This window comes from Nocardioides aromaticivorans (assembly GCF_013408525.1).
Lineage (GTDB): Bacteria > Actinomycetota > Actinomycetes > Propionibacteriales > Nocardioidaceae > Nocardioides > Nocardioides aromaticivorans.
Genome location: NZ_JACBZM010000001.1, coordinates 2,827,364 through 2,884,913 on the forward strand (window position 1 = coordinate 2,827,364; position 57,550 = coordinate 2,884,913).

51 protein-coding genes and 4 tRNA genes (2 of these 55 cut by a window edge) are annotated in these 57,550 nt (G+C 71.1%); 40 read left to right on the forward strand and 15 right to left on the reverse strand.

From position 1 onward, the window contains the following. A protein-coding gene (locus BJ993_RS13405) for a hypothetical protein (protein ID WP_179649199.1) crosses the window boundary here: on the reverse strand, positions 1–139 show its 5' end (the start). It extends 239 nt beyond the left edge of the window; only the first 139 of its 378 coding nucleotides appear in the window; its start codon is at positions 137–139; its stop codon lies off the left edge, out of view. A 216-nt stretch (positions 140–355) separates the two neighbouring features. Here BJ993_RS13405 and BJ993_RS13410 point away from each other — a divergent pair, with 216 nt between their 5' ends. Together BJ993_RS13410 and BJ993_RS13415 are read left to right on the forward strand one after the other, a co-directional pair. Beyond that, positions 356–859 (forward strand): hypothetical protein, encoded by a 504-nt coding sequence (locus BJ993_RS13410; protein ID WP_179649201.1) that lies wholly within the window; start codon positions 356–358, stop codon positions 857–859. Positions 860–924: 65 nt separating this feature from the next. Next, positions 925–2,433 (forward strand): hypothetical protein, encoded by a 1,509-nt coding sequence (locus tag BJ993_RS13415; RefSeq protein WP_179649203.1) that lies wholly within the window; start codon positions 925–927, stop codon positions 2,431–2,433. 28 nt (positions 2,434–2,461) lie between these two features. Here the strand turns inward: BJ993_RS13415 and BJ993_RS13420 are convergent, their stop codons facing one another. After that, the gene (locus tag BJ993_RS13420) at positions 2,462–2,953 is read right to left on the reverse strand and encodes a YajQ family cyclic di-GMP-binding protein (protein WP_179649205.1); all 492 of its coding nucleotides are present in this window, start codon (positions 2,951–2,953) and stop codon (positions 2,462–2,464) included. Positions 2,954–3,082: 129 nt separating this feature from the next. On the opposite strand from BJ993_RS13420, the gene BJ993_RS13425 reads away from it, so the two are divergent. Continuing rightward, positions 3,083–3,164: transfer RNA gene (locus tag BJ993_RS13425), tRNA-Tyr, on the forward strand. A gap of 60 nt (positions 3,165–3,224) precedes the next feature. On the opposite strand, the gene BJ993_RS13430 is transcribed toward BJ993_RS13425, so the two are convergent. After that, positions 3,225–4,601, reverse strand: coding sequence for an FAD-binding oxidoreductase (locus BJ993_RS13430; protein ID WP_179649207.1), 1,377 nt, complete (start codon positions 4,599–4,601; stop codon positions 3,225–3,227). A 214-nt stretch (positions 4,602–4,815) separates the two neighbouring features. On the opposite strand from BJ993_RS13430, the gene BJ993_RS13435 reads away from it, so the two are divergent. After that, positions 4,816–5,952, forward strand: a complete 1,137-nt coding sequence (locus tag BJ993_RS13435; RefSeq protein ID WP_036550253.1) for a response regulator transcription factor — start codon at positions 4,816–4,818, stop codon at positions 5,950–5,952. Positions 5,953–6,037: 85 nt separating this feature from the next. Here BJ993_RS13435 and BJ993_RS13440 read toward each other — a convergent pair whose 3' ends face one another. The 6 genes from BJ993_RS13440 to BJ993_RS13465 form a co-directional block, all read right to left on the reverse strand. Then, positions 6,038–6,622: a hypothetical protein gene (locus tag BJ993_RS13440; protein WP_257026883.1), complete on the reverse strand. Its 585-nt coding sequence runs from the start codon at positions 6,620–6,622 to the stop codon at positions 6,038–6,040. Positions 6,623–6,753: 131 nt separating this feature from the next. After that, positions 6,754–7,788: an ABC transporter ATP-binding protein gene (locus BJ993_RS13445; protein WP_179649209.1), complete on the reverse strand. Its 1,035-nt coding sequence runs from the start codon at positions 7,786–7,788 to the stop codon at positions 6,754–6,756. Beyond that, positions 7,785–9,119, reverse strand: coding sequence for an ABC transporter permease (locus BJ993_RS13450; RefSeq protein WP_308645567.1), 1,335 nt, complete (start codon positions 9,117–9,119; stop codon positions 7,785–7,787). The genes BJ993_RS13445 and BJ993_RS13450 overlap by 4 nt, the downstream gene beginning before the upstream one ends. Before the next feature lie 233 nt (positions 9,120–9,352). Then, entirely contained in the window at positions 9,353–10,369 is a 1,017-nt protein-coding gene (locus tag BJ993_RS13455; protein WP_179649211.1) for an iron ABC transporter substrate-binding protein, read from the reverse strand. Next, entirely contained in the window at positions 10,369–12,966 is a 2,598-nt protein-coding gene (locus tag BJ993_RS13460) for a non-ribosomal peptide synthetase (RefSeq protein WP_179649212.1), read from the reverse strand. Before BJ993_RS13460 ends, BJ993_RS13455 begins: the two co-directional genes overlap by 1 nt. Positions 12,967–13,028: 62 nt before the next feature. Further along, positions 13,029–13,499 (reverse strand): nitroreductase family deazaflavin-dependent oxidoreductase, encoded by a 471-nt coding sequence (locus BJ993_RS13465; protein ID WP_179649214.1) that lies wholly within the window; start codon positions 13,497–13,499, stop codon positions 13,029–13,031. Positions 13,500–13,650: 151 nt separating this feature from the next. Here BJ993_RS13465 and mptB point away from each other — a divergent pair, with 151 nt between their 5' ends. Then, the gene (gene mptB, locus BJ993_RS13470) at positions 13,651–15,159 is read left to right on the forward strand and encodes a polyprenol phosphomannose-dependent alpha 1,6 mannosyltransferase MptB (RefSeq protein WP_179649216.1); all 1,509 of its coding nucleotides are present in this window, start codon (positions 13,651–13,653) and stop codon (positions 15,157–15,159) included. 129 nt (positions 15,160–15,288) lie between these two features. Here mptB and BJ993_RS13475 read toward each other — a convergent pair whose 3' ends face one another. Next, on the reverse strand, positions 15,289–16,407 hold the full coding sequence (locus BJ993_RS13475; protein ID WP_179649217.1) for a glycosyltransferase: 1,119 nt from the start codon (positions 16,405–16,407) through the stop codon (positions 15,289–15,291). A gap of 72 nt (positions 16,408–16,479) precedes the next feature. Between BJ993_RS13475 and BJ993_RS13480 the strand changes: the two genes are divergently transcribed. From BJ993_RS13480 to BJ993_RS13525, 10 genes are all read left to right on the forward strand, one after another. Next, positions 16,480–17,481: a pirin family protein gene (locus BJ993_RS13480; RefSeq protein ID WP_308645568.1), complete on the forward strand. Its 1,002-nt coding sequence runs from the start codon at positions 16,480–16,482 to the stop codon at positions 17,479–17,481. Beyond that, complete coding sequence (locus BJ993_RS13485) at positions 17,478–17,870, forward strand: CidA/LrgA family protein (RefSeq protein ID WP_036550282.1); 393 nt, start codon at positions 17,478–17,480, stop codon at positions 17,868–17,870. Before BJ993_RS13480 ends, BJ993_RS13485 begins: the two co-directional genes overlap by 4 nt. Further along, positions 17,867–18,583, forward strand: a complete 717-nt coding sequence (locus BJ993_RS13490; protein ID WP_179649219.1) for an LrgB family protein — start codon at positions 17,867–17,869, stop codon at positions 18,581–18,583. Before BJ993_RS13485 ends, BJ993_RS13490 begins: the two co-directional genes overlap by 4 nt. Positions 18,584–18,840: 257 nt before the next feature. Then, positions 18,841–20,244 carry an amidase gene (locus tag BJ993_RS13495; protein ID WP_179649221.1) on the forward strand — a complete coding sequence of 468 codons (1,404 nt, stop codon included), beginning with the start codon at positions 18,841–18,843 and terminating at the stop codon, positions 20,242–20,244. 73 nt (positions 20,245–20,317) lie between these two features. Then, positions 20,318–20,390: transfer RNA gene (locus BJ993_RS13500), tRNA-Thr, on the forward strand. 66 nt (positions 20,391–20,456) lie between these two features. After that, positions 20,457–20,530: transfer RNA gene (locus BJ993_RS13505), tRNA-Met, on the forward strand. 58 nt (positions 20,531–20,588) lie between these two features. Beyond that, the gene (gene rpmG, locus BJ993_RS13510) at positions 20,589–20,759 is read left to right on the forward strand and encodes a 50S ribosomal protein L33 (RefSeq protein ID WP_028654832.1); all 171 of its coding nucleotides are present in this window, start codon (positions 20,589–20,591) and stop codon (positions 20,757–20,759) included. 126 nt (positions 20,760–20,885) lie between these two features. Next, the gene (locus tag BJ993_RS13515; RefSeq protein WP_036550287.1) at positions 20,886–21,281 is read left to right on the forward strand and encodes an FAS1-like dehydratase domain-containing protein; all 396 of its coding nucleotides are present in this window, start codon (positions 20,886–20,888) and stop codon (positions 21,279–21,281) included. Continuing rightward, positions 21,278–21,679 (forward strand): MaoC/PaaZ C-terminal domain-containing protein, encoded by a 402-nt coding sequence (locus tag BJ993_RS13520; RefSeq protein WP_036550289.1) that lies wholly within the window; start codon positions 21,278–21,280, stop codon positions 21,677–21,679. Before BJ993_RS13515 ends, BJ993_RS13520 begins: the two co-directional genes overlap by 4 nt. Continuing rightward, a complete protein-coding gene (locus BJ993_RS13525; RefSeq protein ID WP_179649223.1) occupies positions 21,672–22,703 on the forward strand; it encodes a UDP-N-acetylmuramate dehydrogenase in 1,032 nt (343 codons plus the stop codon). Before BJ993_RS13520 ends, BJ993_RS13525 begins: the two co-directional genes overlap by 8 nt. Positions 22,704–22,707: 4 nt before the next feature. On the opposite strand, the gene BJ993_RS13530 is transcribed toward BJ993_RS13525, so the two are convergent. Both BJ993_RS13530 and BJ993_RS13535 read right to left on the reverse strand, forming a co-directional pair. Next, positions 22,708–23,340, reverse strand: a complete 633-nt coding sequence (locus BJ993_RS13530; RefSeq protein ID WP_179649225.1) for a DUF4190 domain-containing protein — start codon at positions 23,338–23,340, stop codon at positions 22,708–22,710. A gap of 39 nt (positions 23,341–23,379) precedes the next feature. Next, a complete protein-coding gene (locus BJ993_RS13535) occupies positions 23,380–24,399 on the reverse strand; it encodes an adenosine deaminase (RefSeq protein ID WP_179649227.1) in 1,020 nt (339 codons plus the stop codon). Positions 24,400–24,561: 162 nt separating this feature from the next. Between BJ993_RS13535 and BJ993_RS13540 the strand changes: the two genes are divergently transcribed. From BJ993_RS13540 to BJ993_RS13565, 6 genes are all read left to right on the forward strand, one after another. Continuing rightward, positions 24,562–24,634, forward strand: a tRNA-Trp gene (locus BJ993_RS13540). Positions 24,635–24,674: 40 nt separating this feature from the next. After that, a complete protein-coding gene (gene secE / locus BJ993_RS25410; RefSeq protein ID WP_036550658.1) occupies positions 24,675–24,938 on the forward strand; it encodes a preprotein translocase subunit SecE in 264 nt (87 codons plus the stop codon). 46 nt (positions 24,939–24,984) lie between these two features. Further along, on the forward strand, positions 24,985–25,911 hold the full coding sequence (gene nusG / locus BJ993_RS13550) for a transcription termination/antitermination protein NusG (protein ID WP_179649229.1): 927 nt from the start codon (positions 24,985–24,987) through the stop codon (positions 25,909–25,911). A gap of 135 nt (positions 25,912–26,046) precedes the next feature. Beyond that, positions 26,047–26,478, forward strand: a complete 432-nt coding sequence (gene rplK, locus BJ993_RS13555) for a 50S ribosomal protein L11 (RefSeq protein ID WP_036550298.1) — start codon at positions 26,047–26,049, stop codon at positions 26,476–26,478. 63 nt (positions 26,479–26,541) lie between these two features. Continuing rightward, a complete protein-coding gene (rplA, locus tag BJ993_RS13560; RefSeq protein ID WP_036550299.1) occupies positions 26,542–27,261 on the forward strand; it encodes a 50S ribosomal protein L1 in 720 nt (239 codons plus the stop codon). Positions 27,262–27,347: 86 nt separating this feature from the next. Continuing rightward, positions 27,348–28,022, forward strand: coding sequence for a DUF4232 domain-containing protein (locus tag BJ993_RS13565; RefSeq protein WP_179649231.1), 675 nt, complete (start codon positions 27,348–27,350; stop codon positions 28,020–28,022). 89 nt (positions 28,023–28,111) lie between these two features. On the opposite strand, the gene BJ993_RS13570 is transcribed toward BJ993_RS13565, so the two are convergent. Then, positions 28,112–29,392, reverse strand: coding sequence for an aspartate aminotransferase type Ic (locus tag BJ993_RS13570; protein WP_036550301.1), 1,281 nt, complete (start codon positions 29,390–29,392; stop codon positions 28,112–28,114). A gap of 265 nt (positions 29,393–29,657) precedes the next feature. Here BJ993_RS13570 and rplJ point away from each other — a divergent pair, with 265 nt between their 5' ends. From rplJ to BJ993_RS13660, 18 genes are all read left to right on the forward strand, one after another. Next, positions 29,658–30,335, forward strand: a complete 678-nt coding sequence (rplJ, locus tag BJ993_RS13575; RefSeq protein WP_036550302.1) for a 50S ribosomal protein L10 — start codon at positions 29,658–29,660, stop codon at positions 30,333–30,335. An 80-nt stretch (positions 30,336–30,415) separates the two neighbouring features. Continuing rightward, positions 30,416–30,808, forward strand: a complete 393-nt coding sequence (rplL, locus tag BJ993_RS13580) for a 50S ribosomal protein L7/L12 (RefSeq protein WP_036550303.1) — start codon at positions 30,416–30,418, stop codon at positions 30,806–30,808. A gap of 253 nt (positions 30,809–31,061) precedes the next feature. Next, the gene (locus BJ993_RS13585) at positions 31,062–32,024 is read left to right on the forward strand and encodes an ABC transporter ATP-binding protein (protein WP_036550309.1); all 963 of its coding nucleotides are present in this window, start codon (positions 31,062–31,064) and stop codon (positions 32,022–32,024) included. Positions 32,025–32,042: 18 nt separating this feature from the next. Continuing rightward, positions 32,043–32,825 (forward strand): MlaE family ABC transporter permease, encoded by a 783-nt coding sequence (locus BJ993_RS13590; RefSeq protein ID WP_036550314.1) that lies wholly within the window; start codon positions 32,043–32,045, stop codon positions 32,823–32,825. Between the two features lie 4 nt (positions 32,826–32,829). Then, the gene (locus tag BJ993_RS13595) at positions 32,830–33,657 is read left to right on the forward strand and encodes an MlaE family ABC transporter permease (RefSeq protein WP_036550315.1); all 828 of its coding nucleotides are present in this window, start codon (positions 32,830–32,832) and stop codon (positions 33,655–33,657) included. Between the two features lie 7 nt (positions 33,658–33,664). Further along, a complete protein-coding gene (locus tag BJ993_RS13600) occupies positions 33,665–34,915 on the forward strand; it encodes an MCE family protein (protein ID WP_036550317.1) in 1,251 nt (416 codons plus the stop codon). Beyond that, complete coding sequence (locus tag BJ993_RS13605) at positions 34,915–35,970, forward strand: MCE family protein (protein WP_051932868.1); 1,056 nt, start codon at positions 34,915–34,917, stop codon at positions 35,968–35,970. Before BJ993_RS13600 ends, BJ993_RS13605 begins: the two co-directional genes overlap by 1 nt. Continuing rightward, complete coding sequence (locus tag BJ993_RS13610) at positions 35,967–36,938, forward strand: MCE family protein (RefSeq protein WP_179649233.1); 972 nt, start codon at positions 35,967–35,969, stop codon at positions 36,936–36,938. Before BJ993_RS13605 ends, BJ993_RS13610 begins: the two co-directional genes overlap by 4 nt. Further along, on the forward strand, positions 36,938–38,074 hold the full coding sequence (locus BJ993_RS13615; RefSeq protein WP_242530491.1) for an MCE family protein: 1,137 nt from the start codon (positions 36,938–36,940) through the stop codon (positions 38,072–38,074). Before BJ993_RS13610 ends, BJ993_RS13615 begins: the two co-directional genes overlap by 1 nt. Further along, positions 38,071–39,495 (forward strand): MCE family protein, encoded by a 1,425-nt coding sequence (locus BJ993_RS13620; RefSeq protein WP_179649235.1) that lies wholly within the window; start codon positions 38,071–38,073, stop codon positions 39,493–39,495. Before BJ993_RS13615 ends, BJ993_RS13620 begins: the two co-directional genes overlap by 4 nt. Next, positions 39,492–40,784, forward strand: coding sequence for an MlaD family protein (locus BJ993_RS13625; RefSeq protein ID WP_179649237.1), 1,293 nt, complete (start codon positions 39,492–39,494; stop codon positions 40,782–40,784). Before BJ993_RS13620 ends, BJ993_RS13625 begins: the two co-directional genes overlap by 4 nt. Next, positions 40,781–41,527, forward strand: coding sequence for a hypothetical protein (locus BJ993_RS13630; protein WP_179649239.1), 747 nt, complete (start codon positions 40,781–40,783; stop codon positions 41,525–41,527). Before BJ993_RS13625 ends, BJ993_RS13630 begins: the two co-directional genes overlap by 4 nt. 6 nt (positions 41,528–41,533) lie before the next feature. Next, a complete protein-coding gene (locus BJ993_RS13635; RefSeq protein ID WP_179649241.1) occupies positions 41,534–42,562 on the forward strand; it encodes a DnaJ domain-containing protein in 1,029 nt (342 codons plus the stop codon). A gap of 326 nt (positions 42,563–42,888) precedes the next feature. Beyond that, entirely contained in the window at positions 42,889–46,398 is a 3,510-nt protein-coding gene (gene rpoB, locus BJ993_RS13640; RefSeq protein WP_036550330.1) for a DNA-directed RNA polymerase subunit beta, read from the forward strand. 83 nt (positions 46,399–46,481) lie between these two features. After that, positions 46,482–50,363 carry a DNA-directed RNA polymerase subunit beta' gene (locus BJ993_RS13645; RefSeq protein WP_036550332.1) on the forward strand — a complete coding sequence of 1,294 codons (3,882 nt, stop codon included), beginning with the start codon at positions 46,482–46,484 and terminating at the stop codon, positions 50,361–50,363. A 106-nt stretch (positions 50,364–50,469) separates the two neighbouring features. Next, positions 50,470–50,991 carry a DUF4232 domain-containing protein gene (locus BJ993_RS13650; protein ID WP_179649245.1) on the forward strand — a complete coding sequence of 174 codons (522 nt, stop codon included), beginning with the start codon at positions 50,470–50,472 and terminating at the stop codon, positions 50,989–50,991. Positions 50,992–51,017: 26 nt separating this feature from the next. Further along, positions 51,018–52,262, forward strand: a complete 1,245-nt coding sequence (locus BJ993_RS13655; RefSeq protein WP_179649247.1) for a geranylgeranyl reductase family protein — start codon at positions 51,018–51,020, stop codon at positions 52,260–52,262. A gap of 49 nt (positions 52,263–52,311) precedes the next feature. Beyond that, positions 52,312–53,196: an NUDIX hydrolase gene (locus BJ993_RS13660; protein ID WP_036550336.1), complete on the forward strand. Its 885-nt coding sequence runs from the start codon at positions 52,312–52,314 to the stop codon at positions 53,194–53,196. Between the two features lie 25 nt (positions 53,197–53,221). Here BJ993_RS13660 and BJ993_RS13665 read toward each other — a convergent pair whose 3' ends face one another. After that, positions 53,222–54,259: a FlgD immunoglobulin-like domain containing protein gene (locus BJ993_RS13665; RefSeq protein ID WP_179649249.1), complete on the reverse strand. Its 1,038-nt coding sequence runs from the start codon at positions 54,257–54,259 to the stop codon at positions 53,222–53,224. Positions 54,260–54,350: 91 nt separating this feature from the next. Here BJ993_RS13665 and BJ993_RS13670 point away from each other — a divergent pair, with 91 nt between their 5' ends. After that, positions 54,351–55,628 (forward strand): hydroxyacid-oxoacid transhydrogenase, encoded by a 1,278-nt coding sequence (locus BJ993_RS13670; protein WP_036550664.1) that lies wholly within the window; start codon positions 54,351–54,353, stop codon positions 55,626–55,628. Between the two features lie 21 nt (positions 55,629–55,649). Here the strand turns inward: BJ993_RS13670 and BJ993_RS13675 are convergent, their stop codons facing one another. After that, a protein-coding gene (locus BJ993_RS13675; protein ID WP_179649251.1) for an SGNH/GDSL hydrolase family protein crosses the window boundary here: on the reverse strand, positions 55,650–57,550 show its 3' portion. Its footprint extends 247 nt past the window's final position; only the last 1,901 of its 2,148 coding nucleotides appear in the window; its start codon lies off the right edge, out of view; it ends in the stop codon at positions 55,650–55,652.

The following is a 57,550-nucleotide window of genomic DNA, read 5'->3' on the forward strand; positions in this document are numbered from 1 at the left end:
GCCGTGGGGGACGCCGCGCGGACCTGGCTTCGTCGGGCGACGTGGAGACCACCAGCACGACGACAACGACGGCAAGACTCACGACGAACGCGACCAGCAGGCCTGCGCCGAACCGCCGGACCCGGCCTTGTCGCTGCATGCGAAACCCCCGAGGCTCCCGTGTCGACGCGTCGGGCCGGGACACTACCAGTGCCGAGATCGCCCCGGGGCGTCGCCGGCGCGACATTTTTTAGAACCCTTGTGGGCCGTGATGGGAGGTGTTACAAAGTGGCTCCACATCGAGACAGCGGGGTTTCAGATGCGAAAAATCGCAGCGGGTTGCGTAGCAGGACTTCTGTTGATCGTCGGGACATTCATGGCGCCACCGACCGCCAACGCCGCTTGGGGAAGCTTCCTGAGCGCCAACAAGTACTACACCGTCCAAGGCATGCAGATCCTCGTGTCCGGGTCTGGCTACCAGTACAACTGGGGCTGTGGCCTCAAGGACTGCGACCAGGTCAGCCAGGTCTACGGATTCATCGGCCGGACCGGCGGGGAGGTCAAGGGCAACAAGGCCCGTATCAAGGTTCAGACCACGTTCACCGGTGCGCAGATGGGCTTCTCCGTCGGCGGTTCGATGAGTGGACCTTCTGGTTCGGCGAGCGTGTCCCCGCTGTCCAACGGATGCGGGATGTCGGAGTGGTACGAAAGCCGCCTCAACTCTCGACAGGTCAGCATCGACAACGGTGACGGCGTCTTCTGCAAGGCGAGCACCTACGCCTGGATCTGCTCCGTGAAGCTGACCGCCCAGGGCGCGATCCGTTTCGGCGACCAGTGGATCGGCAACAGCGCGTCCGACACCGAGGACGTCGGCTGCTGAACACCATCGAAGCGCGGCGCCTGCGTACTGTCGTTGCAGCGGGCGCCGCGCTCCTCCTCGCGACCTTGGTCGTCGTCACGCTGCACGAACGGGACAGCTCCGCCGAGCCGCCCGGTGCCGCGTGGGTCGCGCGCACCGGGACGATGATCGCGCAGTCCCTGAACGTCGGCCCGCCGCCGCACCTGGTGGTGCCGCCGAGCGACGTCGATTCGTATCGCATGGCCCAGGCGGTCACCGCTCTGGCTCGTTTCGGGGAGCTCGAGGACCGCGACTGGGATGAGTTCGACCAACGTGTGTCGAGCAGTCTCAAGAGCGAGCTGGCCGATGGCTACGCGGGGCCCTTCAGCCTGGGAGCGCAACTGGTGACTGCGTCGCAGGCCGCCGGCCGGTCCTACTCCCGAGACGTGGACGCGTCGCTCCGTGGGCTTGCGCAGAGGGGCGCCGACGACGACATCTACGACCTGGCTGCGGCGGCCCTCGTCCAGCAGTGGGCCGCGCAGGAGGGTGAGCCGGTCGCCGGTGCGCTCCCGGCCCGCGACGTACGACGGGCCGTGGCGACGGTCGGGTGCCGAGGCTCCGAGGCGCTCTTCCTCCAGGCCACGTTGGTCCGGGTCGAGGTGACCGACACGGGCTGCGACCAGGCTCAACGCGACTCCATGGTCGACGACGAGATCGCGACCCTGCGTTCGGTCCCGACGAAGGAGCCGCTCTCCGGTGACACGGCGCTCCTTCTTCGTGCGACCGGCGCCGTGGCCCGGACGCCCGTGCAGGCTGCGGCGGTCAGCGGTCTCAAGTCCACCTTTCTCGCCCGCCTCGCCAGAGGCGACGTGGTCGATCCGCTGACGGTGACGTTCGCCCTGTCGGAGACGCCCGGTGAGGGTCACATCTCCACCGAGCTCGCGGCGTACCTGCGCTCGGTGCTGGCCATGGGTGGTCCGCCGGTCGTCCAGCGGCTCTCCCCGAGCGCCGCAGCGGCTGTTGCTCGCACGCTCGACCTGGCCGGCCGCAAGGTGCCCGCGGGTTTGCTCGTCGATTCTGCCGACCTCCCGACGGAGCCACGAGCCCGCGTGCTCCTCGCGCTGGGGGCGACCTCTGCAGAGGCGGAGAGCATGCTGGCGGTCGCGAGCCCTCCGAAGGATCGGGGCCAACCGGTGACAGGCGTCTTCCAACTGCTGCTGCGCGACGGAGCATCCCTGTGCTCCCGGTGGGGCTCCTCCGCGGTCCGCGTTGCGCGGGACACCAGCAGCACTCTGGTCGATCGCAGCCTCGCCTACCGCTACGCCCAGAGCTGCGGTCGGGAGGACCCGCCGACGCTGCAGGCCATCAGGACCGATTGGGAAGGCCTCGAGGAGTCCGACCTGCGCGCCGTCTTCACGAAGCAGGCGGTCGCCTGCGCGCTCCAGTTCGGCAAGCTCCGCCCGCCTGCTCGCATCTGGCGTGAGTGGGGATCAGCCGCACAGCAGTCCGGTGGTGTGAACGACGAGACCGGCGACTTCGACGTCTCCCAGACGCTGATGATGACCGTGCTGCTCACCGACCCCGGCACCGTCTGCACGGAGGGCGTGTACGGCTAGCGGGGTTCGGCCAGCCCGCGGTGGTGGGTCACCGGTAGTTGGTGAACTGCACCGCGAAGTCGTAGTCCTGCGCCTTGACCAGCTGCTGGACCGCCTGCAGGTCGTCGCGCTTCTTCGAGGAGATGCGCAGCTCGTCGCCCTGGATCTGCGCCTTGACGCCCTTCGGGCCCTCGTCGCGGATCAGCTTGGAGACCTTCTTGGCGTCCTCGGAGCTGATGCCCTCCTTGAGGGTGATCCCGATCTTGGACACCTGGCCGGACTGGCGCGGCTCGGAGGCGTCGAGGATCTTCAGCGACTGGTTGCGCTTGATCAGCTTGTCCTGGAAGACGCTCAGCACCGCGCTGGCGCGGTCGTCGGCGGACGCGCTGATCTCGATCGCGTGCTCGCCCTTCCACTCGATGCTGGCGCCGGTGCCCTTGAAGTCGAAGCGGGTCGCGATCTCGCGGGCGGTCTGCCCGAGCGCGTTGTCGACCTCCTGGCGGTCGATCTTGCTGACGATGTCGAAGGAGGAGTCGGCCATGGGTTCGTCACCTGCGCGTCGTTGAGGTTTTCGGTTGGACGGTGTTGCTGCGCTATTGTTTCGCGTCGTCGCCGACCTTCCAACTCAGGAGACGCTCCGTAGGCAGGGAGCGGGTCGGAGGCACAACCCGGCAGATTGCCCGAGCGGCCAAAGGGAGCTGACTGTAAATCAGCCGGCATTGCCTACGTAGGTTCGAATCCTGCATCTGCCACGGGTACGACGAGGGGCCCGGTCCACTGGACCGGGCCCCTCGCGCATCTCTCGGGACCGCTCAGGAGAGCGGGTGGTTGGCGACGAACACGCGGCCGGGGTCGACCTCGTCGCGGAGCCGGCACAGCGCGGCCCAGTCGTAGCCGTCGTAGAACCGGCTGGCTTCGACCCGCGTCTCGGCGAAGGTCGGGACGAGGGCGACCCGCGACCATGCCGACATCGCCCGGACGACCGAGAAGGCGGCGGCGCGGCCCGCGACGGCGGCCTGCGGCGTCGGCGCGGGCGCAAGGCACATCAGGGCGTACTCGCCGCTGACCGACGACAGGACGCCGCCGCCCGCCACGGGCTTCGCGAGCTGGCCGCCCAGGTGGCGGAGCTCGGCGAACATGAGGCCGCTGCGGGTCCCGGGACCCACTTGGGCGAGGAACGCCTCGACGGCGGCGTCGTCGAGCGGACCGAGGACGCTGTGGTCGGCGACCGCCGGCGTCGGGCCGGGCGGGTCCATGTGGACCTGGAGCAGCGCCGGGGCCGGGATCCGGCCGAAGGTGTCCATCTCCGGGGAGAGCGCCCGCAGCGGGGCGAGGACCTCGGCCGCCCGCTCGTCGGTCTCGAGGATCGCGCCGTCGATGACGACCAGGTCCCGCCCGGAGAGGAAGGGCGGCAGCTCCGGCAGTGGCGGGAAGCTCATCACCCGCAGCGACGTGGTGGCGCTGTCGGGGGCGGTGCGGCTCCACTCGGTCCAGGTGCGGACCACCTCGGGGGCGCGCTCGCGGTCCCACAGCAGCATGCCGGCGAAGACGTCGGCATAGGGCAGCAGGCCGAGCTCGACCGCGACGACGATGCCGAAGTTGCCGGCGCCGCCTCCCCGCAGCCCCCAGAACAGGTCGCGGTCCTCGTCGGCCGTCGCCCGCCGCAGGTCGCCGTCGGCGGTGATCACCTCGACGGCGCGCACCGAGTTGGCCGCGACGCCGTGCCGACGGGCGTAGAAGGACAGTCCGCCACTGAGCACGTAGCCCACCACGCCGACGTCGCCGGCCGAGCCGTGCAGCACGGACCGGCCGTGAGCGGCGGCCGCGACGGCGACGTCCTGCCACAGGGTGCCGCCGAGGACCCGGACGGTGCCGGCGGCAGCGTCGACGCTGACGCCGGTCAGCTCGTGCAGCCGGACCAGGACGACGTCGGCCAGCGAGCCCTCGCCGAGCGCGGCCGCGCCGTGGCCGGTGCTCTGCGGGGCGACCCGGAGTCCGGCGGCGACGGCCGCGCGGACCACGTCGCTGACCTGCTCGATCGTGCGCGGGACCGCGACGGCGGCCGGCCGCTGCTCGACCGCCAGGTTCCAGGGGGTGCTGGCGGCGTCGTACCCGGGATCGCCGGGGAGGTGCACCTCGCAGCCGCTGTCGAGCGTGGACAGGGTGCTGGTGTCGGGGGTGGTGGTCATGGTGGAGCCTTCGTTCTCTCGGGTGCCTGACGCCGAGAACGATCAGGTCCGGGAACGGTCGCGAACCATCCCCGATCCGTGGGGAAATCATGACCCCGCGCTCTGGGGGCGGACCAGACCCAGAAATATGGGATACCGCGCCGCGGCGGGTTGCTCCACACTTCTGGCATGGCGGTGCGTGCTCGGGGCGCGAACACACGAAGGGCCTCGAGAGATGACGACCAGCGGACTGACTGCTGAGCGCGTGCGGCAGGACGTCGACGTCGTCGCGCGCGCGGGACTGGACCTCGAGTCCTTCCTGGAGGAGGCCGTCGCGTCGATCCAGCGGGCCGTGCCGTGGGTCAGTGTCTGCATCGGCACGCACGACCCGAGCACCCACATGCTCACCAGCGCCCGCAAGTACGGCGATCTCCGGGTCCGCAACAGCCACGACCACGAGTTCGGGCTGATCGAGTACGGCACCGTCGAGGAGACGTCGTTCACCGAGCTGGCGCGCGGCCAGGTCGCGGCCGCCGGGGTCCACCTCGTGACGGGCGGCGAGGTCGAGCGCTCGTTCCGCCTGTCGACGTTCATGAGGCCCAACTTCGGCTACGGCGACGAGGCGCGGATGGCCTTCCGTGACGGCCGCGAGGTCTGGGGCGCGATGGCGCTCTTCCGCGGCACCGACGACGACCCGTTCGACCAGGCGGAGGTGGACTTCCTCGGCTCCCTGTCGACCGCGCTGGCCCACGGGGTGCGGGCCGGCATGCTGACCCGGCTCGCCGACGTCGTACCGGTGGCCGAGGCGCCCAGCACCGGTCCCGCCGTGATCATCGTCGGCCCGGACGACCAGATCACCCAGATGACGCCGGCCGCCGAGCAGCGGCTCGGCGAGCTCGTCACCGGCCCCGCCCACTGCGACCCGCTGTCCCCGATCGCGGCCCTCATCGGCGCCGCCCGTCGCTACGCGCGCGGCGAGTGGGACCGGATCCCGCGGTGCCGGCTGCGCACCGTGTCGGGCATGTGGCTCGTGCTGCAGGCCGGTCCGCTCAGCTCGTTCGGTGACCGCGACGGCGACGTGGTGATCACCATCGAGGAGGCGCGCCCGCCGGAGATCGTCGCGCTGGTCGTCGCCGCGTTCGGGCTGACCCCGCGCGAGCGCGACGTCACCCAGCTGGTGCTGCAGGGCGTGGACACCAAGGAGATCGCGCGGACCCTGCACCTGTCGGCGTACACGGTCCAGGACCACCTCAAGTCGGTCTTCGACAAGGCCGACGTGCGCTCGCGGCGCGAGCTGATCGCGCGGATCTACTTCGACCAGTACGTCCCGCGGATGGGCGGCGAGCTGGCGCCGTCGGGCTGGTTCGCCTGACGAACCGCCGGACGCACTGCTCATGGCGCACGACTGAGGCCCGCCGTGGGAAGACGGGCCCCAGCGTCCGGCCGGCCGACGCTGCTCAGCGCAGGACGGGGAACCGCCGGACGAGCGACGTGCGTGCCCAGGCAGCGCCGAGGCCCCAGGTGTCGCCGGCGAGGGTGAGGGCGAGGACGACGAGCGCGACCGCGCCGATCAGGTGGTCGTCGATGACCGGGTTGTTCTCCAGCGGCATCGAGGCGAGCCACATCAGCAGGTAGAGGGCGCCGCCGGTGACGGCGGTGATCCGGACGCCGATCCCGAGCACGAGGGCCGTGCCGATGCCCGCGAGCCCGATCATGAACAGCCAGTCCGCCCAGGCGTCACCGGCCATGCCGGTGAAGAAGTCGTGGAACGGGTTGTCCGCCGGGACGCCGAAGGTCAGGAAGCCGAAGGTCGGGCTGCCGCCGTGGATCCAGGCGTCGGGGCCGAAGCGGTCGACCGCTCCGGTCTCGCCGTTGACGCCGGTGGCGTAGCCGAGCGCCAGCAGCTTGTCGAAGAAGGCCCACAGGAAGGTCAGGCCGAAGCCGAGGCGCAGGACGGCGAGGCCGCGCCGGGCCGCGCCGTCGGTGACGATGTCGCGCTCGACCATGGTGGCGAGGTGGGTGGGGCGCTGCAGGAGGGCCATCACTGCTCCTATGTCCGGGGACGATCCCCTGTCCGTGGCGGGTGCTTGCAGCACCAGCCTCGTGCAGCGCCCGGCCGGCCGGCAGGGCCACGATGCCGTCCCCGCGGGGGACCTTCGGCCCTCGGACGTCGTCAGCCCGGGAAGGCGACGACCTCGCCGACCACGGCCACCCGGACCCGGTCGCCCGCGGCGGGCACCGAGTCGGCCGGGGTGCGGGCGGCGACCTGCTCGCCCGTCTCGAGCCGCAGCCGGATGGTCGCGTCGTGGCCGAAGAAGCTGACGTCGACGACCTCGCCCGGCGTCCCGGTGCCGTCGGTGCGGATCTGGAGCTGCTCGGAGCGGACGGCCAGCTGGGCGGGGCCGGTGGCCACGTCGCCCGCCTTCACGGCGACCTCACCGAGCGCGCAGCTGCCGCGTCCGCCGCCGGTGATCCGACCGGGCAGCAGCGTGGCGTGGCCGATGAAGGAAGCCACCCGCGGGTCGGCCGGCTGCAGGTAGACCTCGGCGGGCGCCGCGACCTGGAGGAACTGGCCCGCGGCCATCACCGCCACCTGGTCGGCGAGCGAGAGCGCCTCGCCCTGGTCGTGGGTGACCAGCACGGCCGCCGCCTCCGCCGCCCGCAACGCGCGTACGACGGCCCGGCCGGTCTCCTCGCGCAGGCCCGCGTCGAGGGAGGAGAACGGCTCGTCGAGCAGGACGAGGCTGGGGCGCGGCGCCAGCGCCCGCGCGAGGGCGACCCGCTGCTGCTGGCCGCCGGAGAGCTGGTGGGGGAACCGGGTCGCGAGCTCCGGGGCGAGCTCGACCATCGCCAGGGCCTCGTCGACGACCGCGGCTGCCGAGCGCCGCTCGCTGCGGGGGAGGCCGAAGGTGATGTTGCGGGCGACCGTCAGGTGCGGGAAGAGCGCGCCCTCCTGCGGGACGTAGCCGATGCCGCGCTTGCGGGCCGGCACGCTGCGCCCCTTGCCCACGACCCGCTCCCCGGCGACGTCGATCGTGCCGGCGCTCGGCTCGACGAAGCCGGCGACCGCCCGCAGCAGGGTCGTCTTGCCGCAGCCGGACGAACCGAGGATCGCGGTCACGCCGGACGTGACGGTCAGGTCGATGCCGCGGAGCACGGGCTCCTTGCCGTAGCCGGCCTCCAGCGCGCGGATCTCGAGTGCGGTCATCGGTCGCTCCTGATGGAGAGGCGGGCGAGCAGCCAGGTGGAGGGGACGGAGAGCAGGACCAGGGCCAGCGCATAGGGCGCCGCGGCGCCGTACGCGATCGACGAGGCGTCGGACCAGAACTTCGTGGCGAGCGTCTCCGTGCCGATCGGGGCGAGGAGCAGGGTGGCGGTCAGCTCGGTCGAGACCGCGAGCGCGACGAGCGCGGCGGCCGACGCCAGACCGGGTACGACGAGCGGCAGGGTCACCCGGCGCGCCACCTCCGGTCCGCTGCAGCCGAGGCTGCGGGCCACCTCCTCGAGGCCGGGCGGCACCAGCTCGAAGGTCCCGCGCACGCTGACGACGGCGCGGGGCAGGAAGAGGATCAGGTAGCCGGTCAGCAGCAGCGCGAGGGTCTGGTAGAGGTCCGGCACGACCCGGATCGACACGGTCACCAGCGCCAGCGCGATCACGATGCCCGGCATCGCGCTCGCGGTGTAGACGCTGCGCTCGATGGCGGTGGTCAGCAGGCCGCGGTGCCGCACGGCCAGCCACACGACGGGCACCGCGGCGGCCGTGGTGACCGCGCCACCGAGGACCGCGAGCAGCAGGGTGTTGCCCAGCGCGCTGGTGAGCTCGCCGCCCTCGAGGCCGCTCGACGTGCCGCGGACCAGCCACCGGACGAGCGCGTAGACGGGCACGGCCAGCGACCACGCGACGAGCGCGGCCAGGCCGGCGCCGACGACCGGGCGCAGCCGGCCGAGCCGGACGGGGGTGGCGGCGCGGCTGGTGCCGGCGCCCACCCGACTGCGCGGCCGGTGCCCGCGCAGGAGCACCTCGATGCCCAGCAGGAGCAGGCAGAAGGTGACCAGGACGAGGGCGAGCAGGGTCGCCTCGGGGCCGTTGAAGACGGTGGCGTACTGCTGGAGGATCGCGGTCGTCAGGGTCGGGTAGTTGAGGAGCTGCAGGGCGCCGTACTCGGCGAGCAGGTGCAGCCCGACGAGGAGCGCCCCGCCGAGGACGGCGGGGCTGACCGCCGGCAGGGTCACCCGCAGGAAGACCTGCCACGGGCCCTTGCCCAGAGCGGTCGCGACCTCCTCGACGGCCGGGTCCAGCCGGCGCAGCGCCGCGACCGTCGGCAGGTAGACGAGCGGGTAGTAGGACAGCGTCACGACCATCACCGCGCCGGGGAAGGACTGCACCGCGTGGGTCGTGGACACCCAGCCGAAGCCGTTGACGAACGCGGGGACGGCCAGCGGTGCGCACAGCAGTCCGTGCCACCAGCCCCGGCCTCGTACGTCGGTCCGCTCGACCACCCAGGCGCCGGCGACCCCGACCAGGACGCTGGTCAGCACCCCGACCAGCAGGAGGCGGGTGGTGTTCCACAGCAGCTCGCCGATGCGTGGCCGCCACAGGAAGTCGGCGGCCTCACCACCGCCGAGCTCGGCGGTGGTGAAGAGGACGTAGCCGAGCGGGACGAGGGTCAGCGCCGCGATCGCCAGGCCGACCAGGAGGAGCGGCGGGGTGGGCGCGGCGACCCCTCGCGGCCGCGTGGCTGCGAGGGGTCGTCGCGTGCTGGTCCCGTCGGTCAGAGGAAGCCGACCTCGGTCATCAGGTCAACGACCTTCTTCGAGTCGAGGTCGGACACGTTGACCTCCGGGGGCTGCAGCTCGCTGAACTTCTTGGTCACGCCCGGGAGCTCGACGGCCGGGTTGAGCGGGTACTCCAGCGCGTAGCTGTCGGCGAGGACCTGCTGGCCCTTCTCGCCCACGAGGAACTCGATGAACTGCTCCGCCTCGTCCTTCATGTCGCTCGACTTCAGCACACCGGCGCCGGAGACGCTGACGAAGGCGCCCGGGTCCTGGTCGGTGAAGTAGTACTGCGCGGAGTGGTCGCTGACGTCGCCGTTCTCCTTGCGGTCGCGCTCCCAGTAGTAGTGGTAGACGATGCCGACCTCGACCTCGCCGGAGTTGACCTGCTCCAGCACGACGTTGTTGCCGTCGAGCACCTTGCCGTTGGCCTTGATGCCCGCGAGCCAGGCCTTCGTCGCGTCCTCGCCCTCGAGGTCGAGCACCGCGGCGACGATGGCCTGGAAGTCCGCCCCGGCGGGGGAGAAGGCGATGCGGCCCTTCCACTCCGGCTTCGCGAGGTCCATCAGCGACGCCGGCAGGTCGGACTCCTGCACCTGGTCGGTGTTGTAGACGAGGACGGTGGAGCGCGCGACGAAGCCGGTCCAGAGGCCGCTCGTGGGCCGGTACTGCGCCGGGATCGGCGCGACGAGGTCGGCCGGGAGCTTCTCGAACAGCCCGGCGGCCTCGACCTGCGACATCGCCGGCGAGTTCTCGGTCAGGAAGACATCGGCGGGCGACGCGTCGCCCTCCTGGACCAGCTGATTGGACAGCTCGAGGTCCTTGCCGTTGCGCAGCTCGACCTCGATGCCGGTCTCCTCGGTGAACTTCGGCGCCAGCTCCTCGAGCAGCTGCTCGTGCTGGGCGTTGTAGATCACGAGCTTGGGCTCGTCGTCGCCGCAGGCGGCGAGGAGCGGGGCGACCAGCGTGAGGGCCGCGGCGCCGAGGACGGCGCGCACGAGCTGCTGCTTGTTCATCAGGCTTCCTGTCGGGTGAGTTGGTGGCGAGCGTAGTGAGGTCGGATCCGGTCGGTCAGCCCGGCCCAGGACGCGGCCTGGGCCCGCTCGACGACGCGCCAGGCGAGCACGCCGACGGCCAGCGACGCGAGCAGGCCGCCCAGCGGCCAGTGGTCCTCCAGCCGCGGGTAGACCTGCCAGTGCGTGAGGTAGATGTAGAGCGATGCGCTGGCGAGCGTCCCGGTCGCGCCGACGAGCACCCGCGGCCACGGCACCGTCGGCAGCCAGACCAGCGCCAGCAGGCCGACCGCGATGATCAGGTCGCGGCGGGTGTCGCCGGTGAGGTCCCACGTGCCGAGCAGCAGCAGGCCGGCCGCCACGGCACGCTGCGGGACACCGCGCGCGACCGCCGCCGCCCAGCCGCCGGCGAACAGCCAGGCGACGAAGAGCGAGGAGTGGATCACGTCGCCGTCGTACGACGCCAGGTCGGCCCACCACCGCGGGACGAGCGCCAGGGCGGTCAGCGCGGCGGCGAGCCCGAACCGGTGCCGCCGCTCGAGCGCCATGACCACCGGCACCGACGCGAACAGGCCGGCGCCCAGCGCGAGCAGCAGCACGACCTCGACGAACCAGAAGTGCCAGGCCGGCTCGGACCAGTCGGCGCCGCCGAGGACGTCGTTGAGCAGGAGGACCGTGCGCCACGGGTACATGCCGGTGGCCACGTGGACCGCGCCGATCCACGCGATCGAGGGGACCGCGATGCGGGCGGCGGACCGGACGACGCGCCGGACGCGCTCGCGGGAGTCCTCGTCGGTGAGGTGGAAGCGCGCGAAGTTGGCGCCGGCGACGGCGAGCAGCACGTGTGCACCGCCGACCAGCACCCAGAGGTTGGTGTGGGAGCCGACGATCATCACGATCGCGAGTGCCCGCAGCGGGATCGTGGTGTCGACGCGGGCGAACCACCGGTGCCGCCGGGCCCGCGTCGCCCCGTCCGCCCCGCCCGCACCGTCCGCGCCGTCACCGGTGCGGTCGAGGAGCGCGAGGTCGGCGATCGTGCGCCGCTGCCAGTCCGACGGGAGCCGGCCGAGGCGCTGCTCGAGGCGGAGCGAGAGCTCGACGTAGGACAGGGAGTCGCCGCCGAGCGTGACGAACGAGTCCTGGGGGCCGACGACGTCGCGGCCGAGGACGCGGCCGTAGAGCCGGACCAGCGACTGCACCGGCGAGCCGGGCCCGGTCTCGGGAACCGGCTGCAGGCGGGCGAGGGCCTGCTGGTCGAGCTTGCCGTTGGCGAGTCGGGGCAGGTCGGCGACCGGCACGACGCGGACGGCGTGCGGCGGCAGCCCGGTGTCGCCGGACACGGTCGCCGCCACCTCGGCCAGCACGAGCGCGTCCGGCTCGCCCGGGACGGCGACGACGAGCTGCTCCGCGTCGGACGCCTCGGCACACCCGGCGTCGTGGCCGCCGAGGCCGAGCAGGGTCTGCACGCGGTCGAGGTCGATCCGCTGGCCGAAGAGCTTGGCGAAGCGCGAGCGCCGCCCGACGATCTCGACCAGCCCGTCGGCGGAGATCCGGGCGAGGTCGCCGGTGCGCAGCTCGTCGAGGTCCGCGCCACGGGCCAGGTCGAGTGGCGACTCGGCGTAGCCCATCATCACGTTGGGGCCGGCGTACACGAGCTCGCCGACGTCCGGGCCGGCACCCTCGACGGGGTCCAGCCGGAACGAGCCGCCGGGGATCGCGACACCGACGGCGTGCGGGTGGGTGCTCGCCAGGTGGGGCGGCAGCCAGGCCATCCGCGCCGTCGCCTCGGTCTGGCCGTACATCACGACCAGATCCCAGCCCTCGGTCTCGCCCTGTGCGCCGAGGGCGCGCACCCGCTCGGGTGCCATCCGGCCGCCGGCCTGCGTGACCTGGCGCAGCGTCGGCAGCTGCGGCCAGCCGGTCGAGCCGAGCAGGTCGAAGGTGTACGGCACCCCCGCGAAGGACGTCACGCCGTGCGACCGCGCGTCGGCCCACAGGCCCGGCTCGGTCACCGACCGGTCGTCGAGCAGCACGGACGCGCCCGCGGCGAGGTGGCTGTGCAGCACCGACAGGCCGTAGCAGTAGTCGAGGGGGAGCGTGGTCAGCGCGACGTCGTCCTCCCGGAGCCCCAGGTACGACGCGATGGCGGCCGCGTTGGCGTCCAGGTTGGCCGCCGACAGCCGCACCAGCTTGGGGGACCCCGTCGAGCCCGAGGTGCTCAGCAGCAGCCGGAGGTCCGGGTGGAGCACCGGCGCGAGCGTGCCGGTCGGGCGCCAGCCGCCGGCGTCGTACTCGATGGAGGTGCCGTAGGCGGCGGCGAGCGCGGGGTCGCGGGACAGGAGGGTGGCGTGGCCGCCGGTGAGGGCGGCGAGCCACGCGACGACGAACTCGACGGTGGGCTCGGGGCGGAGCCGGACGAGGTGGCGCCGGCCCTGCGCGGTCAGCGACTCGAGCGCGGTGCGGGCGTCGGCGACCCGGCGGTTGAGCTCGGCGTAGCTGACCGAGCGGCCGCCGGCGTGGAGGGCGGGCGCGTCGCCGTGGCGCGCGAGGTCGACGGCGAACCCCGCCACGACCTGTGCACCGGCTGTGCCTTTCCCCATGACAGGAAGGCTAAAGCAAGGCTGCCCTCAGTACAGAAAGCCTGTCCTAACTTGTGGGCGGCTCAGCCCTGCGGCGTGAGCAGGAACACGGGGATCACCCGGTCGGTCCACTCGACGTACTTGTCGTAGTTGGGCCACACGGTGACCATGTGCGCCCACGCCTTCTCCTTCTCCGCGCCGGTCAGCTCGCGCCAGGTGCAGGTGTGGTGACGGCGGTGGTAGTCGATCTCCACGGTCTCGGCGGCGCGGAGGTTCGCCGACCAGACGGGCGGCTTCGGAGCGCCGAACGAGGAGCCGGCGATCAGCCAGCCGCCCTGCCACGGGACGCACAGCAGGGGCGTCGAGCGCGAGATGCCGCTCTTGCGGCCCTTCACGGTCAGCAGCAGGCTCGGCAGCCCGGCGAGGCCGACGAGGCTGACCCGGCGCCTCGTGAGGCGCTGGAGGTGCTGGTCGGTCCACGTGATCTGGGGGAGCAGGCGCGGCATCCACGGCTGGGCGCCGAGCTTGATCGCGACGGGGGTGAACAGGCCCATGCGGCGAACCCTAGATGAGTGAGTGCAAGGGAGCGTGCGAGAACTTGGACTCACTCATCTGGTGTCCCTGCTTGCGGACTTCGCCGTTCCCACCCGCGCCGTTGCCCGTTCGTTCAACCGCCCGACGCCGGGCCGCCCTACGGTCCGCTTCGTGATCACGCGTGGGCTCCTCGGCGGGGTGCTGGTGTTCCTCGGCGGTCTCGTCACGGCCACGCTGCCGCAGTCGACCCCCGTCCTGCGGATCGCCGTGCTCGGCTCGATCCGCGGTCACGAGGTCGGCCGGATGGCGGGACTGGTGCTCGTCCTGGCCGGTCTCGGCCTGCTGGCGAGCGCCTGGCTGCGGCTGTGCCGCACCGTCGCGGTCGGCGACCGGGAGACCGGCGACACCCGGGAGGGCGTCGCGCTGGTGCGCTTCGCGTCGGCCGTGTGGTGCGCGCCGCTCGTGCTCGCCCCGCCGCTGTTCTCCCGCGACGGATGGTCCTACGCCGCCCAGGGCATGCTCGCCAGGGTCGGGCTCTCGCCCTACGAGTGGGGTCCCGGCGCGCTCGCGCCCGACAACTTCCTGCCGCTGCCGACCTGGCTGACCGCCCCGCCGATCGTGCAGGCCGTCGACCCGCTGTGGTGGGACACCGCGACGCCCTACGGCCCGGTGCCGGTGTTCTTCGGCGCCCTCGCCGCCGGTACGACGGGCAACCCGTGGGCCCTCGTGGTCGCCCACCGAGGCCTGGCGCTCGTGGGCCTGGCGCTCCTCGCCTGGTCGGTGCCGCGGCTGGCCGCCTGGACGGGGGCCAACCCGGCGATCGCCTCGGCGGTCGTGCTGGTCTCGCCGCTGATGATCGCCAACGGCGTCGCCGGGCTGCACAACGACCTGCTCATGGTCGGCCTGATGGCCGCCGCGCTCGTCGTGGCTGCCGAGCGCGGCTGGGCCTGGGGCGCGGTGGTCGCCGGCTTCGCCGCGGGGGTGAAGGTGCCCGGGGGACTGGTCTGCGTCGGCATCGCGCTCGTGTCCCTGCCCGTCGGCGCGGCGCTGCTGCCGCGACTGCGCCGGCTCGCGTCGGTGGGCGCCGTCGCGGTCGGCACCCTGCTCGGCCTCGGCGTCGTCACCGGCCTCGGCAACGGCTGGCTGCACGCCCTGACCGTCCCCGGCGAGGTCAACACCCCGCTGTCGGCGACCACGCTGGTCGGCGGCATCCTCGACTTCCTGGCCCTCCACCTCGGCATCCCCACCGGCCCCGCCTTCTTCCGCGACCTCGTCCGCGCCCTGGGCCTGCTCACTGCCCTGGGCATCGGGGCGTGGGTGGCGCTCGGGTGGCGGACGGGCGAGCGGCGTACCGCGCTGGCAGGGGTCGCCACGGCCGGTGCCGCCTTCGTGCTGCTCTCCCCGGTCGTGCACCTCTGGTACTTCCTGATGCTGCCGCCGTTCCTCGCCACCCAGAGGCTGCGCCCGCACGCCATGGGCGCCCTCGTCGGCATCTCGATGCTGCTCGGCCTCGTCGCGCCGCTCGACTCCTCGCTGCACGGCGCCTACTACGCGATCGTGCTCGGCTCGATGACCGTCGCGCTGCTGATGCCGGTCCTCCTCCTCACCCGCAGCGCCCGCGAGTCCGTCGCCCGCGTCGTGGCCCCGCTCGCCCCCGCCCGCCCACCCGCCGAGGTGTGAGGGTTTCTCCGCCGAAGTGTGAGGGTTTCTCCGCCGAAGTGTGAGGGTTTCTCCGCCGAAGTGTGAGAGTTTCTCCGCCGAAGTGTCAGGGCTTCTCCGCCGAAGTGTCACTTCTGCACGGTCGAGGTGTCAGGCGCTGAGCACCCCGACCCGCTCCCCGGCGTGCAGGGCGAGCATCCGGGCGACGGTGCGGTCCCAGCCGAACTGCTCCGCGCGCTGACGCGCCGCCCGTCGTACGACGTCCTCGGGGCGCGCCGCGAGCCGCTGGACGGCATCGGCGAGGGCCGCCGGGGTCGGGCTTCCCCAGGCGCCACAGGCGCGGTCGACGAGCTCGCGCGCGCCTCCGCGGTCCGCGGTGACCACCGGCGTGCCGCAGGCGAGCGCCTCCAGCACGGCCAGGCCGAAGGTCTCGCCGGGACAGACGGACAGGGCGACGTCGGCGGCGGCGATGCGGTCGCGCAGCGCGTCGCGCCCGTCGACGTACCCGTGGAAGTGGACGGGCGCGCCCTCCGCGATCTCCTCGAGCTCGTCGCGGTGCGGGCCCTCGCCGTACACGTCCATCCGCAGCGGTACGCCGCGCCGGTGCAGCTCGACGGCAGTCGCGACGGCCAGGTGCGGGGACTTCTCCCGGGAGAGCCGGCCGGCGTGGACGAGCCGCAGCTCCCGCCTGCCTGCCCGCGACTCCCGTGGGACGGGACGGAAGGTGTCCAGGTCGACGCCGAGCGGCACCCGCTCGACGGGGCACCCGGCCGCGGCGGCGACCAGCCGGAACTCCTCCTCGGCGTAGCGCGAGGTCACCACGACGGTGTCGAAGCTGCGGACCAGCAGCCGGTTGAGCAGGCCGATGGAGACCTTCGAGGTGGTGTCGAGGCCGGAGCGCATCGCGAACATGTCGCCCATCCGCTCGTGGGACAGCAGCACCGACCGCACCCCGTTGCGCCGCGCCCACCAGGCGACGGGCAGCAGGGTCAGCTTGTCGCTCCACTCGACGCTGGTCGGCTGCCAGCGCTCGAGCACCTCCGTCACCCGCCAGGGCTCGACGATCAGCCGGTAGCCGCCGCCGACGCGGGGTGCGCGGACCTGGACCACCTCGCCGAGCTCGGTCGACGTCACGGTGTCGACCGGTCCGGGGATGACGAGGAGTCGCTCGGCTCCCGCGTCGACGTACCCCCGGCCGAGGTGCTCGATCGCGGTCCGCATGCCCCCGGAGGTGGCTCCGACGAAGTTGGCCAGCTGGGCGATCCGCACGGGGCCACGATGACGACAGCGGATGAACTGATGCCCACCACACGGTTGACGGGCGCGGAAGGATACTGAGGTGTGAGCAATCCCGAGAAGGACCCGGACCCGGTCGTCTGCGAGAGCCGTCAGGCGGCGGGCGTGGAGCTGATGACGCCGCGTGAGGTGCCGCTCGGCGGCCCCCGTGCGATGCCGGTACGCCGCACGCTGCCGCAGCGGCACCGGTCGCTGATCGGTGCCTGGTGCTTCCTCGACCACTACGGCCCGGACCTGGTGAGCGAGAGCGGCGGCATGGAGGTCGCGCCCCACCCGCACACCGGGCTGCAGACGGTCAGCTGGCTGTTCACGGGCGAGATCGAGCACCGCGACAGCGCCGGCAACGTCGCCATGGTGCGCCCCCAGGAGGTCAACCTGATGACCGCCGGCCGCGGCATCAGCCACTCCGAGGTGTCGACCCCGGAGACCACGGTCCTGCACGGTGCCCAGCTCTGGGTCGCGCTGCCCGACGCCGACCGCGACACCGACCCGGGCTTCGAGCACTACGCGCCCGAGCAGGTCGCCGGTGACGGCTGGCGGGCCCACGTCTTCCTCGGCTCGCTGCTCGGCGACAGCTCGCCGGTCGCGACCTTCACGCCGCTGCTCGGGGCCGAGGTGGTGCTCGACCCCGGCACGACCCTCGTGGTCCCCGTCGACGAGACCTTCGAGCACGGGGTCCTCGTCGACCTCGGCTCGGTCACGGTCGGTGACCTCGACGCCAAGGCGTCCGACCTCGCCTACGTGCCGACGGGCGCCCAGGAGATCCGCCTGGTCGCCGGCGACGAGGGCGCTCGCGTGCTGGTGCTCGGAGGCCCGCCGTTCGGAGAGTCGATCGTGATGTGGTGGAACTTCGTGGGCCGCACCCACGACGAGATCGTCGACTACCGCGCCGCCTGGCAGGGCCAGATCACCGACCCGGACTCGGGGGAGGTGCTGCCCGACAGCCGCCTCGTCGCGCCGGGGCGGTTCGGCGTCGTACCCGACCAGCCGCTGCGGCCCATCCCCGCGCCCGGCCTGCCGAACGCCCGCCTGCGAGAGCGCCGGTGATCGCTGGCCTGACCTGGCTGGTGGGGTTCCAGCTCGTCGGGGAGCTGGTGGTGCGCGTCGCCGACCTGCCCGTGCCCGGCCCGGTCGTCGGGATGCTGGTGCTCTTCGTCTTCCTCCGCCTGCGCCGGTACGACGACAGCCGCTCGCTCGTGCGCGCGGGCTCCGGCCTGCTGCGCCACCTGCAGCTGTTCTTCATCCCGGCGGGCGTCGGGGTGGTGGCGTACTGGTCGGTGCTCGGCCGCGACGCCCTGCCGATCACGGTCGCGATCCTCGGCTCGTGGTTCCTCGGACTGGTCGCGGTGGCCTGGACGGCGGTGCTCCTCGAGCGGTTGCTCGGCAAGCCCCGCGACGACCTCGGGGCCGACCCGACGGCACCGGGGGCGGCGTGAGCAGCCCCCTCGACGCGGCCCTCGAGGTCGCCCGCTCGCCGCTCGGCCTGCTCGGCGTCACGCTGGTCGGCTACCAGCTGGGCCGGTGGGTCCAGGAGCGCACCGATGGCCACGCGGCCGCGCAGCCGGTGCTCGTGGCGGTCGCGGTCGTCGGTGCCGCGATCACGCTGCTCGACGTCGACTACCCGTCGTACCGCTCGGCCACCGAGCTCGTCGCCTTCTGGCTCGGCCCGGCGACGGTCGCGCTGGCGATCCCGCTGCACCGCCAGGCCGACCGGCTCAAGGGCTTCGCGGTCCCGATGCTGGTCGCCGTCACCGTCGGTGCCGTCGTGTCGATCGTCTCGGCGGTCCTGCTGGCGCGGGCGCTGGGCGCCGACGAGGAGCTGGAGCGGACGCTCGCGCCGAAGGCGGCGACGACCCCGGTCGCGATCGCGGTCACGGAGTCGCTCGGCGGGATCCCGCCGCTCGCCGCGGTGCTGGTGATCCTGATCGGCATCGTCGGGGCCGTCATCGGCCCGTCGACCCTCAACCTGCTCCGCGTCCGGGACCGACGGGCCCGGGGGCTCGCGATCGGCGCGGTCTCCCACGGGGTCGGTGCCTCCCGGATGCTGCGCGAGGACGAGACGGAGGGGGCCTTCGCCGGGCTGTCGATGGGCCTGACCGCGCTCGCGATCAGCCTGCTCGTCCCGGTGCTCGCCCTGGTGCTGTTCTGACGCGCGAAGTGTGAGGCTTTCTCCGTCGAGGTGTGAGGGTTTCTCCGTCGAGGTGTGAGGGTTTCTCCGTCGAGGTGTGACTCCGTGCGGCCGCCGCTGGGGACCATCGCACACCTCGGTGGAGAAACCGGCCCACTTCGGCGGAGAAACCGGCCCACTTCGGCGGAGAGGACCGCACACCTCGCGGCCACCAGAAGCCTCCGAAACTCCGACCGTGGTCGGACGCCTGGGCGTCGCCGAGCCGTTAGTTTCCCTGCATGCGCGTGCACTCCTTCACCGACGATGCCCTCGGCGACCTCGACGCGGTCGGCCTGGCCGAGCACCTGCGGGCCGGCAAGGTCTCGCCCCTGGAGGTGGTCGACGCGGCCGTCGCCCGGCTCGGGACGGTCGACGACCACCTGAACGCGATGGCCTACACGGCCGTCCAGCGGGCCCGCTCCGAGGCCCGCAGCGTCCAGCCGGGGAGCTCCTTCTTCGCGGGCGTGCCCACGCTGGTGAAGGACAACGTCGACGTCGCCGGCATGCCGACCCGCTCCGGCACGGACGCGTGGGAGCCGCGGCCGATGAGGAAGGACGGCGACTTCGCCGCGATGTACCTCGCGACCGGGATGGTCGCGCTCGGCAAGAGCCAGCTGTCGGAGTACGGCTTCAGCGGGTCCGCGGAGCACCCCCGGCTCGGCGCCGTACGGACGCCGTGGAGCACCGAGCACTCCGCCGGCGCCTCGAGCTCCGGCTCCGCGGCGCTGGTCGCCGCGGGTGTCGTCCCGATCGCCCACGCCAACGACGGCGGCGGGTCCATCCGCATCCCGGCGGCCGTCAACGGTCTCGTCGGCCTGAAGCCCACCCGTGGCCGGCTGGCGCAGGACAAGGTCTTCCGCGACATGCCGATCCGGATCGTGTCCGACGGCGTCGTGACCCGCTCCGTGCGTGACACGGCCGCGTTCTACCGCGAGGCCGAGCGGATCCACCGCACCCTCGAGCTGCCGCCGATCGGCGACCTCACCCGCCCCGGCAAGCGCCGCCTGCGGATCGCGCTGAACACCTCGGGTGTCGGCCGCGGTGCCGACGCCGCGACCAAGGCGCTGACCGAGCAGATCGCCGCGCTGCTGGAGGACCTCGGCCACACGGTGACCGAGTCCGACGTCCCCGTCGGGCCGTCGTTCGCCGACGACTTCCTGCTCTACTGGGCGCTGCTGGCGCAGGCGATGCTGGCGATGGGCCGACCCGCGCACGGGCGCACGTGGGACCGCTCCCGCCACGACAACCTCACCCTCGGCCTGGCCCGTCACGCGCGCCGCAACCTGCACCGGGTGCCGGGCGCGATCACCCGCCTCAAGCGGGCGGCCGCACAGGCCGAGCTCTACTACGAGCGGTACGACGTCGCGCTCACCCCCACCCTGGCCACCGAGACCCCGAAGATCGGCCACCTCGACCCGACCCAGTCCTTCGACGTGATCATGGACAAGCTGCTCGACTGGGTGGCCTTCACGCCGTGGCAGAACGTCACCGGTGCCCCCGCGATCTCCCTGCCCCTCGCGACCACGGCGGGCGGGCTCCCGCAGGGGATGATGTTCGGCGCCGCGCCGGGCCACGAGGCGCTCCTGATCGCGCTCGCCTACGAGCTCGAGGAGGCCCGGCCGTTCGCCCGGATCCAGGCGTAGAACCCCTGCCTCGCGCGCGAAGTGCACGCCGATTTCGCGCCGCACGGGGGCCCGTATATAGTTCTCCGGCGTTGCCCCTTTAGCTCAGTCGGCAGAGCGTCTCCATGGTAAGGAGAAGGTCTACGGTTCGATTCCGTAAAGGGGCTCTGGGAGCCAGGGTCCGCCGATCCGAGCCGGAAACGGCCCGGGGAGGCGGGAGCCCTGCCGCCCCTGGCGGGGTAGCTCAGGTGGTTAGAGCACACGGCTCATAATCGTGGTGTCGCGGGTTCGAGTCCCGCCCCCGCTACGCCAGATGACGAAGCAGCACCAGCAGTACCCCCAAGACGCATCCAGAAGGACTTCCCGTGGCCAGCAAGAGCTCTGACGTTCGCCCCAAGATCACGCTTGCCTGCGTGGACTGCAAGGAGCGCAACTACATCACGAAGAAGAACCGGCGCAACGACCCCGACCGCATCGAGCTGTCGAAGTTCTGCCCGCGCTGCCGCAAGCACACCGCGCACCGCGAGACCCGCTGATCGCAGCGCTCGCCGAGCGCTCCGAAGGCCCGTCGCCCCACCGGGGTGGCGGGCCTTCGTCGTGCTCCCGCGCGCGCCGGCCGCACTGACTCGCGAGTAGCCGGAGGCCCCGACTAGGGTCGGGCCATGCCGAGCGACTCCCTCGTCGGACGCGCCTTCCCCCCGACGCAGCCCACGACCGTGACCGAGGAGGCCGTCCGGGCCTTCGTCGACGCGGTCGGTGGCAGCACCGGCGACGCCGTCCCGCCGACCTTCCCCATCGTCGTCACCTTCGCCGCGCTCCAGGACTTCCTCGCGGCCGAGCAGATCGAGCTGTCCCGCATCGTCCACGGCGACCAGCGCTTCCGCTACGAGCGCCCCGTCGTGGTCGGTGACGTGCTGACCGCCACGCTCACCGTGACCGGCGTCCGCTCGATCGGCGGCAACGACATCATCAGCACGTCGAGCGAGATCACCGACGCCTCCGGCGCCGTCGTGTGTACGGCGACCGCCACCATCGTCCACCGCGGAGGTGCCGCATGAGCGAGCTGACCAGCGGGGCCGAGCTGCCCGCGATCACCTACGACGTGACCCGCGCCGACCTGGTCGCCTACGCCCACGCCAGCGGCGACCACAACCCGATCCACCAGGACGAGGAGATCGCCCTCGCGGTCGGCCTCCCCGGCGTGATCGCCCACGGGATGTACACCCTGGCGCTCGTCGGCCGCGCGGTCGGCGAGTGGACCGGGGGAGCCGAGGTCGTCGAGATCGGCGCGAAGTTCGTCGCGCCGGTCGTCGTACCCGCTGAGGGCGCGGCGCGGGTGACCCTGGCCGGGACCGTCGGCGAGCGCACCGACGACGGCCTGCTGCCGCTCGCGCTGACCATCACCGTCGACGGCACGAAGGTGCTCGGGGCGCCCAAGGCCGTCGTCCGTGCCTGACCCCACGCTCGCCGACCTCACCACCCTGCGGCTCGGCGGCCCCGCCGGCCGCTACGTGCCGGTGGCGGACGCCGACGCCCTCGTCGCGGCCGTGACCGAGGCGGATGCCGCCGGGGAGTCGGTGCTGCTCGTCGGCGGCGGCAGCAACCTCGTCGTGGCCGACGAGGGCTTCGCCGGGACGGTCGTCCACCTCGTCGGCGGCGGGGTGCACGTCGACGGGGACGCCTGCGGCGTCGCCAGCGTGACCGTCGCCGCGGGGGAGCCGTGGGACGGCTTCGTGGCGCGCGCGGTCGCGGAGGGCTGGGTGGGCGTCGAGGCGCTCTCCGGCATCCCCGGGACCACCGGCGCCACCCCGGTGCAGAACGTCGGCGCCTACGGCCAGGAGGTGGCCCAGACGATCGCCCGCGTGCGGGTCTGGGACCGCGTGCTCAAGGGCCAGCGCACCTTCTCCGCCGAGGAGTGCCGCTTCGCCTACCGCCACTCGCGGTTCAAGGCCGACCCCGCACGGCACCTCGTCCTCGACGTCACCTTCGAGTTCCACGCCGGCGAGCTGTCCGCGCCGGTCGCGTACGCCGAGCTCGCCCGCACCCTCGGCGTCGAGCAGGGGGAGCGCGCACCGCTGGCCGAGGTCCGGGAGGCCGTGCTCGGCCTGCGCCGCGGCAAGGGGATGGTGCTCGACGCGGCCGACCACGACACGTGGAGCGCAGGCTCGTTCTTCACCAACCCCATCGTCGACCCTGCGCTGGTGCCCGACGGTGCGCCGTCGTACCCGCAGCCGGACGGGAGCGTGAAGACCAGCGCCGCGTGGCTGATCGACCACGCCGGCTTCGGCAAGGGCCACGGCCTCGACCGGCCGGGGGCGCGGGTCTCGCTGTCGACCAAGCACACGCTGGCGCTGACCAACCGCGGCGGCGCCACGACGGCCGAGCTGCTCGACCTGGCCCGCGAGGTCCGCGACGGGGTGCGCGAACGGTTCGGGATCACCCTGGTCAACGAGCCGGTGCTGGTCGGCACCAGCCTCTGACGGCTCAGGCGCCGGTGCTGAACACCGCGGCCAGGAAGACGAAGAACGCCAGGATCAGCAGCAGGCCGATCACGCCGAGGACCACCCCGATGATGCCGGTGACGAGGCCGGCCGTCGCGACGCCCTCGCCGCCGTACTGCCGCGGGTTGGCGCGGATCTCGCGTCGCGAGCGCACCCCCAGCCAGATCGCGAACGGGGAGCAGGCCGCCGCGACGAAGGTGATCAGGAGGAACGGCGTCAGCAGGATCCCCGCGATCCCGACGATGCCCAGCACGAGCGACGTGGTCGCGAGCTGGTGGGTCGGGGCGCCGAAGGCGACGTACTGCTGGTTGACCTGGTAGGGCGCGCCCCCCGGAGGGTTGACCGGGTACGGCGCCCAGCCCGGCCCGCCGGGAGCGCCGGCACCGGGCGCGCCGTAGCCGCCGTACCCACCGCCGGCGGGCGGGGGCGGTGGAGCGCTGTCGTACGACGGGCCCTCGGGCGTCGGCTTGTCGAAGGAGGGGCTGGGTGCGGGCGGGACCATCCGGGTCGGCTCCGCGCCGGGAGCCGCCGCGCCGCCCACGTCGCCGTAGGCCGGGGAGTCGTCGGGGCTCGGCTCCGGGCCGGACGGGGACGCCAGGGGCGGCTGCTCGCTCATGGCCTCATCCTTCCATCCGCGGACCCGGTGGAAACGGGATCAGGAGTCCGGTGCGGCCAGCCAGGCGTCGATGTCGGCCAGCGCGCGCTCCCGCAGATCCTGCGGGGCGTTGCTGGCCCGCAGCGACATCCGGGCGAGCTCGGCGAGCTGGGCGTCGGAGAGGTCGTGGGCCGCGCGCATCGTGGCGTACTGCCCGGCCAGCCGCGACCCGAACAGGAGCGGGTCGTCGGCGCCGAGGGCGATCGTCGCGCCGGCCTCCAGCAGCGTCGGCAGCGGCACGGAGGTCAGGTCGGAGTAGACCCCGAGCGCGACGTTCGAGACGGGGCACACCTCGAGCGCGACACCGGTGTCGACGATCCGCTTCAGCAGGTCGGCGTCCTCGGCGGCCCGCACCCCGTGCCCCAGTCGTCCGGCGTGCAGCGAGTCGAGGCAGGTGCGGATGTGCTCCGGTCCTCGCAGCTCGCCGCCGTGCGGAGCCAGCAGGAGGCCCGCCCTCTCGGCGATCGCGAACGCGCCCGCGAAGTCCTCGGTGCGCCCGCGCCGCTCGTCGTTCGACAACCCGAAGCCGACGACGCCCCGGTCGACGTACTGGCTGGCCAGCCGGGCGAGGGTGCGGGCGTCGAGCGGGTGCCGGGTCCGGTTGGCGGCGATCACGACCGCCATGCCCAGGCCGGTGCGCTCGGACGCGTCGCGCACGGCGTCGAGGACCAGGTCGGTGAAGGCGGTGATCCCGCCGAAGCGGCCGCCGTAGCCGCTCGGGTCGACCTGGATCTCCAGCCAACGGCCGCCGTCGGCGACATCGTCCTCGGCGGCCTCGCGCACGAGCCGGCGCACGTCGTCCTCGGTCCGCAGCACGGAGCGTGCGACGTCGTACAGGCGCTGGAACCGGAACCAGCCCTTCTCGTCCGCCGCCGTCAGCTGCGGCGGCCACTCCGCCACGAGTGCGTCGGGCAGGTGGATGCCGTCGCGCTCGGCGAGCTCGAGCAGCGTCGCGTGCCGCATGGAACCGGTGAAGTGCAGGTGGAGGTGGGCCTTGGGTAGAGCATGGAGGTCCCGCACGGCGCCATCGTAGGGGCGCCCCTCCAGCGCCGTGCCCGCGGAGTCGGGGCGGGCCGGCTTTGGACCGGTGTGGGTCGGGTGGGTAGAGTCACCCACTGGTGGTTCCTCCACATGATGAGTCGCGCCCGGACGTTGGTCGGGAACGACTCGGGAGAAGCCCGAAGGGCACTAGCTCAATTGGCAGAGCATCGGCCTCCAAAGCCGAGGGTTGGGGGTTCAAGTCCCTCGTGCCCTGCAAGAGATGACGTAGTCGAAGTGGCGAAAGGGTGAGCAGCGTGTCGGACGCTCCGGCAGTCCGCGGGGGTCACAAGGACTCCTCGGGCGGCAAGCACCCCGAGAAGCGCACCGGTCCGGTGACCTTCTACCGCCAGGTCGTCGCCGAGCTGCGCAAGGTGGTCTACCCCACCCGCGACCAGCTGGTGACCTACTTCTTCGTCGTCCTCGCGTTCGTTCTCGTGATGATCGCGCTCGTGTCGCTGCTGGACCTGGGTCTCGGCAAGCTCGCGTTCGAGGTCTTCACCGGCGCGGACGACATCTGATCCCTCCCTCCCGGGTGGGGTTGTCGGCGACATTTTCGAACAACTGATGGAGCAGCACGTGTCGGAGCAGTACGACTCGGCCCCCGAGATCGACGAGGCGGCCGACCAGGTCGAGGCCGTGGAGGCCGCTGACGAGGACGCCCTCGAGGCGACCCTCGAGGCGGACGACACCGAGCAGGCCGTCGAGGTCGACGAGACCGTCGACGTCGAGGGTGCTGACGAGATCGCCGCCGTCGAGGACGAGGCCGACGAGCCCGCCGAGGACGCCGCCGACGACGTCGAGGACGCCGAGGACGCCGAGGACGAGGCCGCTGAGGACGAGCCCGCCGAGGCTGCTGACGAGGACCCGCTCGAGGCGTTCCGCCGCGAGCTGTGGGCCAAGCCGGGCGACTGGTTCGTCGTGCACACCTACTCCGGCATGGAGAACCGGGTGAAGCAGAACCTCGAGAACCGGATCCACTCCCTCAACATGGAGGACTACATCCACGAGATCGTGGTCCCCACCGAGGAGGTCGCGGAGATCAAGAACGGCCAGCGCAAGATGGTCAAGCGCACCGTTCTCCCCGGCTACGTGCTGGTCCGCATGGACCTCACCGACGAGTCGTGGGCCGCCGTGCGCCACACCCCGTCGGTCACCGGCTTCGTCGGCCACAGCCACCAGCCGGTGCCGCTGAGCATGGACGAGGTCGAGAAGATGCTCGCCCCCGCCGTCGTCACCGCCGCGGCCGCCGAGGCCGAGGCCGCTGCCGCCTCCGGTGGTGGTACGACGAGCGCCGCTCCCGCGAAGAAGCCGGTCGAGGTCGTCGACTTCGGCGTCAACGACTCGGTCCTCATCGTCGACGGCGCCTTCGCGACGCTGCACGCCACGATCACCGAGATCAACGCCGAGGCCCAGCGGGTCAAGGCCCTGGTCGAGATCTTCGGCCGCGAGACCCCGGTCGAGCTGTCGTTCGCGCAGATCCAGCGCGTCTGACCGACCGCCGGAATTTCACTCCCGCGCCCGCGCGCGGAAGAATGTCTGGGTTGCCCGGCTCCGGCCGGGTCACGCAGGTGGCAGAGGGCTGTCCAACAGCTCCTCGTCATGACCACGAGAGAAAGAGATAGAGGAATGCCTCCCAAGAAGAAGATCGCCGCACTCGTCAAGGTGCAGCTGCAGGCCGGCTCGGCCACCCCGGCTCCGCCGGTCGGTACCGCGCTCGGTCCCCACGGCGTCAACATCATGGACTTCTGCAAGGCGTACAACGCCCAGACCGAGTCCATGCGCGGCAACGTCATCCCGGTCGAGATCACGATCTACGAGGACCGGTCGTTCGACTTCATCACGAAGACGCCGCCGGCCGCTGAGCTGATCAAGAAGGCCGCCGGCCTCAAGAAGGGCTCGGGCGTCCCGCACAAGGAGAAGGTCGGCAAGCTGACCAAGGACCAGGTGCGCGAGATCGCGACGACGAAGCTCCCCGACCTCAACGCCAACGACATCGACGCCGCCATGAAGATCGTGGAGGGCACTGCCCGCTCCATGGGCGTCACCATCGACGGCTGAAGAACCGTGGAAGGGCCGCGCTGGCCCGCTGACCACACCTCCTCCTCTACTTAAGGAATCACCATGCAGCGCAGCAAGACCTACCGCGCGGCTGCGGAGACGTTCGACAAGAACGAGCTCTACGCGCCGCTCGCCGCGATCAAGATCGCGAAGACCGCCAGCAAGAAGAAGTTCGACGAGACCGTCGACGTCGTCTTCCGCCTCGGCGTCGACCCCCGCAAGGCCGACCAGATGGTGCGCGGCACCGTCAACCTGCCCCACGGCACCGGCAAGACCGCTCGCGTCCTCGTGTTCGCGAACGGTGACAAGGCCGAGGCCGCCCGCGAGGCCGGCGCGGACTTCGTCGGCAGCGACGAGCTGATCGACAAGGTCGCCGGCGGCTGGACCGACTTCGACGCCGTCGTCGCCACCCCGGACCTGATGGGCAAGGTCGGCCGCCTCGGTCGCGTGCTCGGCCCCCGTGGCCTCATGCCGAACCCCAAGGTCGGCACCGTCACCCCGGACCCGGCCAAGGCCGTCTCCGACATCAAGGGCGGCAAGATCGAGTTCCGCGTCGACCGCCACGCCAACCTGCACTTCATCATCGGCAAGGCGTCCTTCTCCGAGACCCAGCTCGCGGAGAACTACGCCGCCGCCCTCGAGGAGGTGCTGCGGCTCAAGCCGGCCAGCTCCAAGGGCCGCTACCTGAAGAAGGTCACCGTCTCCACGACCATGGGCCCCGGCGTCCAGGTCGACCCCAACCGCATCAAGAACGTCGCGGTCGAGGACGAGGCCACCGCCTGACCCAGGCTCCAGCCAGTACGACGCCCGCCGCTCCCGCAAGGGACGGCGGGCGTCGTACATTTCCGGCACCTTCGTAGGGTGGGCGCGTGAGGCGACTTCTCGGGACGCTGCTCGTCGTTCTGGTGCTCCCGGCCTGCTCGACCGATGACGGTTCGGAGCCCGGCGCGGACGCCCCGGTCGAGTCCGTCGGCACCACGGCGCCACCGGGCCTCGAGGAGGTCCCTCCCGGCTACGACCAGCAGCTGGACGGCCCGCCGCCGGCCAAGGACGACGACCTCGACGGAGCCGCGCTCACCGCGCTCCTGCGCACACGGGCATCGGTCGCGGCCGACGGCCATTGCACCCGCGACCAGGTCTTCGTGAGACTGGCGGGCTTCGACCTCTCCCTGGGCCACCGCTACTCGCGGATCGAGGTGCGCAACGACTCGGACCGGTCCTGCGTCGTGGAGGGCGTGCCCGGCATCGGCGTGCGTGGCGCGTGGGGGTCGCGGTTCGTGCCCGAGGTCGAGCACACCGACCGGGACCTGAACGGCGAGCCGATCGCGGCGGTGCCCGTCCGGCTGGCGCCGGGGGAGCGGGCCGCCGCCCTGATCGAGTGGACCGGCGACCTCGCCGGGGCCGAGTCCGAGCAGGCGTCGATGCTGGTCGTCCAGCTGGCGTCGGGCCAGGTCCCCGTCCCGGTGCCCGCGGTGGCCGACGGGGAGCGCATCGACATCGGCCAGTTCACGACGATCCGGCTGGCGCCGTTCGTCGCCGGCTGATGTTGTCGGGCAATGCCTGCACTTGTCGGGCGTTGCAACACCTGACAAGTGCATGAATCCCCGGTCGACCGGGGATTCATGCAGCCCGCTCAGGCCGTCAGCTTCTCCAGCGCCGCCAGCTCGACACACACGGCCACCCCGGCCATCGCGGCCTCCACCTCGGCCAGCACCGGGAAGGTCGGCGCGAGCCGGATGTTGCGGTCGTTGGGGTCGTTGCTGTGGGGGAAGGCCGAGCCGGCGGGGGTCAGCGCGATGCCGGCCTCCTTGGCGAGGGTGACCACGCGGGCCGCCGTACCGTCGAGGACGTCGAGGTTGACGAAGTAGCCGCCGGTGGGGACGGTCCACTCGGCGATGCCCAGGCCCGCGAGCCGGCCGGTGAGGGCGTCCTCGACCGCGGCGAACTTGGGGGCGATCAGGTCGCGGTGCTTGCGCATGTGGGCCCGCACGCCGTCGGCGTCGCCGAAGAACTCGACGTGACGCAGGTGGTTGACCTTGTCGGGGCCGATCGCCGCGAAGCCGAGCCGCTGGAGGTACCAGGCACGGTTCTCGGGCGAGGCGGCGAGCGCCGCGACGCCGGCGCCCGCGAAGGTGATCTTCGAGGTCGAGGCGAACATGATCGGCCGGTTCGGGTGGCCCGACGCGGCGGCGAGGCCGAGCGCGTCGGCGCTCTTGATCTCGTCGTCGGTCAGGTGGTGCACGGCGTAGGCGTTGTCCCAGAAGATCCGGAAGTCCGGCGCGGCCGTCGGCATCGCCATCAGCTCGGCGGCGACCTCGGCGGAGCACACGGCTCCGGTCGGGTTGGCGTAGGTCGGCACGATCCACATGCCCTTGACGCTCGGGTCGTCGGCGACCAGCGCCCGCACGGCGACCGGGTCGGGGCCGTCGGGGGTCATCGGCACGGTCACCATCTCGATGCCGAGCTCGGCGAGCATCGTGAAGTGACGGTCGTAGCCGGGCACGGGGCAGACGAACTTCACGACCGGCTCCTGCGACCACGGCCGCGGGGAGTCGGGGCCACCCTTGAGGATGAGGGCGGTCAGCACCTGGTACATCATCGTCAGGCTCGAGTTGCCGCCGCAGACGACGGTCGAGACGTCCACGCCGAGCAGGTCGGCGAAGATCTCGCGGAGCTCCGGCAGGCCGTCGAGGCCGCCGTAGTTGCGCACGTCCGTGCCCGCCCGGTCCTTGTACGACGTCGGCAGGCCCAGCAGCGCGTTCGACAGGTCGAGCTGGTCGGCGCCCGGCTTGCCGCGCGTGAGGTCGAGCTTCAGCCCGCGCTCCTTGAGCGCGTCGTAGTCGGCGCGGACCGTCGTCAGGCGCGCGGCGAGGTCGTCGGCGGACAGGTCGGCGAGCGGCGTCGAGGAGGTCACGGGACCATCTTGTCGCACCGGCCGAGCGGTCCGCGATTTGGTATCGCCGCGAGCAGCGCCGTAGCCTTCTCCACGAAACCTTAAGACCGCCGGTTGTCAGGGCTGCCAGTCCTGACCGAAGGTTCCGCGAGATGCGGACGGCCTGCGCAGGGGATCAGAGCAGCACCGGGCGCCACGTGCCCGATGTCCACGCCCTGAGCGCCTGCGCTCGGGGCGTCCTTCATTTCCCGGTCCATCGCGGCGGTCTCCCACCGGAAGGAGACCCATGGCGCGGGCAGACAAGCAGGCCGCCGTCGCGGAGATCGCTGAGTCGTTCAGCGAGTCCGCAGGCGCTGTGCTGACCGAGTACCGCGGTCTCACCGTCAAGGAGCTGCAGGACCTTCGCCGCTCCCTCGGTGCGAACGCCAACTACGCCGTGGTCAAGAACACGCTGGCCAAGCTCGCCGCCAAGGAGGCGGGCATCGATGGCTTCGACGACCTGCTGACCGGTCCGACCGCGATCGCCTTCATCAAGGGCGACGTCGTCGAGGCGGCCAAGGGTCTGCGTGACTTTGCCAAGGCGAACCCCACCCTCGTGATCAAGGGTGGCGTTCTGGACGGCAACCTCCTCGACGCGTCCGCGATCGCCAAGCTGGCCGATCTCGAGTCGCGCGAGGTGCTCCTGGGCAAGCTGGCGGGCGCGATGCTCGCTTCGCTCAGCCAGGCCGTCTACCTCCTCAACGCCCCGCTCGCCCAGGCTGCCCGGCTCGCCGGCGCCCTGGAGGCGAAGGCCCAGGAGGACCCCTCGATCCTCGCAGGTGGTGCCGGTACGCCGGTCGCCGCCGAGGAGGCCCCGGCCGCTGAGGCCGAGGCCCCCGCCGACGAGGCTCCCGCTGAGGAGGCGGCTCCCGAGGAGCCCGCCGCCGACGCTGCCTCTGACGAGGGCGACACCGCCGAGGCCTGAGGCCCCGGCGTCACCACCACCTGAAACCCGGCCGGCGCGCGACGTACGCGCGCCGACCACCTGAGAAAGGAACCGCCACCATGGCGAAGCTCACCACCGACGAGCTCCTCGACGCGTTCAAGGAGATGACCCTCATCGAGCTCTCCGAGTTCGTGAAGCAGTTCGAGGAGACCTTCGGCGTCACCGCCGCTGCTCCCGTTGCCGTTGCCGCTGCCCCCGCCGCCGGCGGCGCCGCGGGCGGTGCCGAGGAGGCCGCTGCCCAGGACGAGTTCGACGTCGTCCTCGAGGCCGCTGGTGACAAGAAGATCAACGTCATCAAGGAGGTCCGCGCGCTGACCTCCCTCGGCCTCAAGGAGGCGAAGGACCTCGTCGAGGGCGCCCCGAAGGCGATCCTCGAGAAGGTCAACAAGGAGACGGCTGACAAGGCCAAGGAGGCCCTCGAGGGCGCCGGCGCCACCGTCACCCTCAAGTGACCCCTCGCTGACTCGTTCAGCACCACGAGGCCGGCAGAGCAGCGCTCTGCCGGCCTCGGCCTTTTTGCAACGGCTCCCGCTGCCGCGTAGCAGGTCACGCTGGTTACCCGGTAGTGCTACTCGCAAGTACTTTCGCGATCCCGATGGACGGGTCGGCGTGACGGCCGCCACGGTTTACGCGTAACGTGCGCCACGTGGCTGCGTTGTTCCCTCGCAGCACGAGCCGGGTCAGCGGACGTAGGAAGAGGTCAACATGGGCGTCGATGTAGCGGTGACGAACCTGACGAAGCAGTTCGGCAAGCAGCTGATCTGGAAGGGCGTGACCCTCACCCTGCCCGCAGGCGAGATCTCCGTGATGCTCGGCCCGTCCGGTACGGGCAAGTCCGTCTTCCTCAAGGCGCTGATCGGCCTGGTCAAGCCCGACGAGGGCTCGATCGTCATCGAGGGCACCGACATCGCCTCCTGCTCCGAGAAGGAGCTCTACGAGGTCCGCAAGCTGTTCGGCGTGCTGTTCCAGGACGGCGCGATGTTCGGCTCGATGAACCTCTACGACAACGTCGCCTTCCCGCTGCGCGAGCACACCAAGAAGGGCGAGTCCGAGATCCGTGACATCGTCATGGAGAAGATGGACCTCGTCGGTCTGCTCGGCGCGGAGATGAAGCTCCCCGGTGAGATCTCCGGTGGTATGCGCAAGCGTGCCGGCCTGGCCCGCGCGCTGGTGCTCGACCCCGAGATCCTGCTGATCGACGAGCCGGACTCGGGCCTCGACCCCGTGCGCACGTCGTTCATCAACCAGCTCTTCGTCGACCTGAACGCCCAGATCGACGCGACCTTCCTGATCGTGACGCACGACATCCACTCGGTCCGGATCGTGCCCGACCAGATCGGCCTGCTCTACCACAAGCACCTGGCCATGTACGGCCCGCGCGAGATGCTGCTGTCGTCCGACGAGCCGGTCGTGCGCCAGTTCCTCAACGCGCAGACCGTCGGCCCGATCGGCATGTCCGAGGAGAAGGACGCCGACCAGCTGGCCGCTGAGAAGGACATGGACCTCCCGCCGCTCCCGCCCATCCCGCTGCAGCTCGAGCCCTCCAACGGCATCCCGCGTCGCGCCCAGCGCGCGCCCGGCGCCTGGTGCCGGGAGAACGGCATCACGCCGCCCCCGGGTTCCTTCACCAAGGAAGCCGAGCACGCCAGTGGATCCTCGCAGCACTGACCGGAGCACCTTCGCCCCATGTCTCTGACAGCCGCTCGGGTTCTCCAGCCTGTCGGAACGGCTGGGAAGCTCTTCGCCTTCGCGCTCGACGTGGGGCGGGGACTCTTCCGACGTCCGTTCCAGACGCGTGAGTTCCTCCAACAGGCGTGGTTCATCGCCTCGGTCACGATCGTGCCGACCGCGCTCGTCGCCATCCCCTTCGGCGCGGTCATCGCGCTGCAGGTCGGTGGCCTCATCAAGCAGTTCGGCGCGCAGTCGTTCACCGGCTCCGCGTCCGTGCTCGCGGTCATCCAGCAGGCCGGACCGATCGCGACGGCGCTACTGATCGCCGGTGCCGGCGGCTCGGCCATCGCGGCCGACCTCGGTGCCCGCAAGATCCGTGAGGAGCTCGACGCGATGATGGTGCTGGGCATCGACCCGATCCAGCGCCTGGTCGTGCCGCGCGTGCTCGCCTGCATGCTCGTCGCCGTCTTCCTCAACGGCATGGTCAGCGTCGTCGGTGTCGGCGGTGGCTACGTCTTCAACGTGATCCTCCAGGACGGCACGCCCGGTGCCTACCTCGCCAGCTTCACCGCGCTCGCCCAGCTGCCCGACGTGTGGATCGGCATGATCAAGGCGCTCGTCTTCGGCCTCATCGCCGCGATCGTCGCCGCCTACAAGGGCATGAACGCCGCCGGTGGCCCGAAGGGCGTCGGCGACGCGGTCAACGAGTCCGTCGTCATCACCTTCCTCCTCCTGTTCGTCGTCAACTTCACCCTGAGCACGATCTACCTGCAGGTCGTGCCCCCGAAGACGGGTTAGCGCGATGGCGAACATCAAGGCGATCTACGAGCGGCCCGTGAAGGGCCTGGACACCCTCGGCCACGAGCTGTCCTTCTACCTCAAGGTGCTGATGGCGCTCCCGCGCTCCGTCATGCACTACCCGCGGGAGATCCTGCGGATCCTCGCGGAGGTCACCCTCGGCTCCGGCGCGCTCGCCGTCATCGGCGGCACGGTCGGCGTCATCGCCGGCATGACCTTCTTCACCGGCGCGCAGGTCGGCCTGTCCGGGTACGCCGCGCTCAACCAGCTCGGCACGGCGGCCTTCGCGGGCTTCGTCTCGGCCTACTTCAACACCCGCGAGATCGCCCCGCTGGTCGCCGGCATCGCGCTGGCCGCGACTGTCGGCTGCGGCTTCACCGCCCAGCTCGGCGCCATGCGGATCTCGGAGGAGATCGACGCCGTCGAGGTGATGGCGATCCCGTCGATGCAGTTCCTCGTCACGACCCGGGTCGTCGGTGGCCTGATCGCGATCGTCCCGCTCTACGTCGTCGGCCTGCTGTCGTCGTACGTCGCGAGCCGGCTGGTCGTCACCAAGTTCTACGGTCAGTCCGCGGGGACCTACGACCACTACTTCAACCAGTTCCTGCCACCCGGCGACGTGCTGTGGTCCTTCGGCAAGGTGCTCGTGTTCGCGGTGGTCGTCATCCTGATCCACTGCTACCACGGCTACACGGCCTCGGGCGGTCCCGCGGGCGTGGGCGTCGCGGTGGGCCGTGCGGTGCGGACCAGCATCGTGGCCATCAACGTGATCGACCTCTTCCTGTCGATGGCGATCTGGGGCGCGTCCACCACCGTCAGGCTGGCGGGGTGACGACGCGATGAACAAGGTCCTCGCTGCCCACAAGGTGCTGGGTGTCGTCTTCGTCTGCCTGCTGCTGCTCGGCGTCTGGCTGACCTACGCCACCTTCACGAAGAAGTTCGCCGACTACGAGGAGGTCACCCTGACCACCTCCAACGTCGGTCTCCAGCTGCCCACCCGCGCGGACGTCAAGATCCGCGGTGTCATCGTCGGCGAGGTCCTCGAGGCCAAGGCCGGCGCGGACCAGGGTGCCGAGCTGACCCTCGGCATCTACCCCGACAAGCTGGACGAGATCCCGGCCAATGTCACCGGGTCGATCGTCCCGAAGACGCTGTTCGGCGAGAAGTACGTCTCGCTGGTGGTCCCCGACAGCGGTCCGTCGGGCACCATCCGGGCCGGCGCCGTCATCGACCGGACCAAGGTGGCCACCGAGCTCGAAGAGGTCCTCTCGGACATCTACCCGCTGCTGCGCACCGTCCGCCCGGCCGACCTCAACGCCACGCTCAGCGCGCTGGCGACGGCGCTCGAGGGCCGCGGCGAGCAGCTCGGCGAGAACCTCGAGACCGTCGACTCGTACCTCAAGCGGATCAACCCGCAGATCCCGGCGCTGCTCGAGGACCTGAAGCTCACCGCCCAGGTGTCCGACACCTACGCCGACATCCTCCCCGAGGTGGCGCAGATCCTCGACGACACCGTCAAGACCACCGGCACCATCGAGGAGAAGGAGGCGGCGCTGACCGCGACGCTGCGCGACATCCGGAGCTTCTCCGACACGGCGCGCTCCTTCCTCGCCGCCAACGAGGCCAACCTGCGCGAGGCCGGCGAGCTGAGCACGCCGATCCTGCGGGCCGTCGCGCGCTACGCACCGACCTTCCCCTGCATGTCGGCGGCCATCGTCAAGGCCCAGGGCCGGCTCGCGGAGGCCTTCCGCGGCTACGAGCTGCACATCGTGCTCGAGACGCTGCAGGACCAGCCGCGCAAGTACACCGCCAAGGACGCGCCCTTCTTCGGCGACGACCGCGGTCCCGACTGCCTGGGCCTGCCGGACATCCCCTACAGCCAGGAAAACCCTTACCCGCCGCTGCCGCACCTCAACGACGGCATGAACGGTGACACCGGCAAGGGCAACCTCCGGCCGAGCGCCGCCTACCAGGGCACGCCGGACGACGTGACGGCGCTGCGCGGTGCCCTCGAGGCCGAGTACGGCGCCGGCGCCGACATCAACGTGCTGCTGGCCGGTCCGGCCGTGGCCGCGGGGAGTGGTCGCTGATGGTGCGCGGACTCGACAAGCGGACCAGCGGCGACCTGATCCGCCTGGTCATCTTCATGGTCACGACGGCCCTGGCGACGGGCGTCCTGATCGTCACGATCGGCAACCTGTCCTTCGGCGCGACGAAGGAGTACACCGCCGACTTCGTCGACGCCACCGGCGTCAACAAGGGCGACGACATCCGGATCGCGGGCGTCAAGGTCGGCAGCGTCGAGGACATCGACATCATCAAGGGCAACCGGGCGAAGATCACCTTCAAGGTCGACGCCGACACGAAGCTCGACGACGCGACGCACGCGACGATCCGCTACCGCAACCTGCTCGGCCAGCGCTACATCTCGCTGGCCCAGGACGGCTCCGGCGGAGACCGGCTCGAGGAGGGCGAGGGCATCCCGGTCGACCGGACCACGCCGGCCCTCGACCTCACCGTCCTCTTCAACGGCTTCAAGCCACTGTTCGAGGCACTCTCGCCCGATGACATCAACAAGCTGTCCTTCGAGATCGTCCAGGTCTTCCAGGGCGAGGGCGGCACGCTCGAGGGCCTCCTCTCGAGCACGGCCTCCATCACCCAGACGCTGGCCGACCGCGACAAGGTGATCGGCGAGCTGCTCGAGAACCTCGACTACGTCCTCGACCACGTGGCCGACCGCGACAAGCAGCTGACCAACCTGATCGACAGCTTCCGCTCGCTCGTCGGTGGGCTCAACGACGACCGCGAGGCGATCCTGTCCTCGCTGGACTCGATCTCCGAGCTGTCCGTGCAGACCGCGGCCCTGGTCACCGACATCAAGGACCCGTTCGTCAAGGACATCAAGGAGCTGCGGAAGGTCGCCACGACCCTCAACCGCAACCGCAAGGAGATCGACCGGGCGCTGCAGGTGCTCCCGGTGAAGCTCACGAAGATCGGCCGCACGGCGATCTACGGCTCCTGGTTCAACTTCTACCTCTGCCACTTCAAGACCACGATCAAGGTGCCCGGCCTGAAGAACCCGCTCGGCACCACGATCCCGGTCGACGCGCCCCGGTGCTCGCTCAAGAAGGAGGTCGGCGAGTGATCCCCTTCCGCGAGCGCAACCCCGTCGCGGTCGGTGCCGCGAGCATCGCCGTCCTCGTCCTGATGCTGGTCGCCGCGCTGCGAGCCCAGGACCTGCCCCTCATCGGTGGCGGTGACACCTACTACGCCTCCTTCGACGAGGCCGGCGGCCTGAAGGTCAAGGACGAGGTCCGCATCGCGGGTGTCCGGGTCGGCCAGGTCACCTCGATGGAGCTCGAGGGCGACTCGGTCAAGGTCGGGTTCAAGATCAAGACCGACGCCGAGTTCGGCGACGCGACCCGTGCGGACATCAAGGTGAAGACGATCCTCGGCTCGATGTTCCTCTCGCTCACGCCGGGCGGCTCCGGCCAGCTCGCGGAGGGGACCACCATCCCGACCGAGCGCACCAGCTCGCCGTACGACGTCGTCGAGGCCTTCAGCGGCCTGGCCGAGACGTCCGCCGACATCGACACCGACCAGCTGGCCAGCGCGCTGACCACGCTCGCCGACCTGACCCGCAACACGCCGGAGGAGTTCCGCTCGGCGCTGGCCGGCGTCTCCGCGCTGTCGAAGGTCGTGGCGTCCCGCGACGACGAGATCAACTCGCTGCTCAAGAACCTCGACCGGGTCTCGACGGTGCTGGACTCCCGCGACGAGGACATCGTGGCGCTGATGGCCGACGCCGACACGCTCTTCAAGGCGCTCCTGCAGCGCAAGGCCCAGATCCACCGGCTGCTGGTGTCGACGACGACGCTGAGCAAGACGCTGACCGGGCTGATCCGCGAGAGCCGGGCCGACCTGAAGCCGGCGCTCGACCAGCTCGACTCCGTGCTGCAGGTCATCAAGAAGAACGAGAACAACCTGGAGGACGCGATCAAGGCGATGGCGCCCTTCTACCGGGTGTTCGCGAGCACCCTGGGCAACGGGCCGTGGTTCGACACCTACCTGTTCAACCTGCCTCCGATCCCGGGTGCGGGAGGTGCCAACTGATGAGCGACGTGCGACGCTTCCTGCCGGTCGCGGTCATCGTCCTGCTGCTCCTCGCCGGAGTGGTGTGGATGTTCGCCGGGAGCAACGACGCCAAGAGGGTGACCGCCTACTTCCCCCGCACCGTCTCGGTGTACGAGGGCAGCGACGTCCGGGTCCTCGGCGTGGCCATCGGGCAGGTCGAGGAGGTCGTCCCGCAGGGCACCCAGGTCAAGGTCGTCATGACCTACGACAGCGACGTCGACGTGCCGCAGGACGCCCAGGCGGTCATCGTGTCGCCCTCGGTGGTCGGGGACCGCTACATCCAGCTGACGCCGGCGTTCGACGACGGCGACAAGGTCATGGCCGACAACACGGTGATCAAGGTCGACAAGACCGCCATCCCGCTCGAGCTGGACCAGATCTACTCCAGCATCGACAAGCTCACCGTCGCGCTCGGCCCCGAGGGGGCCAACCGTGAGGGTGCACTGACCGACCTGCTCGAGCAGACCGCGAAGAACTTCGGCGGCCAGGGCGAGGAGTTCCACCAGACGATCGAGGACTTCGGCAAGCTCAGCGAGACCCTCGACAACAACAAGGACGAGCTCTTCGACTCGGCCGCCCAGCTCGAGGGCTTCATCAAGACGCTGGCCGACAACGACCAGACCGTGCGCAGCTTCAACAAGTCGCTCGGCGACGTGTCCGGCCTGCTCGCCGACGAGCGGCAGGAGCTGACCACGGCGCTGTCCAACCTCGGCACCGCCCTCGACGAGGTCGCCCGCTTCGTGAAGTCCAATCGGGCCGTCCTGGGCCGCAACATCCGCGACGTCAACCGGGTCGCCAAGGTGCTGGTCCGCCAGCGCGAGAACCTCGACGAGATCCTCGACGCCGGTCCGCTCGCGCTCACGAACCTCTACCACACCTACAACCCGAAGGACGGCACGCTCGACACCAACGCCAATATCGGCAACCTGGTGCACGAGCTCACGTCCGACCCGGAGGCCGTGCTGTGCACGCTGGTGTCGGCCAACGACCCGAAGGGCGACCTGTGCGACCTGATCGGGGCCCTGCTGCCGCGCGGCGCACCGTTCGGCACCGGCTCGGCCTTCTCGCAGCCCTACGACCCGACCCTGTTCGGACTGGTGGGGGCCGAGCGATGAAGAGCCTGCGAAACCGAGCCCGCACCGTCGCTGCCGTCCTCGTCGGCATGGTCGCGCTGTCCGGCTGCGACTTCGACGTCTACCAGTTGCCGCTGCCCGGCGGCGCCGACGTCGGCGACGACCCGATCGAGGTCACCGTCAAGTTCGACGACGTGCTCGACCTGGTCCCGAAGTCGTCGGTCAAGGTCAACGACGTGACCGTCGGCCAGGTGACCGACGTCGAGCTCGACGGCTACCAGGCCGTCGTCAAGCTCCAGCTCCGCAACGACGTGAAGCTGCCCGACCAGCCGGTGGCCTCGATCCGCCAGACCAGCCTGCTCGGCGAGAAGTTCGTCTCCCTCGCCGCGCCGTCCAACGGCGGGGAGGGCCGGCTCGGCAACGGCGACGTGATCGAGAACGGTGGCCGCAACCCGGAGGTCGAGGAGGTCCTCGGCGCGCTGAGCCTGGTCCTCAACGGCGGTGGCGTGGCGCAGATCAAGACCATCGCCTCCGAGCTCAACCTCGCCCTCGACGGCCGCGAGGACTCCGCGAAGTCGGTGCTCACGCAGGTCGAGTCGCTGATGAGCCGGCTCGACGCGCGCAAGGGCGACATCGTCGACGCGATCGAGTCCATCAACCGGCTCGCGATCAGCGCCCGGCAGCACCAGGACAGCATCGACGCGGCGCTGGAGGAGCTGCCGAGCGCGCTCGACTCGCTCGACCGGCAGCGCGATGACCTGGTGGCCATGCTCGACGGCCTGACCAAGCTGAGCGACGTCGGTGTCCGGGTGATCAAGGCGACCCAGGCGTCGACCGTCAACACGCTGAAGTCGCTCGACCCGATCCTGACCCAGATCGCGGCGTCCGGCGACAACTTCGCCAAGGGCTTCAGCACCTTCCTGACCTACCCGTTCATCGACGAGTCGGTCGGCCGCAACCCGCAGACCGCGCGCAACCTGCACATGGGCGACTACGTCAACCTGTCGGTCGACCTCCAGCTCGACCTCGGCAACCTCCGGCTGCCCGACCTGGCCTGCATCCCGATCAACGAGATCCCGGACCTGCCGCTCGACGTGCTCATCGACGTCAAGACGCTGTGCAACGGCGTCACCAAGACGCTGCAGGGCTGCCTGCGCACGCCGCCCGACGTCGCCGCCTGCGCGAAGCTCCCGCAGTACCTCCTCGACGACGTCTGCGACGCGGTCAAGCTGCTGTGTGGTGGCGGGCTGAATCTCGGTGGAGCCCGGGCCAGCGGTGACCCGATCGGCAACCTGCTCGGCAGCGTGCTCGACGGTGGCGGCCTGGGCCGACCACGACCGGGCGCGACCGACGACGTCAACGACATGTGGCGCACCTTCGACGACAGGTACGACGCCGACCTGGTCGACGTGTACTCTGCCGCCCTCGTGGCGCCGGCCCAGGGACGGAGCGCCGACCGATGATCACCCGTCGTACCCGCATCCAGCTCCTGGTGTTCGCGGTCATCACGCTCCTCGGCGTGACCTATGTCGGCGCCCGCTACGCGCAGCTCGACAAGGCGATCGTCGACAGCGACTACACCGTGACGGCGCACTACCCCGACTCCGGCGGCATCTTCACCGGCGCCGAGGTCACCTACCGCGGCGTCGGCATCGGCAAGGTCGGCGACCTGGTGCTGACGTCCGACGGCGTCGACGTGAAGCTCGACATCGACAACAAGTGGGACAAGATCCCGCGCGACACGATCGCCCTCGTCGGCAACCGCTCCGCGGTCGGTGAGCAGTACGTCGAGCTCCAGCCGCAGACCGACGACGGTCCCTACCTCGTCGAGGGCTCGGAGATCGACGACGTGGCCACGCCGATCGCCACCGAGAAGCTCCTCGGCGACCTGTCCGCGACCGTGGCCAGCGTCGACCGCGACTCGCTCGCGACGACGGTCGAGGAGCTCGGCAAGGCCTTCGCCGGCACCGGCCCGGACCTGCAGAAGATCATCGACACCGGCAACTCGTTCATCGAGACCGCCGACGACAACTTCGACGTGACCACCGCGCTCATCCGCGACAGCAACACGGTGCTGCGGGGCCAGCTCGCCTCGGAGACCTCGCTGCGGGCCTTCGCGTCGCAGCTGTCGGCCTTCACCTCCTCGCTCGCGGGCGCCGACAAGGACCTGCGCAAGGTCATCGACTCCGGCTCCGTCGCGGCCACCCAGCTGCGCACCTTCCTCGAGCAGAACGGCGTCGAGCTCAGCGAGCTGCTCTCCAACCTGGTCACGACCGGCCGCGTGACGATCAAGCACCTGGCGGGGATCAAGCAGCTCCTGGTGGTCTACCCGTACGCCGTCGGCGCCGGCCAGGTCGTCGTCGGCAGGCGCTCCGTCGCCCAGGGCGGCAGTGGCTTCTGGGACGCCCACTTCGGCCTGATCATCGCCCCGACCTCCACCCCCTGCTACGACGGCTACCTCAAGAAGCGGCGCAACCCGGAGTCGGACCGCGGTGACCTGCCGCTGCCCAGCGACGTCGGCTGCACCGAGCCCGCGACCAAGAGCAACCCGCGCGGCCTGCAGAACCTCCGTCGCCCGGCGCCCGGTGGTGCGGCGTACGACATCGCCGTCCGCTACGACAGGGCCACCGGCGACCTGACCTGGGATGTCCCCGAGGGTGCTTCGAGTGGCCGGGGTAACGTGGCCCCTCCGACGCTCGGAGAGGACTCGTGGAAGTGGCTGTACGTCCAACCGATGCTCAGCAGCCGGTGACGGCGGACGACAAGGCGACGGACGGCACGACGAGCACGGGCGGTCGCGCTGCCCTGCGCTGGACGGTCCTCGCCGTCCTGGTCGGCGTCCTCGTCGCGGGCCTGGCCGTGTCCGCCCTCGTCGTCTTCGGCAACGGGGCGGGGCCGGGGCTGGGCAACCGCGTCTCGTCCGTCTTCGACCCACCGAAGGACGGCTCCCGCGACCGCGAGGAGGTGCTGGCCGCGTCGCGCACCTTCGTGCAGCGGTTCAACACCTACGGCCCCGACATGCTCGAGGAGTCCGGCGAGATGCCGGACTACCGCGCCGTCGGCGACCTGATGACCGCGAAGTTCCGCAAGGCCTTCGACGAGAACCTCACCATCGCCGAGAAGGCCGTCGCCCAGACGGGCATCGACCGCGTCGCCACGGTGTACGGCGTGGGCATCTCCGCGATCGATGCCGACTCCGCGACCGTGCTGGTCGGCGCCGAGGTCGTGTCGTCGTACCCGAGCGGGGACAACCCGGACGAGCGGGTCGACTTCGAGCCGCAGCGCTTCCGCTACGAGGTGACCCTGGTCCGCATCGACGGCACCTGGGTCGTCGACGACCTCGACGACGTCGACGACGGGCTGCCGTCGTTCGCCAACTCCTCCTCCCAGGACACCGTGCCCGACGGCCAGGGCCCGTCGGGCACGCCGAGCGGCGCGCCGTCGGGCAGTGCGACGAGCGAGCCGTCCGGCGCGGCCACCGAGGGGAGTGAGTGACGCACCGTGAGCGCCAACCTCTACGACATCCTCAATGTCGACGAGTCCGCGAGCGTCGACGAGATCCGGTCCGCGTGGAAGGCCGCGGTCGCCGACCTCGACCCGACCGACCGCCGCTTCCGTGCGTTCAACGACGCCGCGGCCGTGCTGCTGGACACCGACAAGCGGGCGGCGTACGACGCCGAGCTGGCTGCCGCCGCCGCCGACGACGCCGAGCTGGCTGCCGCCGCCGCCGACGACGCCGAGCTGGCTGCCGCCGCCGCCGACGACGCCGGAGCGAGCACCGCGGGGGAGGAGCCGGCACCGGCACCCGTGACCCTCACCAAGACCGGCACTGCGGCCGGGGAAGACACCGCCGTCAAGGACGCCGTCGACACCGCTGGCACCGCCGACACCGCCAGCGCAGCGAGCACCGTCACGGCACCGAAGCCGGTCCCGGCGCCGGCTCCCGACCCGGCGCCGGCGAAGCCGGTGAGTGCCGGTCCTCCGGGCTGGGCGCTGGGCGCGGCCGGCGTGGGCGCGCTCGCCGCGCTGGCCCTCGCGGTCGTGCTGCTCTTGCAGCCCGGCGGCAACGTGTTCGCCGACGACTCGCCCAAGGACGTCGCCGCCGCCAACGCGAGCTTCGAGAAGGCGTCGCTGTCGGTCGAGGGTGCTGCCGAGCGGATGATCGCCGACGTCTTCTCGTACAACTACAAGACGATGGACGCCGACCTCGAGCGCGCCCAGCGGTACGTCACGCCGGAGCTCGGCGCGAAGCAGGCCAAGGGATGGCCCGACATCGCCAAGGACGCCGCCGACCAGAAGCTCGTGGTCCAGGCGCGTGCCGAGGCGGTGGCGCTCACCCGGGTCAGCCCCGACCGCAAGGACGCCACGGTGGTGGTGTTCCTGGTGCAGGACAGCACCCGCAACGGGGTCGACCAGACGCCGCTGCGGATGTGGGTGTCGCTCCGGATGGTGCACGACGACGGCAGCGCCGACGGCTGGCTGATCGACGACGTGTGCGTCGACTCGAACTGCGACAAGCCCGGCAGCTAGCGGTCGCTGTGGTCCGCACGCGTGGCGGCCGCGTCTCGTGACGCGTCTCGACGTGCGGCCTTCGACCACGCCTTCGCTGCGCTCAGGCGTGGCGGCCTTGACCTCTGGCGGTCTCGCGCAGCATGATCGGCGCACCGGTTCGACGGCTGTGAGGCCGAGCCGCTCCTCGACTGCGAGAAAGTTGCGCAGCCGACATTGTGGAGTGCTCGAGTATCGGGTATCGTGGCTCCTTGCGCCTGCCCTCAGATGCGCTTCGGCCTGCCCGGTGGCCGATGACGTGGTGGACAGGGCGCTCTCGAAGAGTCGAACCCGTCGAAGGACAACTCTTGGCCGCGCGCACCACCCCCGGTAAGTCCCGCATTTCTTTCGCGAAGATCTCCGAGCCGCTGGCACTGCCGCAGCTCCTCTCGCTCCAGACCGACAGCTTCGACTGGCTGATCGGCAACGAGGCCCACAAGGCTCGTATCGAGGCTCGTATCGCCGCCGGCGTCGACGCCACCTTCAAGTCCGGTCTCGAGGAGATCTTCGAGGAGATCTCCCCGATCGAGGACTTCTCCGAGACGATGTCGCTCTCGTTCGAGAACCCCGTGTTCTACGACCCGAAGTACACCGTCGACGAGTGCAAGGAGAAGGACCTCACCTACTCCGCTCCGCTCTACGTCTCGGCCGAGTTCACCAACAACGAGACCGGTGAGATCAAGGGCCAGACGGTCTTCATGGGCGACTTCCCGCTCATGACCCCCAAGGGCACCTTCGTCATCAACGGCACCGAGCGCGTCGTCGTCTCGCAGCTGGTCCGCTCGCCCGGTGTGTACTTCGAGCGCACCGCCGACAAGACGTCCGACAAGGACATCTACACCGCCAAGCTCATCCCGAGCCGCGGGGCCTGGCTCGAGTTCGAGATCGACAAGCGCGACATGGTCGGCGTCCGTCTCGACCGCAAGCGCAAGCAGAACGTCACCGTCCTGCTCAAGGCGCTGCAGGCCATCGCCGAGGACACCGGCGAGGCCTACGACTACGACGCCGTGATGGCCGACCTGCGCCAGTACGAGTCGATCCAGCTGACCGAGGAGAAGGACAACACCTCCGGTCCCGACGACGCGCTGCTCGACATCTACCGCAAGCTCCGTCCGGGCGAGCCGCCGACGCGCGAGGCCGCGCTGACGCTGCTGAAGAACTACTACTTCAACCCGAAGCGCTACGACCTGGCCAAGGTCGGTCGCTACAAGGTCAACAAGAAGCTCGGCCAGCACGAGGCGTTCGACCAGCAGACGATGACGATCGCCGACATGGTGGCGACCATCAAGTACATCGTCCAGCTGCACAACGGCGACGAGTTCGTCACCGCCATCGGTGGCGAGATCCGCAAGGACGCCGACGGCAAGGACCTCCCGGTCTCCGCCGACGACATCGACCACTTCGGCAACCGCCGCATGCGCACGGTCGGCGAGCTGATCCAGAACCAGCTCCGCACGGGCCTTGCCCGCATGGAGCGCGTGGTCCGCGAGCGGATGACGACCCAGGACGTCGAGGCGATCACGCCGCAGTCGCTGATCAACATCCGCCCGGTCGTGGCGGCGCTGAAGGAGTTCTTCGGCACCTCGCAGCTCTCGCAGTTCATGGACCAGACCAACCCGATCGCCGGCCTGACGCACAAGCGTCGCCTCTCGGCGCTCGGCCCCGGTGGTCTGTCCCGTGACCGCGCCGGCATGGAGGTCCGTGACGTCCACCCGTCGCACTACGGCCGCATGTGCCCGATCGAGACGCCGGAAGGCCCGAACATCGGTCTGATCGGCTCGCTGGCCTCCTACGGCCGGATCAACCCGTTCGGCTTCGTGGAGACCCCCTACCGCAAGGTCGCGGGCGGCACGGTCACCGACCAGATCGACTACCTCACCGCCGACGACGAGGACCGCTACGTCATCGCCCAGGCGAACGCGGCGCTCGACAAGAACAACAAGTTCGTCGAGGACCGCGTGCTGGTCCGCCAGCGCAACGGCGAGGTCGCCGAGGTCCCGGCCGACGAGGTCGACTACATGGACGTCTCGCCGCGCCAGATGGTGTCGGTCGCGACCGCCCTGATCCCGTTCCTCGAGCACGACGACGCCAACCGTGCGCTCATGGGCGCCAACATGCAGCGTCAGGCCGTTCCGCTCATCAAGAGCGACAGCCCGATCGTCGGCACCGGCATCGAGTTCCGCGCCGCGGTCGACGCCGGTGACGTCGTCGTCGCGACCAAGGCCGGCGTCGTGAAGTCCGTGTCGGCCGACCTGGTCGAGACCATGGACGACGACGGTGGCTACTCGTCGTACCGCCTCGCGAAGTTCAAGCGCTCCAACCAGGGCACCTGCATCAACCAGCGTCCGCTGGTCGAGGCCGGCGACCGCCTCGAGGTCGGCTCGCCGATCGCCGACGGCCCCTGCACGGACAACGCCGAGATGGCCCTGGGCACCAACCTCCTCGTGGCGTTCATGCCGTGGGAGGGCCACAACTACGAGGATGCCATCATCCTCAGCCAGCGCCTGGTGCAGGAGGACGTCCTCACCTCGATCCACATCGAGGAGCACGAGGTCGACGCCCGCGACACCAAGCTGGGCCCGGAGGAGATCACGCGGGACATCCCGAACGTCTCCGAGGAGATGCTGGCCGACCTCGACGAGCGCGGCATCATCCGCATCGGTGCCGAGGTCCGCGACGGCGACCTGCTGGTCGGCAAGGTCACGCCCAAGGGCGAGACCGAGCTCACCCCCGAGGAGCGCCTGCTCCGCGCGATCTTCGGTGAGAAGGCGCGCGAGGTCCGCGACACCTCGATGAAGGTCCCCCACGGCGAGACCGGCACGGTCATCGGCGTCCGGGTCTTCGACCGCGAGGAGGGCGACGAGCTCCCGCCGGGCGTCAACCAGCTGGTGCGCGTCTACGTCGCGCAGAAGCGGAAGATCTCCGTGGGTGACAAGCTCGCCGGCCGTCACGGCAACAAGGGCGTCATCGCGAAGATCCTGCCCGTCGAGGACATGCCGTTCATGGAGGACGGCACGCCGGTCGACGTCGTGCTCAACCCGCTGGGTGTTCCGCGACGCATGAACATCGGCCAGATCCTCGAGCTGCACCTGGGCTGGCTCGGCAAGCAGGGCTGGCACATCGACGCCGACCTCAAGAACGAGGACTGGGCCCAGCGCCTGACGGCCATCGGTGCCGACCAGGCCGACCCGAACACCAAGCTGGCGACCCCCGTCTTCGACGGCGCCCGCGAGGACGAGATCACCGGCCTCCTCGGCCAGACGCTGCCCAACCGCGACGGCGTCCGGATGGTCAAGGAGACCGGCAAGGCCCACCTGTTCGACGGTCGCTCCGGCGAGCCGTTCAAGGACCCGGTCTCGGTCGGCTACATGTACATCCTCAAGCTCCACCACCTGGTCGACGACAAGATCCACGCGCGTTCGACCGGCCCCTACTCGATGATCACGCAGCAGCCGCTGGGCGGTAAGGCCCAGTTCGGTGGCCAGCGGTTCGGTGAGATGGAGGTCTGGGCGATGGAGGCGTACGGCGCCGCCTACGCCCTCCAGGAGCTGCTGACCATCAAGTCCGACGACGTGCCGGGTCGCGTCAAGGTCTACGAGGCCATCGTGAAGGGCGAGAACATCCCCGACTCGGGCATCCCGGAGTCGTTCAAGGTTCTCGTCAAGGAGATGCAGTCGCTCTGCCTCAACGTGGAGGTCCTGTCCCAGGACGGCACCCCCATCGAGATGCGTGACGCGGAGGAGGACGTCTTCCGCGCCGCCGAGGAGCTCGGCATCGACCTGTCCCGTCGCGAGCCCAGCTCGGTCGAAGAGGTGTGAGCCGCGTGGCGCGCCTCCGGGCGCGCCACGCCTCCACCCCACCTACTTCACTTTCCAAGAACTAACGAAGGACAGCAGCCATCGTGCTCGACGTGAACTTCTTCGACCAGCTTCAGATCGGCCTGGCCACCGCGGACGACATCCGTACGTGGAGCCACGGCGAGGTGAAGAAGCCGGAGACCATCAACTACCGCACGCTCAAGCCCGAGCGTGACGGCCTCTTCTGCGAGAAGATCTTCGGTCCCACCCGGGACTGGGAGTGCTACTGCGGCAAGTACAAGCGAGTCCGCTTCAAGGGCATCATCTGCGAGCGCTGCGGCGTCGAGGTGACCCGGTCCAAGGTCCGCCGTGAGCGGATGGGCCACATCGAGCTCGCCGCCCCGGTCACCCACATCTGGTACTTCAAGGGTGTCCCGAGCCGCCTCGGCTACCTGCTCGACCTGGCCCCGAAGGACCTCGAGAAGGTCATCTACTTCGCGGCCTACATGATCACCTCCGTCGACGAGGACGCGCGCCACCGCGACCTCTCCGACCTCGAGGGCAAGATCGGCCTGCAGCGCCAGTCCATCGAGAAGCGCCGCGACGCGGGCCTCGAGGACCGGACCAAGAAGCTCGAGGAGGACCTCGCGGCCCTCGAGGCCGAGGGTGCCAAGGCCGACCAGCGCCGCAAGGTGCGCGACGGTGCCGAGCGCGAGCTCAAGCAGCTGCGTGACCGCGCCCAGCGCGAGCTGGACCGCCTCGACGAGGTCTGGGACACGTTCAAGACCCTCAAGGTGCAGGACCTCATGGGTGACGAGGTCCTCTACCGCGAGATGAAGAACTGGTTCGGCAAGTACTTCGAGGGCCACATGGGCGCCACGGCGATCCAGAAGCGCCTGCAGGACTTCGACCTCGACGCCGAGGTCGAGAGCCTGCGCGAGACCATCGCCACCGGCAAGGGCCAGCGCAAGGTCCGCGCGCTCAAGCGGCTCAAGGTCGTCGAGGCCTTCCGCAAGACCGGCAACAAGCCCGTCGGCATGGTCCTGGACGCCGTCCCGGTCATCCCGCCGGACCTGCGCCCGATGGTGCAGCTCGACGGTGGCCGCTTCGCGACCTCCGACCTCAACGACCTGTACCGCCGCGTCATCAACCGGAACAACCGCCTCAAGCGGCTGCTCGACCTCGGCGCGCCGGAGATCATCGTCAACAACGAGAAGCGGATGCTCCAGGAGGCCGTCGACTCGCTGTTCGACAACGGCCGCCGCGGCCGTCCGGTGACCGGCCCGGGCAACCGCCCGCTCAAGTCGCTCTCCGACATGCTCAAGGGCAAGCAGGGTCGCTTCCGCCAGAACCTGCTCGGCAAGCGCGTGGACTACTCGGGCCGTTCGGTCATCGTGTCGGGTCCGCAGCTGAAGCTGCACCAGTGCGGTCTGCCCAAGCAGATGGCGCTGGAGCTCTTCAAGCCGTTCGTCATGAAGCGGCTCGTCGACCTGTCGCACGCGCAGAACATCAAGTCGGCCAAGCGGATGGTCGAGCGTGGCCGCCCGGTCGTGTGGGACGTCCTCGAAGAGGTCATCACCGAGCACCCCGTGCTGCTCAACCGTGCGCCCACCCTGCACCGCCTCGGCATCCAGGCCTTCGAGCCGCAGCTGATCGAGGGCAAGGCCATCCAGCTCCACCCGCTCGTCTGCACCGCCTTCAACGCGGACTTCGACGGTGACCAGATGGCCGTGCACCTGCCGCTCTCCGCGGAGGCGCAGGCCGAGGCCCGGATCCTGATGCTGTCGACCAACAACATCCTCAAGCCGTCGGACGGCCGTCCGGTGACCATGCCGACCCAGGACATGATCATCGGCCTGTTCTTCCTCACCACCGAGCGTGGCGAGGCGACGGTCGAGGTGGACGGCGAGGCGCACCTGCGCTCCTTCTCGTCGCCGGCCGAGGCGATCATGGCCTACGACCGCAACGAGATCACGCTGCAGGACCGCGTCCGCATCATGCTGACCGACTACGCCATCGAGGGCCACGAGCAGGGCGAGGCCGTCCTGCTCGAGACCACGCTGGGCCGCACGATCTTCAACGACGCGCTCCCGGCCGACTACCCGTACGTCAACGAGGAGGTCGGCAAGAAGCGCCTCGGCGCGATCGTCAACGACCTCGCCGAGCGCTACCCCAAGGTGGTCGTGGCGGCGTCCCTGGACGCCCTCAAGGACAACGGCTTCCACTGGGCCACCCGCTCGGGTGTCACCGTCTCGATCGACGACGTCATCACGCCGGAGAACAAGGCGGAGCTGCTCGGCGAGTACGAGGCCCAGGCCGCCAAGATCCAGAAGCAGTTCGAGCGCGGTCTGGTGACCGACGAGGAGCGCCGCCAGGAGCTCATCGAGATCTGGACCAAGGCGAGCCAGGAGGTCGGCAAGGCGCTGCGGTCGACGTTCGAGGCCAACCCGACCAACCCGATCTACGTGCAGGTGCACTCGGGTGCCTCGGGTAACTTCAACCAGATCAACCAGGTCGGCGCCATGCGAGGCCTGGTGGCGAACCCGAAGGGCGAGATCATCCCGCGGCCGATCAAGGCCAACTTCCGCGAGGGTCTCTCCGTGCTCGAGTACTTCATCTCGACGCACGGTGCCCGCAAGGGTCTGGCCGACACCGCGCTGCGGACCGCCGACTCGGGTTACCTGACCCGTCGTCTGGTGGACGTCTCGCAGGACGTCATCATCCGTGAGGACGACTGCGGCACCGAGCGTGGCCTGCCCAAGGTGATCGGTGTCCGTGGCGAGGACGGCGTCGTCGTCAAGGACGACAACGCCGAGACCGCGGCGTACGCCCGGACCGCTGCCAAGGACATCGCGCACCCCGACACCGGCGAGATCCTCGCCGGCGCCGGCGAGGACCTGGGCGACGTCAAGATCGCCGAGCTCATCGAGGCCGGCATCGAGACGGTCACCGTCCGCTCGGTCCTCACCTGCGACGCCCGCACCGGTACCTGCGCGAAGTGCTACGGCCGCTCGCTGGCGACCGGCAAGCTCGTCGACATCGGTGAGGCGGTCGGCATCATCGCCGCCCAGTCGATCGGTGAGCCCGGCACGCAGCTGACCATGCGTACCTTCCACACCGGTGGTGTGGCGTCGGCCGACGACATCACGCAGGGTCTGCCCCGCGTCGTCGAGCTGTTCGAGGCCCGCACCCCGAAGGGTGTCTCGCCGATCTCCGAGGCCGCCGGCCGCGTGGAGATCGAGGAGACCGACAAGGCCCGCAAGGTCCTGGTCACGCCCGACGACGGTGGCGAGGTCATCGAGTACGTCGTCAGCCGCCGCTCGGCGCTGCTGGTCGGCGACGGCGACCACATCGAGGTCGGCCAGATGCTGACCAAGGGCACGCCGGACCCGAAGGAGGTGCTCCGCATCCTCGGTGTCCGCCGGACGCAGCAGCACCTCGTCGATGAGGTCCAGGAGGTCTACCGCAGCCAGGGTGTGTCGATCCACGACAAGCACATCGAGATCATCGTGCGGCAGATGCTGCGCCGGATCACGGTGCTCGAGTCGGGTGAGACCAACCTGCTGCCGTCCGACCTGGTCGACCGCGTCCTCTTCGAGGAGGAGAACCGTCGCGTGGTCTCCGAGGGCGGCAAGCCGGCCTCGGGTCGTCCGGAGCTGATGGGCATCACCAAGGCCTCGCTCGCGACCGAGTCGTGGCTCTCGGCGGCCTCCTTCCAAGAGACCACCCGGGTGCTCACCGACGCCGCGATCAACGGCCGCTCCGACAGCCTGCGTGGCCTGAAGGAGAACGTGATCATCGGCAAGCTGATCCCGGCCGGCACCGGCCTGGAGCGCTACCGCAACATCCGCGTCGAGCCGACCGAGGAGGCGCGCGCCGCGGCGTACGCCGTCACGGGCTACGAGTCGTACGACTACGAGTTCGGCAACGCGGCCGGCCAGGCCGTGGCCCTCGACGACTTCGACTTCGGTTCCTACCAGAACTGAGTCCGTCGCAACGGAACGCCCGTCCTCCCTCGGGGAGGGCGGGCGTTCCGCATTTCCGCGCACCGGAGGCGAGAACCGGAGGGCCGCAGGCGGCGTCACACCTGGCATGAAGACCCTCCTCCGCCTGCTGGCCGCCACCGCACTCCTCGTGGCGGGATCCTTCCTCGTGCCCTCCCCGGGCCCCGCGACCGCCGCCGCAGCGGTGGGCGTGCCCGGATGTCGCAACGCCGACCTCCACGCGCGCTACCGGGCGACCGACAACGGGGCCGGACACCGCTACGGGAAGATCGTGCTGACCAACGTGTCGACCCACTCCTGCCGCACCGGCGGCTTCGGCGGGCTGTCGTACGTCGGCGGTGGCGACGGCACGCAGATCGGCGCACCCGCGACCCGCGAGGGCACCGCCACGTCGTTCGTCCTGGCCCCCGGGCAGCGTGCCGTGAGCCGGGTCGACGAGGTCGTCGCCGATCTGTACGACGCCGCGACCTGCCGCCCGCGCGCCGTGGACGGCTTCCGGGTCTACGTCCCGAACGCCACCCGGTCGCAGTTCATCGCCCATCGCACCCGCGGCTGCCTGAACCCGGCCGTGCACCTGATCTCCCACACGGCGTACCGCAAGGTCGGGTGAGTCGGGGCAACTGCGAGAATGGGCGCATGAGCGACGCGCCCTCCCTGAGCACCGACGTCCTGGTGGTCGGCGCGGGGCCGGCCGGCTCCGCGGCAGCGGCGTGGGCCGCCCGGGCCGGCCTGGACGTCGTCCTCGCCGATGCGGCGACCTTCCCCCGCGACAAGACCTGCGGTGACGGCCTCACGCCGCGCGCCATCGGCGAGCTCGAGCGGCTCGGCCTGCGCGACTGGGTGCGCTCGCACACGGTCAACCAGGGCCTGCGGGCCCACGGCTTCGGCCAGACGCTGCACCTGCCCTGGCCCGGCGGCAATCTGCCGGACTGGGGCAGTGCCGTCGCCCGGACCGAGCTCGACGACCACCTGCGCACCACCGCCCTCGACGCGGGCGCGGCCGGGCTCGAGGGCGCCCGGGCGGTCGACGTACGGATGGACGGCGACCGGGTCGCGGCCGTGGTGTTCAAGGACGGCCGGGAGGTCGCCTGCAAGCGGCTCGTCGTCGCCGACGGCGTCCGCTCGCCGCTGGGCAAGGTGCTCGGGCGCGAGTGGCACCGCGACACCGTGTACGGCGTGGCCGGGCGCTGCTACGTGAAGTCGACCCGTGCCGACGACCCCTGGATCAGCTCCCACCTGGAGCTGCGGGGCGAGCAGGACGAGATCCTGTCCGGCTACGGCTGGATCTTCCCGCTCGGCGCCGGGGCGGGCGAGGTCAACCTCGGCGCGGGCACCCTCGCGACCGCGAAGCGTCCGGCCGACGTGGCGATCAAGCCGCTGATGAAGCTCTACGCCGACCGGCTGCGTGAGGAGTTCGGCCTCGGCGACGAGCTGCGGATGCCGACGTCGGCGCTGCTGCCCATGGGCGGCGCGGTCTCGCACGTCGCCGGCCGCAACTGGGCCCTGATCGGCGATGCCGCTGCCTGTGTCAACCCGCTCAACGGCGAGGGCATCGACTACGGCCTCGAGACCGGCCGCCTGGTCGCCGAGCTGCTCGCCGAGACCCCCGACGTGGACCTCGCGACCGTGTGGCCGGAGATCCTCCGCGCCCACTACGGCGAGTCCTTCTCCATCGCCCGCCGCCTCGCCGGCCTGGTCACCGTGCCGCGCCTGCTGCCGGCCCTGGGGCCGGTCGGCATGCGCTCGGACCTGCTGATGACCCTCGCCCTTCGCTGGATGGGCAACCTGGTCACCGACGAGGACCGCGACCGCTCCGCCCGGGTCTGGCGGTGGGCCGGCCGGCGCTCGCTGGCGCGCGACGCCCGACCGCCCTTTGCCTGACCCGAACCGTCGCGCCACTAGGGTGGAGGGCGACGGACAGGAGGCGGCGATGGCGCAGCGGGTGCAACGACTGGCGGCGTACGCCGTCATCGTCCGGGGCGACCAGATCCTGCTCTCCCGGCTCTCCGAGCGGGTGACGAAGAAGGAGCTGTGGTCGCTGCCGGGTGGCGGTGTCGACCACGGCGAGGACCCGGCGGACGCCGTGGTGCGCGAGGTCTACGAGGAGACCGGGCTCGACGTCACCATCGACCGGACGGCCCAGGTCCACTCGCTGCACGTCGAGGACTCCTGGCGGCGCGGCCGGCGCGTCGACGCCCACTCGGTGCGGATCGTCTACGAGGGCTGGGTCCCGGCCGATGCGCCCGAGCCGCACGTCACCGAGGTCGACGGGAGCACCGCCGAGGCGGCGTGGAAGCCGGTCGCCGGGGTGCTGGACGGCTCCGTGCCGACGGTCAGCCTCGTGGGTGACGCCCTGGCGTCGTACACGGTCCGGCAGCGGCAGCGCACGGCCGCCTACGCCTATGTGGTCCGCGACGGCGCGATCCTGCTGACCCGCACCTCCGACCTCGCACCCGACCCCGGCACGTGGCACCTGCCCGGTGGCGGCATCGACCACGGTGAGTCGCCGACCGACACGATCCGGCGCGAGCTGTGGGAGGAGGCCGGCCTGGAGGGCTCGGCCACCGCCCTGCTCACGGTGCTCGACCACCACTTCACCGGCACCGCGCCCAACGGCCGGGCCGAGGACTTCCACGCGATCGGGATCATCTACCGCGCCGAGGTCGGCCCGGGGGAGCCGCGCGTCGTGGAGGAGGGTGGTACGACGGACGCGGTGGCCTGGGTGCCGCTCGCCGACATCGCGGCCGGCCGGCTCAAGGTCTACGGCTCGGTGCGCGCGGCCATCGAGGTCGCCGGCGATACCGTGCAGGTGTGAGCCGGCGACCCCGCAGCCGGTGGGCTCAGATCCGCGCGCGGTACTTGTAGCGCAGCGTCGCGGAGTGCACCCAGTAGGCCCGCCAGCCGGTGACGGTCGTGGCCACCACGTAACGGGTCTGGCTCGGACGCGATCCGCTCTTGCGGATGGAGCCGTCGCAGCAGCGGTCGAGGGCGGAGCGCTCGCCGCTGACGGACCAGCTGATCTCCCAGGCGCTAGCCGGGATCGCGAAGCCGAAGGACAGCCGGGCATAGCGTCCGCCCCAGCAGTCGAGCTCGGCCGAGCCGTCTTGCCAGGTGATGTAGCAGCTGCCGCGGGTCGCGGGGGATGCCTGGGTGGCGTTGCGGCGCTTGGTGGCCGTCCGGGTCACCACGGCCGTCGTCGCCGTGACCACGCGGCTGACCGACCGGGACTCGCCGGCGCCGTTCTGTGCCTCGAGGGTGATCCTGTAGCGGCCCGCCGGCACCTTCGCGCCCGCATTGGTCAGCCCGTTCCAATAGACGGTGCGGCGACCGCGGTGCAGCTCCTGGGAGAAGATCCGTACGGTGCGCCCGGCTGAGTTGCGCACGATGGTGGTGACCTCGGCGCGCTGGTTGAGCGTGATGCTGAACCCGACGCGGTCGCGGTAGCCGTCGCGGACGATCGGGTAGAAGGTCGCCGGTGAGACGACCGGGTCGCCCAGGCTCAGCGGGGCCCACGGCGCGCTGAAGGTGCCGATCGTGGTCCAGCCGGCGGTGGTGGACGACGACACCTGGACGCGGTAGTCGCCGCCCTCGACGAGAGCGGGGACGCTGAACTCCTCGACGCTGTCGTAGCCGTAGAGCGTGGTCTCGGCGATCACGCCGCTCGGACCGGCGACGCGTACGTCGAACCAGTCGCCGGAGTCGCCCATGTCGAGCTGGATCGGGCCGGTGAAGCCGAGCTCGACCTGGCTGCCGTCGACAGGCGCGATGAGGACGGGGTTGGTCCCGGCGCGCGCCGGCGCGGACACGACGGCCATGACGGCCGACACGCAGGCCAGGGTGGCGAGCAGGAGGACGAGCCTCCGGACGAGGACGGACATGGAAGGAACCTCCGGTCGGACGGGTGCAACGCCCCGGACAGTAGGGCGGGCGCCCGACGGAACCCTCGCCGGGATGGCCTACGGTGACCGGATGAGCCTCGAGACCGTCTTCACCTACGCCGCACCGGCGCTCAAGTTCGGCCGCGGTGCCTCCCGCGAGATCGGGTACGACGTCAGCGGCTGGGGCGCGCGCCGGGTCCTGCTGGTGACCGATCCCGGGGTCGCCGCTGCCGGGCACGCGGACGACGTCGCGGGCGGCCTGCGCGGCCGCGGCATCGAGGTCGTGGTCTTCGACCGCTCGCGGGTCGAGCCGACCGACGTCTCGCTGGAGGAGGCGGTCGCGTTCGCCCGCTCCGAGGGGCCCTTCGACGCCGTCGTCGCCGTGGGCGGTGGGTCGTCGATCGACACGGCGAAGGCGGTCGCCCTGCTGGTGACCAACCCCGGCGAGCTGATGGACTACGTCAACGCTCCCGTCGGCAAGGCGCGGGCGCCACAGAACCCGGTGCTCCCGCTGGTCGCCGTACCGACGACGACCGGGACGGGCAGCGAGTCGACGACGATCTGCGTGATGGACGTGCTGTCGCTGAAGGTGAAGACCGGCATCAGCCACGCGGCGCTGCGGCCGCGACTGGCCGTCGTCGACCCGGCCCTGTCGGCCACCCAGCCGGCGGGCGTCACGGCGGCCGCGGGGATGGACATCCTGTGCCACGCGCTGGAGAGCTACACCGCGCGCTGGTACGCCGACTTCGACGCGAAGACGCCGGAGCAGCGCGTGCCCTACTGCGGCTCGAACCCGATCGCCGACCTGTGGTCGGAGAAGGCGCTGGGCCTGCTCTCCACCGCCTTCCGGGCCGCCGTGCACCGCGACCCCGACGACCCGGCCGGCGTGGCCGCGGCCGACGAGATGGCGCTCGCGGCGACCTTCGCCGGCCTCGGCTTCGGCAACGCCGGCGTCCACATCCCGCACGCCAACGCCTACCCGATCGCCGGGCGGGTGCGGGACTTCACGCCCGCGGACTACCCGCAGGACGAGCCGATGGTGCCGCACGGGATGGCCGTGTCGCTGACCGCGCCGGAGGCCTTCCGGTTCACCTTCGACGCCTCGCCGGAGCGCCACCTGCGCGCCGCGCGGCTGCTGGACCCGGCGGCGCAGGGCAACGGCCCCGACGTGCTGCCCGACGTGCTCGCCCGGCTGATGCAGGACATCCACATCCCCAACGGCCTCGGCGCGGTCGGCTACGGCGAGGCCGACGTCGACGACCTCGTCGACGGCGCGCTCAAGCAGCAGCGCCTGCTGGCCACCGCGCCGAAGGACGTCACGGGCGAGGACCTCGCGGGGATCATCGGGGCCTCCCTCGAGCACTGGTGATCCCGCGCCGGTCACGACCGGTCAGGGCAGGCGCACCTCGCGCAGCCCGGTGACCACCCGGACGACGTAGTAGGCGACGCCGGCGACGCTCGGGTGCACGCCGTCGGTGCCGACGTACACGTCCTGGTTGCCGTCGCCGTGGGGGTCGACGATCGAGCCGGTCCCGGTCAGCCAGCGGTCGGTGTACGGGTCGATGAACCCGATCACGTTCGGGTGGCGGCCCAGGGTCGCGGCCAGGGTGGCGTTCATCGCCCGCGACCGCGTGTCCCAGTAGCTCGCCTGGTAGCGCCCGAGCGGCTCGATGCCCACGAGGACGACGGGCAGGTCGGGCCGCAGCCGGGCCAGGTCGTCGAGGTAGGCGTCCACCGCGGCCCGGTGTGCCTCAGCGCTGTAGGAGGCGACGGGCGCGTCGTTGAACGAGCCGTTGACGATGAGGAGGTCGAGCGGTGCCCGCCTGACCGCGGCGAGGCGTCGGTCGGAGCCGAAGACGCTCGGCACGAAGCTGCCGTACGACGGCGCCGACGACTTCGACAGGTAGCCGGTGCCGCCCTCGGCGAGGTTCCACACCCGCCAGCCGGTGAGCCGGCCCAGGGTGGGGACGGCCGCACGGCTCATGCACAGCGCCTGGGTGCACTTGTCGAACATCGAGTCGGACACGACGCCGACGGTGAAGGGCGCCGGCGTCGCCTTGATGACCGCCTTGTCGCCGGCGGGCGTGTCGACGCCGGTGAACGACAGCGGGCCGGCGAAGCGGACCCGGGTGGTCGCCCGTGCTGGGAGGACCACCACGACCCAGTTGAGGACGTAGGTGCGGTCGCCGGAGCTCTGCACGCGCAGCGGGCGCGCCGCGACCGGGCGCCCGTTCAGCCAGACCATCGCGTCGTGGGTGCGGGTGCCGCGGAAGGCGATGGCGAACCGCCGGGCGGTGATGGTGAAGGTGACGTCGACGTTCTTGACGCTCGCGTTCGTGCCGGCGTACTCGCCGCCTTTGGAGGCGCTGGCGATGTTCGACCCGGACTTCGCGCTCGCGAGGGTGAGGAAGGGCACCGGCCGGCCGGCGTGGGTGAACGCCGTCCCGTCGTACCACCACCGGCGCCGCAGGTCCCTCCACCCGGGCCGGGTCGTGGTGACCGCGACCCGTACCTGGCTGGTCGTCAGCGGGGTGGTGCTGCTCGGCCTCATCAGCTCGGCCAGCCGCGGCCCGCGGGGGTGGAGGTCGTCGGGGACGGCGTAGGGCGCCGTCGTCCGGTCGACGGGCGCGACCCCGTCGGCCTCCGCGTGCACGGCGACCGTGAGGGTGGTGCCGGCGTCCTCCGCCGTCAGCGTGTACGACGCCCCGGTCGCGCCCTCGACCGGCACCCCGTCGCGGGACCACTGGTAGGTGAGCGTGGTGGGCGCCGGGCGCCAGCCGTCCAGGTCGACCCGGACCTCCTCGCCCAGCCGGGGCAGTCCGATGACCGCAGGCTGCGGGGCGACGAAGCTGCCCTCCCGCACGACGCCGGTCGGCCGGCTGTCGCGCACGACGAAGCTCGACGACGAGCCGCCGCTGGGAAAGGCGGTCGCGGACACGGTGATCACGTGGCCCAGGTCGGCGCCCGTCAGCGGGTACGACGACCCGGTCACGGAGGTGCGTACGCCGTCGCGGTTCCACTCGAGACCGGTCGTCGCCGGCGTGGGCGACCAGGTGCCCGTCGTGGCCTCGAGCACCGAGCCGACGGTCAGCTCGCCGGTCACGGTCGGCAGGGGAGCGGTCGTGAACGGCGGCGCGGCGTCCGCGAAGACGTAGATGCCGAGCGCCTCCGACGGCACGCTCGTCGTACCGGTCGACGCGGGGACGACGAGACGCACCCAGCCGGCGCCCGCGAGGGCCATCGGGCCGTGGTCGAGGGGGACCGTGACGGCGAGCCGGCCGTCGTCGAGGA

Excerpts from the sequence above, each read along its gene's own strand:
- BJ993_RS13590 (WP_036550314.1), top strand. The coding sequence starts at position 32,043 with ATGTCTCTGACAGCCGCTCGGGTTCTCCAGCCTGTCGGAACGGCTGGG.
- rplA (WP_036550299.1), top strand. The coding sequence starts at position 26,542 with ATGCAGCGCAGCAAGACCTACCGCGCGGCTGCGGAGACGTTCGACAAG.
- BJ993_RS13605 (WP_051932868.1), top strand. The coding sequence starts at position 34,915 with ATGGTGCGCGGACTCGACAAGCGGACCAGCGGCGACCTGATCCGCCTG.
- BJ993_RS13495 (WP_179649221.1), top strand. The coding sequence starts at position 18,841 with ATGCGCGTGCACTCCTTCACCGACGATGCCCTCGGCGACCTCGACGCG.
- BJ993_RS13445 (WP_179649209.1), bottom strand. The coding sequence starts at position 7,788 with ATGACCGCACTCGAGATCCGCGCGCTGGAGGCCGGCTACGGCAAGGAG.
- BJ993_RS13515 (WP_036550287.1), top strand. The coding sequence starts at position 20,886 with ATGCCGAGCGACTCCCTCGTCGGACGCGCCTTCCCCCCGACGCAGCCC.
- BJ993_RS13465 (WP_179649214.1), bottom strand. The coding sequence starts at position 13,499 with ATGGGCCTGTTCACCCCCGTCGCGATCAAGCTCGGCGCCCAGCCGTGG.
- BJ993_RS13410 (WP_179649201.1), top strand. The coding sequence starts at position 356 with ATGGCGCCACCGACCGCCAACGCCGCTTGGGGAAGCTTCCTGAGCGCC.
- BJ993_RS13620 (WP_179649235.1), top strand. The coding sequence starts at position 38,071 with ATGAAGAGCCTGCGAAACCGAGCCCGCACCGTCGCTGCCGTCCTCGTC.
- BJ993_RS13435 (WP_036550253.1), top strand. The coding sequence starts at position 4,816 with ATGACGACCAGCGGACTGACTGCTGAGCGCGTGCGGCAGGACGTCGAC.
- BJ993_RS13455 (WP_179649211.1), bottom strand. The coding sequence starts at position 10,369 with ATGAACAAGCAGCAGCTCGTGCGCGCCGTCCTCGGCGCCGCGGCCCTC.
- BJ993_RS13595 (WP_036550315.1), top strand. The coding sequence starts at position 32,830 with ATGGCGAACATCAAGGCGATCTACGAGCGGCCCGTGAAGGGCCTGGAC.
- rplJ (WP_036550302.1), top strand. The coding sequence starts at position 29,658 with ATGGCGCGGGCAGACAAGCAGGCCGCCGTCGCGGAGATCGCTGAGTCG.
- rplL (WP_036550303.1), top strand. The coding sequence starts at position 30,416 with ATGGCGAAGCTCACCACCGACGAGCTCCTCGACGCGTTCAAGGAGATG.
- BJ993_RS13520 (WP_036550289.1), top strand. The coding sequence starts at position 21,278 with ATGAGCGAGCTGACCAGCGGGGCCGAGCTGCCCGCGATCACCTACGAC.
- BJ993_RS13660 (WP_036550336.1), top strand. The coding sequence starts at position 52,312 with ATGGCGCAGCGGGTGCAACGACTGGCGGCGTACGCCGTCATCGTCCGG.
- BJ993_RS13615 (WP_242530491.1), top strand. The coding sequence starts at position 36,938 with ATGAGCGACGTGCGACGCTTCCTGCCGGTCGCGGTCATCGTCCTGCTG.
- BJ993_RS13655 (WP_179649247.1), top strand. The coding sequence starts at position 51,018 with ATGAGCGACGCGCCCTCCCTGAGCACCGACGTCCTGGTGGTCGGCGCG.
- rplK (WP_036550298.1), top strand. The coding sequence starts at position 26,047 with ATGCCTCCCAAGAAGAAGATCGCCGCACTCGTCAAGGTGCAGCTGCAG.
- BJ993_RS13625 (WP_179649237.1), top strand. The coding sequence starts at position 39,492 with ATGATCACCCGTCGTACCCGCATCCAGCTCCTGGTGTTCGCGGTCATC.
- BJ993_RS13665 (WP_179649249.1), bottom strand. The coding sequence starts at position 54,259 with ATGTCCGTCCTCGTCCGGAGGCTCGTCCTCCTGCTCGCCACCCTGGCC.
- BJ993_RS13430 (WP_179649207.1), bottom strand. The coding sequence starts at position 4,601 with ATGACCACCACCCCCGACACCAGCACCCTGTCCACGCTCGACAGCGGC.
- BJ993_RS13585 (WP_036550309.1), top strand. The coding sequence starts at position 31,062 with ATGGGCGTCGATGTAGCGGTGACGAACCTGACGAAGCAGTTCGGCAAG.
- BJ993_RS13600 (WP_036550317.1), top strand. The coding sequence starts at position 33,665 with ATGAACAAGGTCCTCGCTGCCCACAAGGTGCTGGGTGTCGTCTTCGTC.
- BJ993_RS13670 (WP_036550664.1), top strand. The coding sequence starts at position 54,351 with ATGAGCCTCGAGACCGTCTTCACCTACGCCGCACCGGCGCTCAAGTTC.
- BJ993_RS13440 (WP_257026883.1), bottom strand. The coding sequence starts at position 6,622 with ATGGCCCTCCTGCAGCGCCCCACCCACCTCGCCACCATGGTCGAGCGC.
- nusG (WP_179649229.1), top strand. The coding sequence starts at position 24,985 with ATGGAGCAGCACGTGTCGGAGCAGTACGACTCGGCCCCCGAGATCGAC.
- BJ993_RS13650 (WP_179649245.1), top strand. The coding sequence starts at position 50,470 with ATGAAGACCCTCCTCCGCCTGCTGGCCGCCACCGCACTCCTCGTGGCG.
- BJ993_RS13530 (WP_179649225.1), bottom strand. The coding sequence starts at position 23,340 with ATGAGCGAGCAGCCGCCCCTGGCGTCCCCGTCCGGCCCGGAGCCGAGC.
- BJ993_RS13460 (WP_179649212.1), bottom strand. The coding sequence starts at position 12,966 with ATGGGGAAAGGCACAGCCGGTGCACAGGTCGTGGCGGGGTTCGCCGTC.
- BJ993_RS13420 (WP_179649205.1), bottom strand. The coding sequence starts at position 2,953 with ATGGCCGACTCCTCCTTCGACATCGTCAGCAAGATCGACCGCCAGGAG.